The organism is Pseudomonas sp. KH_050 (assembly GCF_057838875.1).
The window spans coordinates 1,244,475-1,302,145 of the sequence record NZ_CM174478.1; the positions used below are offsets into that span (position 1 = coordinate 1,244,475).

Annotated in this window: 41 protein-coding genes (2 of these 41 cut by a window edge); 19 read left to right on the top strand and 22 right to left on the bottom strand. The window is 57.6% G+C overall.

Annotated elements, in window-relative coordinates; translation table 11 throughout:
* Positions 1-223 carry the final stretch of an RES family NAD+ phosphorylase gene (locus AC3IUA_RS05770; protein WP_489359548.1) on the top strand. 455 nt of this gene lie to the left of the window's left edge, so only the last 223 of its 678 coding nucleotides appear in the window; its start codon lies off the left edge, out of view; the stop codon is at positions 221-223.
* A gap of 128 nt (positions 224-351) precedes the next feature.
* Complete coding sequence (locus AC3IUA_RS05775; RefSeq protein WP_489359549.1) at positions 352-1,290, top strand: glutathione S-transferase family protein; 939 nt, start codon at positions 352-354, stop codon at positions 1,288-1,290.
* Between the two features lie 1,003 nt (positions 1,291-2,293).
* Here AC3IUA_RS05775 and AC3IUA_RS05780 read toward each other — a convergent pair.
* Both AC3IUA_RS05780 and yejK read right to left on the bottom strand, forming a co-directional pair.
* Positions 2,294-2,641 (bottom strand): glutaredoxin family protein, encoded by a 348-nt coding sequence (locus AC3IUA_RS05780; protein ID WP_489359550.1) that lies wholly within the window; start codon positions 2,639-2,641, stop codon positions 2,294-2,296.
* The gene (gene yejK / locus AC3IUA_RS05785; protein ID WP_489359551.1) at positions 2,641-3,645 is read right to left on the bottom strand and encodes a nucleoid-associated protein YejK; all 1,005 of its coding nucleotides are present in this window, start codon (positions 3,643-3,645) and stop codon (positions 2,641-2,643) included. The genes AC3IUA_RS05780 and yejK overlap by 1 nt, the downstream gene beginning before the upstream one ends.
* Before the next feature lie 395 nt (positions 3,646-4,040).
* On the opposite strand from yejK, the gene AC3IUA_RS05790 reads away from it, so the two are divergent.
* On the top strand, positions 4,041-4,322 hold the full coding sequence (locus AC3IUA_RS05790) for an HU family DNA-binding protein (RefSeq protein ID WP_150640524.1): 282 nt from the start codon (positions 4,041-4,043) through the stop codon (positions 4,320-4,322).
* A 395-nt stretch (positions 4,323-4,717) separates the two neighbouring features.
* Entirely contained in the window at positions 4,718-5,131 is a 414-nt protein-coding gene (locus AC3IUA_RS05795) for a hypothetical protein (RefSeq protein ID WP_489359552.1), read from the top strand.
* Positions 5,132-5,230: 99 nt separating this feature from the next.
* Here the strand turns inward: AC3IUA_RS05795 and rlmF are convergent, their stop codons facing one another.
* From rlmF to AC3IUA_RS05810, 3 genes are all read right to left on the bottom strand, one after another.
* Positions 5,231-6,259 carry a 23S rRNA (adenine(1618)-N(6))-methyltransferase RlmF gene (gene rlmF, locus AC3IUA_RS05800; protein ID WP_489359553.1) on the bottom strand — a complete coding sequence of 343 codons (1,029 nt, stop codon included), beginning with the start codon at positions 6,257-6,259 and terminating at the stop codon, positions 5,231-5,233.
* A gap of 119 nt (positions 6,260-6,378) precedes the next feature.
* Positions 6,379-8,346 (bottom strand): reprolysin-like metallopeptidase, encoded by a 1,968-nt coding sequence (locus AC3IUA_RS05805; protein WP_489359554.1) that lies wholly within the window; start codon positions 8,344-8,346, stop codon positions 6,379-6,381.
* 271 nt (positions 8,347-8,617) lie between these two features.
* Positions 8,618-11,464, bottom strand: a complete 2,847-nt coding sequence (locus AC3IUA_RS05810) for a valine--tRNA ligase (protein ID WP_489359555.1) — start codon at positions 11,462-11,464, stop codon at positions 8,618-8,620.
* A 220-nt stretch (positions 11,465-11,684) separates the two neighbouring features.
* Here AC3IUA_RS05810 and AC3IUA_RS05815 point away from each other — a divergent pair, with 220 nt between their 5' ends.
* The gene (locus AC3IUA_RS05815) at positions 11,685-13,058 is read left to right on the top strand and encodes a multicopper oxidase family protein (protein WP_489359556.1); all 1,374 of its coding nucleotides are present in this window, start codon (positions 11,685-11,687) and stop codon (positions 13,056-13,058) included.
* Positions 13,058-13,555, top strand: a complete 498-nt coding sequence (gene tadA / locus AC3IUA_RS05820; protein WP_489359557.1) for a tRNA adenosine(34) deaminase TadA — start codon at positions 13,058-13,060, stop codon at positions 13,553-13,555. The genes AC3IUA_RS05815 and tadA overlap by 1 nt, the downstream gene beginning before the upstream one ends.
* A gap of 67 nt (positions 13,556-13,622) precedes the next feature.
* On the opposite strand, the gene cmoB is transcribed toward tadA, so the two are convergent.
* The 6 genes from cmoB to lon form a co-directional block, all read right to left on the bottom strand.
* Complete coding sequence (gene cmoB, locus AC3IUA_RS05825) at positions 13,623-14,579, bottom strand: tRNA 5-methoxyuridine(34)/uridine 5-oxyacetic acid(34) synthase CmoB (RefSeq protein WP_489359558.1); 957 nt, start codon at positions 14,577-14,579, stop codon at positions 13,623-13,625.
* Entirely contained in the window at positions 14,576-15,355 is a 780-nt protein-coding gene (gene cmoA, locus AC3IUA_RS05830; RefSeq protein WP_489359559.1) for a carboxy-S-adenosyl-L-methionine synthase CmoA, read from the bottom strand. The genes cmoB and cmoA overlap by 4 nt, the downstream gene beginning before the upstream one ends.
* A gap of 191 nt (positions 15,356-15,546) precedes the next feature.
* Entirely contained in the window at positions 15,547-16,011 is a 465-nt protein-coding gene (locus AC3IUA_RS05835; RefSeq protein ID WP_489359560.1) for a hypothetical protein, read from the bottom strand.
* A 178-nt stretch (positions 16,012-16,189) separates the two neighbouring features.
* The gene (locus tag AC3IUA_RS05840) at positions 16,190-16,825 is read right to left on the bottom strand and encodes a lysoplasmalogenase (protein ID WP_489359561.1); all 636 of its coding nucleotides are present in this window, start codon (positions 16,823-16,825) and stop codon (positions 16,190-16,192) included.
* 2 nt (positions 16,826-16,827) lie between these two features.
* The gene (locus AC3IUA_RS05845; protein WP_489359562.1) at positions 16,828-17,220 is read right to left on the bottom strand and encodes a protease inhibitor I42 family protein; all 393 of its coding nucleotides are present in this window, start codon (positions 17,218-17,220) and stop codon (positions 16,828-16,830) included.
* A gap of 240 nt (positions 17,221-17,460) precedes the next feature.
* Positions 17,461-19,878, bottom strand: coding sequence for an endopeptidase La (gene lon, locus AC3IUA_RS05850; protein WP_489359563.1), 2,418 nt, complete (start codon positions 19,876-19,878; stop codon positions 17,461-17,463).
* A 396-nt stretch (positions 19,879-20,274) separates the two neighbouring features.
* Here lon and AC3IUA_RS05855 point away from each other — a divergent pair, with 396 nt between their 5' ends.
* Positions 20,275-21,501 carry a hypothetical protein gene (locus tag AC3IUA_RS05855; RefSeq protein ID WP_489359564.1) on the top strand — a complete coding sequence of 409 codons (1,227 nt, stop codon included), beginning with the start codon at positions 20,275-20,277 and terminating at the stop codon, positions 21,499-21,501.
* A gap of 95 nt (positions 21,502-21,596) precedes the next feature.
* Here the strand turns inward: AC3IUA_RS05855 and AC3IUA_RS05860 are convergent, their stop codons facing one another.
* Positions 21,597-24,026 (bottom strand): glucose/quinate/shikimate family membrane-bound PQQ-dependent dehydrogenase, encoded by a 2,430-nt coding sequence (locus tag AC3IUA_RS05860; RefSeq protein ID WP_489359565.1) that lies wholly within the window; start codon positions 24,024-24,026, stop codon positions 21,597-21,599.
* Positions 24,027-24,133: 107 nt separating this feature from the next.
* Complete coding sequence (locus AC3IUA_RS05865) at positions 24,134-25,516, bottom strand: carbohydrate porin (RefSeq protein WP_489359566.1); 1,383 nt, start codon at positions 25,514-25,516, stop codon at positions 24,134-24,136.
* Positions 25,517-25,871: 355 nt separating this feature from the next.
* Between AC3IUA_RS05865 and AC3IUA_RS05870 the strand changes: the two genes are divergently transcribed.
* Both AC3IUA_RS05870 and AC3IUA_RS05875 read left to right on the top strand, forming a co-directional pair.
* Positions 25,872-26,102 (top strand): VF530 family protein, encoded by a 231-nt coding sequence (locus AC3IUA_RS05870; protein ID WP_150804022.1) that lies wholly within the window; start codon positions 25,872-25,874, stop codon positions 26,100-26,102.
* A gap of 9 nt (positions 26,103-26,111) precedes the next feature.
* Positions 26,112-26,783: a Pr6Pr family membrane protein gene (locus AC3IUA_RS05875; RefSeq protein WP_489359567.1), complete on the top strand. Its 672-nt coding sequence runs from the start codon at positions 26,112-26,114 to the stop codon at positions 26,781-26,783.
* 52 nt (positions 26,784-26,835) lie between these two features.
* Here the strand turns inward: AC3IUA_RS05875 and AC3IUA_RS05880 are convergent, their stop codons facing one another.
* Positions 26,836-27,621, bottom strand: a complete 786-nt coding sequence (locus tag AC3IUA_RS05880; protein ID WP_489359568.1) for a siderophore-interacting protein — start codon at positions 27,619-27,621, stop codon at positions 26,836-26,838.
* Complete coding sequence (locus AC3IUA_RS05885) at positions 27,618-28,190, bottom strand: PadR family transcriptional regulator (RefSeq protein WP_489359569.1); 573 nt, start codon at positions 28,188-28,190, stop codon at positions 27,618-27,620. The genes AC3IUA_RS05880 and AC3IUA_RS05885 overlap by 4 nt, the downstream gene beginning before the upstream one ends.
* A gap of 554 nt (positions 28,191-28,744) precedes the next feature.
* Here AC3IUA_RS05885 and AC3IUA_RS05890 point away from each other — a divergent pair.
* The 6 genes from AC3IUA_RS05890 (at position 28,745) to AC3IUA_RS05915 (ending at position 35,888) form a co-directional block, all read left to right on the top strand.
* Positions 28,745-29,242: a CS1 type fimbrial major subunit gene (locus tag AC3IUA_RS05890; protein ID WP_489359570.1), complete on the top strand. Its 498-nt coding sequence runs from the start codon at positions 28,745-28,747 to the stop codon at positions 29,240-29,242.
* A 113-nt stretch (positions 29,243-29,355) separates the two neighbouring features.
* A complete protein-coding gene (locus AC3IUA_RS05895; RefSeq protein WP_489359571.1) occupies positions 29,356-31,878 on the top strand; it encodes a TcfC E-set like domain-containing protein in 2,523 nt (840 codons plus the stop codon).
* Complete coding sequence (locus tag AC3IUA_RS05900; protein ID WP_489359572.1) at positions 31,856-33,193, top strand: hypothetical protein; 1,338 nt, start codon at positions 31,856-31,858, stop codon at positions 33,191-33,193. The genes AC3IUA_RS05895 and AC3IUA_RS05900 overlap by 23 nt, the downstream gene beginning before the upstream one ends.
* A 59-nt stretch (positions 33,194-33,252) precedes the next feature.
* The gene (locus AC3IUA_RS05905) at positions 33,253-33,993 is read left to right on the top strand and encodes a molecular chaperone (RefSeq protein ID WP_489359573.1); all 741 of its coding nucleotides are present in this window, start codon (positions 33,253-33,255) and stop codon (positions 33,991-33,993) included.
* 49 nt (positions 33,994-34,042) lie between these two features.
* Positions 34,043-34,543: a CS1 type fimbrial major subunit gene (locus AC3IUA_RS05910; RefSeq protein WP_489359574.1), complete on the top strand. Its 501-nt coding sequence runs from the start codon at positions 34,043-34,045 to the stop codon at positions 34,541-34,543.
* Positions 34,544-34,601: 58 nt separating this feature from the next.
* Positions 34,602-35,888, top strand: a complete 1,287-nt coding sequence (locus tag AC3IUA_RS05915) for a hypothetical protein (protein WP_489359575.1) — start codon at positions 34,602-34,604, stop codon at positions 35,886-35,888.
* 178 nt (positions 35,889-36,066) lie between these two features.
* Here AC3IUA_RS05915 and AC3IUA_RS05920 read toward each other — a convergent pair whose 3' ends face one another.
* Both AC3IUA_RS05920 and AC3IUA_RS05925 read right to left on the bottom strand, forming a co-directional pair.
* A complete protein-coding gene (locus AC3IUA_RS05920; RefSeq protein ID WP_489359576.1) occupies positions 36,067-41,190 on the bottom strand; it encodes an NEL-type E3 ubiquitin ligase domain-containing protein in 5,124 nt (1,707 codons plus the stop codon).
* A 191-nt stretch (positions 41,191-41,381) separates the two neighbouring features.
* Positions 41,382-44,495, bottom strand: a complete 3,114-nt coding sequence (locus tag AC3IUA_RS05925) for a transglycosylase domain-containing protein (RefSeq protein ID WP_489359577.1) — start codon at positions 44,493-44,495, stop codon at positions 41,382-41,384.
* A 652-nt stretch (positions 44,496-45,147) separates the two neighbouring features.
* Between AC3IUA_RS05925 and AC3IUA_RS05930 the strand changes: the two genes are divergently transcribed.
* The 4 genes from AC3IUA_RS05930 to AC3IUA_RS05945 all read left to right on the top strand — a co-directional run bounded on the left by AC3IUA_RS05930 (position 45,148) and on the right by AC3IUA_RS05945 (position 49,747).
* Complete coding sequence (locus AC3IUA_RS05930; protein ID WP_489359578.1) at positions 45,148-46,569, top strand: amino acid permease; 1,422 nt, start codon at positions 45,148-45,150, stop codon at positions 46,567-46,569.
* Between the two features lie 319 nt (positions 46,570-46,888).
* The gene (locus AC3IUA_RS05935; RefSeq protein WP_489359579.1) at positions 46,889-47,269 is read left to right on the top strand and encodes a GtrA family protein; all 381 of its coding nucleotides are present in this window, start codon (positions 46,889-46,891) and stop codon (positions 47,267-47,269) included.
* On the top strand, positions 47,266-48,219 hold the full coding sequence (locus AC3IUA_RS05940; RefSeq protein ID WP_489359580.1) for a glycosyltransferase family 2 protein: 954 nt from the start codon (positions 47,266-47,268) through the stop codon (positions 48,217-48,219). The genes AC3IUA_RS05935 and AC3IUA_RS05940 overlap by 4 nt, the downstream gene beginning before the upstream one ends.
* A 28-nt stretch (positions 48,220-48,247) precedes the next feature.
* Positions 48,248-49,747 carry a glucosyltransferase domain-containing protein gene (locus AC3IUA_RS05945; protein ID WP_489359581.1) on the top strand — a complete coding sequence of 500 codons (1,500 nt, stop codon included), beginning with the start codon at positions 48,248-48,250 and terminating at the stop codon, positions 49,745-49,747.
* 82 nt (positions 49,748-49,829) lie between these two features.
* Here the strand turns inward: AC3IUA_RS05945 and AC3IUA_RS05950 are convergent, their stop codons facing one another.
* The 5 genes in view from AC3IUA_RS05950 to AC3IUA_RS05970 are tightly spaced (at most 60 nt apart) and all read right to left on the bottom strand, a layout consistent with a single transcriptional unit that may run on beyond the window.
* Positions 49,830-51,236 carry an ATP-binding protein gene (locus AC3IUA_RS05950; protein WP_489359582.1) on the bottom strand — a complete coding sequence of 469 codons (1,407 nt, stop codon included), beginning with the start codon at positions 51,234-51,236 and terminating at the stop codon, positions 49,830-49,832.
* Complete coding sequence (locus AC3IUA_RS05955) at positions 51,196-53,043, bottom strand: DAHL domain-containing protein (RefSeq protein ID WP_489359583.1); 1,848 nt, start codon at positions 53,041-53,043, stop codon at positions 51,196-51,198. Before AC3IUA_RS05955 ends, AC3IUA_RS05950 begins: the two co-directional genes overlap by 41 nt.
* Complete coding sequence (locus tag AC3IUA_RS05960) at positions 53,040-53,999, bottom strand: cytochrome-c peroxidase (protein ID WP_489359584.1); 960 nt, start codon at positions 53,997-53,999, stop codon at positions 53,040-53,042. The genes AC3IUA_RS05955 and AC3IUA_RS05960 overlap by 4 nt, the downstream gene beginning before the upstream one ends.
* A 60-nt stretch (positions 54,000-54,059) precedes the next feature.
* Positions 54,060-55,934: a GGDEF/EAL domain-containing response regulator gene (locus AC3IUA_RS05965; RefSeq protein WP_489359585.1), complete on the bottom strand. Its 1,875-nt coding sequence runs from the start codon at positions 55,932-55,934 to the stop codon at positions 54,060-54,062.
* Positions 55,934-57,671, bottom strand: partial view of a putative bifunctional diguanylate cyclase/phosphodiesterase gene (locus AC3IUA_RS05970; protein ID WP_489359586.1) — the 3' portion only. 566 nt of this gene lie beyond the right edge of the window; 1,738 of the gene's 2,304 nt are visible here — the last part of the coding sequence; its start codon lies beyond the right edge, outside the window; the stop codon is at positions 55,934-55,936. Before AC3IUA_RS05970 ends, AC3IUA_RS05965 begins: the two co-directional genes overlap by 1 nt.

A 57,671-nucleotide genomic window follows, 5' to 3' on the forward strand; every position in this document is an offset into this window, starting at 1 on the left:
GGACCCGGCCAACTATAGCCCGGCCCAGGCATTCGGCAGAACCTTGCGTGAAGCGCAGTCCTGGGGGCTGCTCTACAACAGCGTTCGACTGCCCGGCCATGAGTGTGTGGCAGCTTTGCGCCCCCCCGCCGTGTCGATCCCGTTGCAGGGCAAGCATCTGCGTTATGTGTGGGATTCGGGCCGCCAGGAAATCTCGGTGGTGTTCGAGATCAACCCGCTTTGATTTGAACAAGGCGCCCATCAGCCGCCTGCTTATCAATCTGCCTGATAAGTGCCCATCAGGCAGATGTGTAGGCTGCTTACCTTTTGCGCGTTAAGCTGGTTGTTCCTATTCAGCCGGCGGACTGCAGCATGTCAGAGTTGATTCTTCACCATTACTCCACGTCGCTTTTTGCGGAAAAAGCCCGTCTTTTGCTGGGGTTCAAGGGGCTGTCCTGGCGCTCGGTAAACATCCCGCCGGTGATGCCCAAGCCGGATCTGACGGCGTTGACCGGCGGCTATCGCAAGACTCCGGTGCTACAGGTCGGCGCCGATATTTACTGCGATACCGCATTGATCGCCCGTCGCCTCGAACAGGAAAAATCCTCGCCAGCGCTGTTTCCGGAAGGCAAGGAGCTGGTGGTCGCGGCTTTTGCGGCCTGGGCTGATTCAGTGGTGTTCCAGCACGCGGTGAGCCTGGTGTTCCAGCCGGAATCGATAGCCGTACGCTTCGCCAGAATGGCACCTGAAGCCATTGAGTACTTTGTCGCTGACCGTGCAGGCTTGTTCGCGGGTGGCAGTGCCACGCGGTTATCGGCAGCGCAGGCCAAGCATCAATGGCCAACAATCATGGGGCGGCTCGAGCAACAGCTGCAAAGAGAAGAGGGGGACTTCCTGTTCGGTGAGCCGTCGATTGCCGACTTCGCCCTGGCACACAGCCTGTGGTTCCTCAAGGCAACACCAGTGACTGCGCCCTTTGTCGACAGTTATCCGGCGGTCTCCTCGTGGCTGGCTCGGGTATTGAGCTTCGGCCATGGCGCCTCCAACGAAATGAGCTCGAGCGAAGCCCTGGAAATTGCCCGCCAGGCCGAGCCGGCAGCCTTGCCCGATGAAGTCTTCCACGACCCGAATGATTTCAAGGCAGGCCAGCAGGTGACGATTGCCGCGACCGACTATGGCGTCGACCCGGTTACCGGCGAGTTGCTGTTTGCCGGCAGCGAGGAATTGATCCTGCGCCGTGAGGATGAGCGCGGCGGGCTGGTGCATGTGCACTTTCCACGGTTCGGGTTTCGCATTGAAGCACTCGCGTAGGAGCTGCCGAAGGCTGCGATCTTTGATCCTGGCGTCCGTCCGGGCAACGCATTGTCCGCCGAAAAGATCGCAGGCTACGCCAGCTCCTACGCCGACCGCGGTTACCCGTCGGTTCGCCGATCCCCTGTAGGAGCTGCCGCAGGCTGCGATCTTTTGATCTTTGCGTCCGTCCAGGCAACGCATTGTCCGCCGAAAAGATCGCAGGCTACGCCAGCTCCTACGCCGATCGCGCTTGCCCGTCGGCTCGCCGATCCCCTGTAGGAGCTGCCGCAGGCTGCGATCTTTTGATCCTGGCGTCCGTCCAGGCAACGCATTGTCCGCCGAAAAGATCGCAGGCTACGCCAGCTCCTACGCCGACCGCGGTTACCCGTCGGTTCGCCGATCCCCTGTAGGAGCTGCCGCAGGCTGCGATCTTTTGATCTTTGCGTCCGTCCAGGCAACGCATTGTCCGCCGAAAAGATCGCAGGCTACGCCAGCTCCTACGCCGACCGCGGTTACCCGTCGGTTCACCGATCCCCTGTAGGAGCTGCCGCAGGCTGCGATCTTTTGATCCTGGCGTCCGTCCGGGCAACGCATTGTCCGCCGAAAAGATCGCAGGCTACGCCAGCTCCTACGCCGACCGCGGTTGCCCGTCGGCTCGCCGATCCCCTGTAGGAGCTGCCGCAGGCTGCGATCTTTTGATCCTGGCGTCCGTCCAGGCAACGCATTGTCCGCCGAAAAGATCGCAGGCTACGCCAGCTCCTACGCCGACCGCGGTTACCCGTCGGCTCGCCGATCCCCTGTAGGAGCTGCCGCAGGCTGCGATCTTTTGATCCTGACGTCCATCCGGGCAACGCATTGTCCGCCGAAAAGATCGCAGGCTACGCCAGCTCCTACGCCGACCGCGCTTGCCCGTCGGCTCGCCGATGCCTTGTAGGAGCTGCCGCAGGCTGCGATCTTTTGATCCTGACGTCCATCCGGGCAACGCATTGCCCGCCGAAAAGATCGCAGCCTACGCCAGCTCCTACAATGCTGTCAGGATAGCCTCAGGGCTGTAACCCCGGATCAAGGTGCCGTTGACATCCAGCAGGGGAATGCCGCGTCCACCCAGGGCCTCGTAGGCCTTGCGTGCTTCGGCATTCTTCTCGATGTCGAACTCGCTGTACGGGATGCCGTTCTGATCAAGGAAGCGCCGGGTCAGCGTGCAGTAGCCACACCAGTCAGTGGCATAGAGCACGACCCTGGCGTTGGCCTGGGTCTGTTCGGACACTAGCGTCTGCGGGTTGAACAGCCGTTCGATCTTGCCCCGGTTCTGGTAAACCACGACCACCAGCAGGATCAGCAGGAATTTCTTCAGCATCCCGTTCAACATCAGTTGCGACGCTTGAGCTGGTCGGTCAGTTGAGTCGGCAGGCCCTTGATGATCAGCGTTCCGGCTTCTTCGTCGTATTCGATCTTCGAGCCCAGCAGGTGCGCTTCGAAGCTGATGGACAAACCCTCGGCGCGGCCGGTGAAGCGGCGGAACTGGTTGAGGGTGCGTTTATCCGCCGGGATTTCCGGCGACAGGCCGTAGTCCTTGTTGCGGATGTGATCGTAGAAGGCTTTCGGACGCTCTTCGTCGATCAGCTCGGACAATTCCTCCAGCCCCATCGGCTCGCCCATTTTCGCCTGACTGCTGGCGTAATCCACCAGAGTCTTGGTCTTTTCCCGGGCGGACTCTTCCGGCAGGTCTTCGCTTTCGACGAAGTCGCTGAAGGCCTTGAGCAGCGTGCGGGTCTCGCCCGGACCGTCGACGCCTTCCTGGCAGCCGATGAAGTCGCGGAAGTACTCCGAGACTTTCTTGCCATTCTTGCCCTTGATGAACGAGATGTACTGCTTGGATTGCTTGTTGTTCTGCCACTCGGAGATGTTGATGCGCGCCGCCAGGTGCAACTGGCCCAGATCGAGGTGGCGGGACGGGGTCACGTCCAGCTCGGCGTTCACCGCCACGCCTTCGCTATGGTGCAGCAAGGCGATGGCCAGGTAGTCGGTCATGCCTTGCTGGTAGTGGGCAAACAACACATGGCCGCCCACCGAGAGGTTGGACTCTTCCATCAGTTTTTGCAGGTGTTCGACCGCGACACGGCTGAATGCAGTGAAATCCTTGCCGCCGTCCAGGTATTCCTTCAGCCAGCCGCTGAAGGGGTGCGCCCCGGATTCCGCGTGGAACAAGCCCCAGGCTTTGCCTTGCTTGGCGTTGTAACTCTCGTTGAGGTCGGCAAGCATGTGCTCGATGGCCGCCGATTCCGCCAGTTCGGAGTCGCGAGCGTGGAGAACTGCAGGAGTGCCGTCGGGTTTTTTGTCGATCAGGTGGACGATGCAATGACGGATCGGCATGGGCTTCTCGGCAGGTTGAATGGGGAGGGTCGAGCTCCCCGAAAAAGCGCCCAGTGTACCGCACCTGCTGGTTTTGGCGCTGGCCGACAGGCGTTTTGGGCCTGTCGGAGCGCAGTTATGCAAATTTTTACGGTTTTAGTGCGATAAAGCTGACCAAATGGGTAGGTAGAGGCGGATATTTCCCCGTCTCTGTGCTAGTTTTGCCCGGTCTTGCGCCCAGTAAAGGCGTAAAGCGTGCATTCAGCATTTGTCAGGTCGAACCAAACCCTGAATTTGTTATCTACATCCCCGATTAGTCGCGGTTTGTAATCGGGTGCCAGGTCCAGGCGACCTGGCTCGATGGCTGACACTGCACTCTGCAATCCAAATGAATTTGATAGGGAAGGAACACCACCATGGCTATGACTAAAGACCAACTGATCGCTGATATCGCTGAAGCCATCGACGCGCCGAAAACCACCGCGCGTAACGCTCTGGACCAACTGGGCCAAATCGTTGCTGATCAATTGGAAAATGGCGGCGAAATCACTCTGCCAGGTATCGGCAAGCTGAAAGTGACCGAGCGTCCTGCCCGTACTGGCCGTAACCCATCGACTGGCGCTGCCATCGAAATCGCTGCCAAGAAAGTTATCAAGCTGGTTGTGGCTAAAGGCCTGACCGACGCTGTTAACAAGTAAAACGCAGTAAAAAAACCGTGCTCCGGAGCAATCCGGGCACGGTTTTTTTTCGTCTCCGATAATGCGCTTCGTGATGACTGCCCTGGTTCCATCCTCCGACTTCGATCTCTGAGCTTGCGTCCACGTCACTCCTGGTCGGGAAATTTGCGTTGTTGCAGAAAAAGCCGGCTCTTTTCCACTTGTTAAATTGCGCTCGGTGAGTGGACGCTAGAAAACCAATTACATTATGTCCAGGTTGCTGATAATACAACTGTCAATGTTGACAGTAGACGTTGGTTGGCTTCTGCTGTTTAATTTTTGAAGGGTTGGATATGAAGTTATTGTATTCTTATTTCGAACCTGAAGTCGCTGGTCACGGGGTGGCGATTGATTGAAATTAATTATGGAGAATGAATATGTCTAGTGAAGTTGAATTGCCAGATGTCGTATTTTTGCATACTGTTGGGGGGAAGATTAGTTGTAGTAGTATTCAGGCGACAGGTGGGAAAGGAGCTTTGGCCAGGATTCCCCGGTTTTCTGAAATGTACCTCGGCATGAAAATCTCTCTGCATTGGTCGGCCCAGTCGAGCGATCCGGATGGTGCGGATGTCAAAGCAAAATTTGATTTTATGCTGGTCGAATTACGGGATGTTGACGTTTTGATTAGGCCCTATCTTGAGTATTTAGGCACGGTTAGACAAGGTACTGGTGAGGCCTATTATACGTTTGTGGATAGCGCAGGTTGGAATCATGTATCGCAACGCAGTTCTGTGTTGCTTGATTTTAGAAGTGCAGCTCCTGGGGGTATTTGTACGTTTCCGGAAAACTGACCAAAGGTGAAAATATTGCCCATGAGTTATGGGCAATATTTTGAAGAGGTTACAGCTTTCGATAAGCTATAAAGTCGGTTAATGAGTTAACTTCTGCTTTTACTTGTTTGTTGTTGCCCATCGTTCCTTGCCCCATGCTTGTTGCTGCGCTTTGGTCTGGAAGGTCCAGGCGACGAAGCGGCTCTGCTTCTGGCCCTGGGACATCTCCACCACCTGGCTCTCCAATACACCGGCCTTTTTCAGCGCAGTCTGGATCGCCGGCAGGTTCGAGGCTTTCGACACCAGCGTGCTGAACCACAGCACTTTTTGCTGAAAATGCGCGCTCTCGGCAATCAGTTGCGTCACAAACCGTGCTTCGCCGCCTTCACACCACAGTTCGGCCGATTGACCGCCGAAATTCAGCACCGGCAGTTTGCGTTTCGGATCGGCGCGGCCCAGGGCGCGCCATTTGCGCTCGCTGCCACGGGTGGCTTCGTCCATGGAGGCGTGGAAGGGCGGGTTGCACATGGTCAGGTCAAACCGGTCGCCGGGTTCGAGCAAGCCCAACAGGATCTGCTTGGGGTTGGTTTGCAGGCGCAAGTTGATGGCTTTGTTCAGACCGTTGGACTGGATAATGGCTTTGGCCGCGGCGATGGCCTTGGGGTCGACTTCCGAACCGAGGAAGTGCCAGCGGTAATCGCTGTAGCCGATCAACGGATAGACGCAGTTGGCGCCCATGCCGATGTCCAGCACCTTGACCGGAGCGCCGCGAGGGATCACGCCTTCGTTGACGCTGGCCAGCAGGTCGGCGAGGAAATGCACGTAGTCGGCACGACCTGGAACCGGCGGGCACAGGTAGTCGGCCGGAATATCCCAATGGGCGATGCCATAAAACGACTTGAGCAAAGCCCGGTTGAACACCCGAACCGCGTCCGGACTGGCAAAGTCGATACTTTCCTTGCCATAAGGGTTGATGATCACGAACTGCGCCAGCTCCGGCGTGGTTTTGATCAGCTGGGCGAAGTCGTAACGGCCCTGGTGGCGATTGCGCGGATGCAGGGTGGCCTTCTCGCGGGGCTCGACGGCTTTGGCCGGGGTTGCAGGTTTGGGCTTCTTGCGCGGTGCTTTGGGGGTGCTGGGGGCGGTCATGGGGGACGTCGATTCTGGGGTTGGGCTCAAAGTGGCGGGTATTGTCCCATATCTTGCGAGAGCATGCGGCGGAACACGTCCCATGGTCCGCCACCGGTCGCTTAGACACATCAATCGAGCTATGGAGTAATGACGAAATCCGTCGGGGAGACAGCAAAGAAAATATTGTTTTCGCAGCTCACACGAAGTCGCGCCTTCACTGTGTTCACTTGCGCAAGCATTATATTGGCACTTCCATTATTGATTAGTCCGGCAGCCAAGGGAGGCTCCAGATAGCTGTAACCGCCATCGACTGACAGATGTACGGCAACCCTCCAGCAAAAGATAGGTTCGACATGGGTCTGTGCCACCTCCCAGCGAATGGGATAGCTCTGGCCTGCTTTCCAGTGTACGGACTTGCTAGGTTCCGTTACGGCGAATGCTGTGCCTGTGTCAAGGACCGTGACCTGAAAATGGGCTCTGGCGGTGGTTGCATGCTCTTTCACGTTGTCCCGCACCGTCAGTATGAAGTTCAATGGTCGCGTCTTTTTTGGATACAGCGCGCCTGGACCTGTTGGCACGTCTTTCACTACAACGGGGAGGGGCGGGAAGGTTCGTTCATTCGATGGCATTGGTGGTTCAGACCAAGAAAGATTGCCATACCCTGGATCCTCATTTACATCGTCAGCTAGAGGTCCATTGATCGGATCCCATGCGTATGTCAGTGTTGCGTTGGGATTTTCATGTCGCACAGTTGCTGACAGTCTAAACGGAGTGTCTGCGGGAATTGCTTGGTAAGGGATCGGCAGGGAGGTGGGATCAATCCACGGCGCCCTGTTTGGATTTAACTCTCTGGTGGCACATTGACCACCAAGGGATTGAAGCCATACATGCATTTCTTCAAGGGATAAGGCATGGAAGTACTGATTCCTCCCCGGACGCCGAGTATCCATTATTTGCTTACCATCGTTGATATGATGAGCGCCGAGTTTGTGCCCGAACTCGTGCACGGAGGTCTCAAGGAAGCTCGATGAGTTAACCGGATCGGGATTCCCTGAGTGCCCATAAGCCGTATGCTTTTTAGGTTGGGACGTATCTCCCTCGGGTACGCAAGTGTTGCCGACCCCTCCCGCAGCGCCGCCATTTGCAATAGTGTTGAACATAAAGCCCGTGTCATAAGCGGTCTTTCCGACGATCTCTTCCAGCAGCTTTCTGTTTGCTTCGTGCCAGTCCCACTCATCGTTGGTAGGATCCAGGGCAGGGTCGGTCAAGATCAATTTGTCATTTTGAGCAATCAACGTGAAGTGCACCCCCAGATCGTTTTCAAACACCCGATTCATCTGGTTGACCGTGCTGACCACACCAAACAGACCGTCTTCGACAGTACCCCCGAACGCGAATGTGAACCCGCTGGTCGCCGTTATCGCGACTCGGAAGTCATAGAGAATGCTTGTCCCGAGCGTGCCGGATCTCTGTACGGGTATCGTGTTGTTTTGCGCAGCGACGGATGTCCCGACGTCTAATTCGGTCGGTTGTTTTCCCGGTGGTAAATCAAGTTGACGAAAACTCCAGTAACGGGATGCTACTTTTCCATACGGTAGAGCCTTGCTCTGTGCGTCCCAGGCACGCTGAACCAGCCATATTTCCTGCCCATCCGCAATGGAAGCGCGTAGCGAAGTGCTAGACAGGTCGAGTCTGACCAAGCGATTTTTGTTATCTCTCCCCCTGAAACTGAGTAAGTTCGGGAACCGCTCGGCGAGTTCGGCAGGCATGACCCCTGAATCGGTCAGACTGAATTGGCTGAAATCGCCTCCGGGCAACGGTAGGCTTACCTGAAGCGATGATGCGCCCGCCGTGCTGGTGTTGGCCTTTGTGGTATCTGAAAGATATTGGTGAATGCCCTGCAGGTCCAGGTCGAGTGTTCGGTAACGTGAGGGAGGCCCCTTCTCAGTGTTCGACTCGGAGTGGGCTGTCGTTGAACTGGCCGACTTAGAATCGCGCCAGAAACTCTCGGTATCCTGGGCGGTGGCTGGCAGTATCGAAACGTTGCTGATGCACAGGGCAACCAAACAGGTCTTAAGTAGTGCCGCGAGCATCCGCAGGGACATGGTATGAGCCTCAGGCGTTCTCCATCGTCCAATACTCTGCAGCTGAATGTGGAAGGGGCGATACTGTAATAAATGACAGTTATTTAGACCGTTTTGGTTTGATGGTGAGGGGCATTATGACAATGCAGCCCTGTAATCATCTGTTTCATACAGCCAAAAAAATGCCCCGTATCCAAGGGATATGAGGCATGTTTTTGTCTTTGCAGATGGCTACATGTCACCCGGTGAGGGGCGAACATGCTCCTGTGCAGCGGTCAGTCACATGGCCTTGTTACAGGCTGAAAATCCGCGCATGTTGCTCCGCCAGCTTGCCCAGAGCCTGTTCGGCTTCGGCCAGTTTGGCGCGTTCCTTGTCGATGACTTCGGCCGGGGCCTTGTCAACGAAGGCGGCATTGGACAGCTTGCCGCCGACCCGCTGCACTTCGCCTTGCAGACGCTGGATTTCCTTGTCCAGGCGCGCCAGTTCCGCGGCCTTGTCGATCAGACCGGCCATGGGCACCAGCACTTCCATCTCGCCGACCAGTGCGGTAGCGGACAGCGGTGCTTCGGCGCCAGGGGCGAGAATGGTGATCGACTCGAGCTTGGCCAGCTTCTTGAGCAGCGCATCGTTCTCGGTGAGACGACGCTGATCTTCGGCACTGACGTTTTTCAGGAACAGGGTCAGGGGCTTGCCCGGGCCGATGTTCATTTCGCCACGGATGTTGCGGGTGCCGAGCATCAGGCTCTTGAGCCATTCGATGTCGTCTTCGGCTGCCGGATCAATGCGTTCTTCGTTGGCCACTGGCCAGGGCTGCAGCATGATCGTCTTGCCTTCGACACCGGCCAGCGGCGCCAGGCGCTGCCAGATTTCTTCGGTGATGAACGGCATGAACGGGTGCGCCAGGCGCAAGGCGACTTCCAGTACCCGAGCCAGGGTGCGACGGGTGCCGCGCTGACGTTCCACCGGCGCGTTGTCGTCCCACAGCACAGGCTTGGACAGTTCCAGGTACCAGTCGCAATACTGGTTCCAGATGAACTCGTACAAGGCTTGCGCGGCCAGGTCGAAACGGAACTGGTCGAGTTGGCGGGTCACTTCGGCTTCGGTGCGTTGCAGCTGCGAGATGATCCAGCGATCGGCCAGGGACAGCTCGAAGGCTTCGCCGTTCTGGCCGCAGTCTTCGCCCTTGTCCAGCACGTAGCGCGCGGCGTTCCAGATCTTGTTGCAGAAGTTGCGATAGCCTTCGACGCGGCCCATGTCGAACTTGATGTCGCGGCCGGTGGAAGCCAGCGAGCAGAAGGTGAAGCGCAGGGCATCGGTGCCATAGCTGGCGATACCTTCGGCGAACTCGTCGCGGGTCTGCTTTTCGATCTTCTTCAGCAGTTTCGGCTGCATCAGTCCGGTGGTGCGTTTCTCGACCAGAGCTTCAAGTTCGATACCGTCAATGATGTCCAGCGGGTCCAGGACGTTGCCCTTGGACTTGGACATCTTCTGGCCCTGGCCATCGCGGACCAGACCGTGCACATAGACAGTCTTGAACGGTACCTGCGGAGTGCCGTCTTCGTTCTTCACCAAATGCATGGTGAGCATGATCATCCGGGCGACCCAGAAGAAAATGATGTCGAAGCCAGTCACCAGCACGTCGGTGGAGTGGAATTTCTTCAGGAACTCGGTTTGCTCCGGCCAGCCCAGGGTGGAGAAAGTCCACAGGCCCGAACTGAACCAGGTGTCGAGTACATCGTTGTCCTGTTGCAGGGCGACGTCCGGGCCAAGGTTGTTCTTGGCACGCACTTCGGCTTCGTCGCGACCGACATAGACTTTGCCCGACTCGTCGTACCAGGCCGGAATCCGGTGGCCCCACCACAGCTGACGGCTGATGCACCAATCCTGGATGTCGCGCATCCAGGAGAAGTACATGTTTTCGTACTGCTTGGGCACGAAGGCAATCCGACCGTCTTCAACGGCAGCAATCGCAGGTTCCGCCAAAGGCTTGGTGGAGACGTACCATTGGTCGGTCAGCCACGGCTCGATGACGGTCCCGGAACGGTCGCCTTTCGGCACTTTCAGGGCGTGGTCGTCGACGCTGACCAGCAGGCCCGCTGCCTCGAAGTCGGCAACGATTTCCTTGCGTGCCTGGAAGCGGTTGAGACCTGCGTACTGGGCGGGCAGTGTGCCGTCGATCTGCTCGTTGAGCGTACCGTCAAGGTTGAACACCTGAGCGGCCGGCAATACATCGGCGTTCTTGTCGAAAATGTTCAGCAGCGGCAGGTTGTGGCGCTTGCCGACTTCATAGTCGTTGAAATCGTGGGCCGGGGTGATTTTCACGCAGCCGGTGCCGAATTCAGGGTCGCAGTAATCGTCGGCGATAATCGGGATGCGGCGGCCAACCAGTGGCAGCTCGACAAACTTGCCGATCAGCGCTTTGTAGCGCTCGTCGTTCGGGTTCACGGCGACGGCGGAGTCGCCGAGCATGGTTTCCGGACGGGTGGTCGCGACGATCAGATAATCGTTGCCTTCAGCGGTCTTGGCGCCGTCGGCCAGCGGGTATTTCAGGTTCCACAGGAAACCTTTCTCGTCGTGGTTTTCCACTTCGAGGTCGGAGATCGCCGTGTGCAGCTTGGTGTCCCAGTTGACCAGGCGCTTGCCGCGGTAGATCAGGCCGTCCTCGTGCAGGCGCACAAAGGCCTCTTTAACGGCTTCGGAAAGACCGTCGTCCATGGTGAAGCGCTCGCGGCTCCAGTCCACGGACGAGCCAAGGCGGCGGATCTGACGGCTGATGTTGCCGCCGGACTGATCCTTCCATTCCCAGACTTTCTCGAGGAATTTCTCGCGGCCCAGGTCATGGCGATTCTGGCCCTGGGCTTCGAGCTGACGCTCCACCAGCATTTGCGTGGCGATACCGGCGTGGTCGGTGCCCGGCTGCCACAGGGTGTTGCGACCCTGCATGCGGCGGAAACGGATCAGCGCGTCCATGATCGCGTTGTTGAAGCCATGGCCCATGTGCAGGCTGCCAGTGACGTTCGGTGGCGGAATCATGATGGTGTAGGAATCGCCCGCGCCTTGCGGAGCGAAATAATTCTCGGACTCCCAGGTGTTGTACCAGGAAGTTTCAATGGCGTGCGGCTGGTAGGTCTTATCCATGCGCGGCGGGACCCTATTGGCATTTATTCAGGAAAAGCCGGCAAGTATAGCGGGGATGTTCCACTGGGCGTAGCCCGAGGTGATGATGGGGGGATGAAATTGCAGCCAGTGCCCCTGCGTCCCGTCGCCGCGCCACCCTTACTGTTTCTCAACTGCGGGTGTATCGTATTCGCTTTTTGCGGGCCCAGGCCTGCTGCGGATACGTGAGGTAGTTGAGTCCATGTCCTTTACCCGTCGACAAATACTCGGTGGCCTGGCCGGTCTTGTGGCGGTTGGCGTCGGGGCAGGCGGTGCGTCGCGCTACTGGCTGGGGAAGATGGCCGACGCCGATGCGGGTCACGATTACCAGTTGATCGCCGCGCCGTTGGACGTTGAACTGGTCCCCGGGCACAAAACCGAGGCCTGGGCCTTCGGTCCTTCGGCACCGGGCACCGAGCTGCGAGTGCGCCAGGGCGAGTGGCTGCGGGTGCGTTTCATCAACCACCTGCCGGTGGCGACCACCATTCACTGGCACGGCATCCGCCTGCCGCTCGAGATGGATGGCGTTCCCTATGTCTCGCAATTGCCGGTGTTGCCCGGCGAGTATTTCGACTACAAGTTCCGCGTGCCGGACGCTGGCAGCTATTGGTATCACCCCCATGTGAACAGCAGTGAAGAACTGGGTCGCGGGCTGGTCGGGCCGCTGATCATCGAAGAGCGCGAGCCGACCGGCTTCAAATACGAGCGGACCTTGAGCCTCAAGAGCTGGCACGTCGACGAAGCAGGCGCGTACCTGCCCTTCAGTATTCCCCGGGAAGCCGCTCGCGGCGGCACGGCCGGGCGGTTGGCGACCATCAACGGCGTAGCGCAGGCGGTGATCGACCTGCCAGCCGGGCAGATTACCCGGGTGCGCTTGCTGAACCTGGACAACACCCTGACGTACCGCCTGAACATCCCTGGTGTCGAAGCGCAGATCTATGCGTTGGATGGCAATCCCATCGAACCGCGACCGCTGGACAAGGAATACTGGCTGGGGCCTGGCATGCGGATCTGCCTGGCGATCAAGGCGCCGCCGGTCGGTGAGGAGCTGTCGCTGCGCAACGGCCCGGTGCGCCTGGGTACGTTCCGTTCGGTGGCGCACAACGATGCCCCGACCGAGTGGCCACCCGCGCTGCCAGCCAACCCGGTCGCCGAACCGGACCTCGCCAACGCCGAAAAGCTCAACTTCAACTTCGAGTGGGTTGGCTCGGTCTCGGTGAACGTGGAAAATAGGCCGCCGAGCCTGTGGCAGATCAACGGCAAGGCCTGGGACATCACCGACAAGACCTGCGCCGACCGCCCGATTGCCACGCTCAAAAAGGGCAATAGCTACATTTTCGAATTGAAGAATATGACTCAGTATCAGCACCCGATCCACCTGCATGGCATGAGCTTCAAGGTCATTGCCTCGAACCGCAAGAAGATCACCCCGTACTTCACCGATACCTATCTGCTGGGCAAGAACGAGCGCGCCCAGGTGGCGCTGGTGGCGGATAATCCGGGGGTGTGGATGTTCCACTGCCATGTGATCGACCATATGGAAACCGGCCTGATGGCCGCCATCGAGGTCTCCTGATGCGTCAAATGCGTCCAGCACACATCATCGATCGCAGTCGCGACCAGGACTTCATGCGCGAAGCCCTGACCCTCGCTGCCCAAGGCGCCGCTCTGGGCGAAGTGCCAGTGGGCGCGGTATTGGTGCAGGACGGTGAAATAATCGGTCGCGGCTTCAACTGCCCGATCAGCGGCAGCGACCCCAGTGCCCATGCCGAGATGGTGGCGATTCGCGCGGCGGCGCAAGCGGCGAGCAACTATCGGCTGACGGGCAGTACGCTGTACGTCACTCTGGAACCGTGCAGCATGTGTGCCGGGTTGATCGTGCATTCACGAATCGCACGGGTGGTGTATGGGGCGCTGGAGCCCAAGGCCGGGATCGTGCAAAGCCAGGGGCAGTTTTTCAGCCAGGGCTTCCTTAACCATAAGGTGCTGTTTGAAGGCGGGGTATTGGCCGAGGAGTGCGGGGCTGTACTCAGCGAATTCTTCAAGGCCAGAAGAGCCAAGCCAGCAGAATAAACACTGAACCAATGTGGGAGCGAGCAGGCTCCCACAGGGGATCTCCAGTGGGGTGGAGATCGGGGTTTTACTTCCTGGCCACGATGACCGCACGCATCGGCGCCGGCAAACCTTCGATGGTTTTGCTGTGATCCTCCGGATCAAGGTAGTCACTCAGCGACTGAAACTTCATCCACTCGGTTGCTCGCTGTTCCTCGACATTGGTGACGCTGATATCAACGCACCGCACATCACTGAACCCGGCCCGCCGCAGCCACAATTCCAGGGCCGGCACCGACGGCAGGAACCAGACGTTGCGCATTTGCGCGTAGCGGTCTTCCGGCACCAGCACCTGGTGCTTGTCGCCTTCCACCACCAGGGTTTCCAGCACCAGTTCGCCGCCCTTGACCAGGCAGTCCTTGAGCGCCAGCAAATGTTCGATCGGCGAGCGCCGATGGTAGAAAACGCCCATGGAAAACACCGTATCGAAGCCTTCCAGGTTCGCCGGCAAGTCTTCGAAGGGGAATGGCAGATGCCAGGCCGACGGTTCTGACAGATAACGCTGCACCGCCTGGAACTGACAGAAGAACAGCCAATTGGGGTCGACGCCGATCACGCTGTCGGCGCCGGCGCCGAGCATGCGCCACATGTAGTAGCCGTTGCCGCAACCGACATCGAGGATGCGCTTGCCCTTGAGATCCAGGTGCGGGGCGACCCGCTCCCATTTCCAGTCCGAGCGCCATTCGGTGTCGACGTGCACGCCGAACAGATCGAACGGCCCCTTGCGCCACGGTGACAGACCCATCAGCGCGCTGCGCATCTGCGCGCGGGTTTGCTCGTCGCAGTCGGTGTCCAGCTTCAAGCCGTTCAGCAGATCGATCTCGCTCGGCTGGATCTTTGGCAAGGCATCCAGCGCGCTCTGCCAGCGCTCCAGGTCACCGTGACCTTTTTCCATCCTGGTATCGAGTTGCGCTTGCAGGGTGTTGGCCCATTCGGCCAGCGGGGTGCCTGCCAGACGGCGGGCGAGGGGGGACAGATCAATCATGGCAAGGCAATCAACGAGGCAAAGTTAAGACACTGGAACCACGGCACGACTTTCGAGAACCCGGCCGCCAGCAGGCGTTCGCGGTGTTCTTCGAGGCTGTCGGGTTTCATTACATTTTCGATGGCGCTGCGCTTCTGGGCGATTTCCAGTTCGCTGTAGCCGTTGGCGCGTTTGAAGGCGACATGCAGGTCGGTGAGCAGCGCGTGTTCTTCGGGATCATTGAAGCGCAATTTCTCCGAGAGAATCAGTGCCCCACCCGGCAGCAAGGACTGGCGAATACGGGCCAATAGCGCCAGGCGCTGGTCCGGGGCGATGAATTGCAGGGTGAAGTTCAGCGCCACCACCGAGGCTGGCTGGAACTGCAGCGCGAGGATATCGCCCTCGATCACTTCCACCGGCAGCAACTCCTGGAACATCGAGTCCTGGCCGTTAAGGTATTCGCGGCAACGCTCGACCATCGCCGCCGAGTTATCCACCGCGATCACCCGGCAACCGTCGGTGCGTACATGACGGCGCAGGGCCTGGGTCACGGCGCCGAGGGACGATCCGAGGTCGTAGAGCACGCTGTCGGGCTGGGCGAACTGCGCCGCCAACACGCCGAGGTTTTCGACAATGGTCGGATAACCCGGCACCGAACGCTTGATCATGTCCGGGAAAACCCGCACCACATCCTCATTGAAGGCGAAGTCCGGCACCTGAGGCAGGGGCTGGGCGAAAAGGCGATCGGGATCTTTGCTCACGGCGGTTCCAGCGGCATAGGTGGAAAAGGCTGGCATTTTAGCCAACTTGGCGGGGGGATGCGCGGGTTGTCTGATAAACCGTGTTCCCCGGACGTTAGGGGCGAGAGATCCCACTCTCAATGACAGGAAGGGACGAAGAGCGATCAGGTTACGAAATGGGCGTTATTCCATGAATGGCTATATTTGGTTTTGATAATAGCCATTCAGGGATAATGCTATTGGTGGGCTTATCTCGGGTAGATAGATACATATACCTTGGAGCTGCCATCTATAACAAGTTTTTCGTTGTACTGGCTCTGTCCGGTGAATCTGAAGGTAATGTCATAACTAATGTCTCTCTCGCCTTCGTTGATCGTCATTGTAATGGAGCCATCAATGGCGTCATAGTCGATTCCCCGAGCAAGGTCGGGGAGTGCTGCATATTCAGTGTATAGAATGGTGGAAAAAGGATTGTTGTCTGCGCCGATCAGATAAGTTCCACTTTGTATGTCTTTTTTGAATTTAAATTGTATGAGTTTTAGGTTTTGGGATGTTTCAAAATTTGCACGGCTTATAAGATTCACTATTTGACCATCTGTAGCATATTGCATGGCTTGGCTATGGAATTTTATCCGGTTGGGGGAGACTGTGAAGTCAGTTTCGGCGCTGACACTGATCTCTGTATTCAGCGTGCTGTTTTCATTGGTCGTCATGGTTCGTTCCTTGAGTCAAACAAATGAGAATTGTTCAAGAAACTGAAGGGTATGAGCAAATGAATAAAGTCGATACTGTTAGATTTAACAGTTTTTTATACTTTGTGGTTATAGAGGGGTGATTTAACAGGTTGTTTGCTTCTGGATACTAATAGGCAGTTCTGAAAAAACTGAAAAGTTAACGTGTTTTTGAGAAAAACGCCGACGCCGTGATCCCCCATTGCCCCAACCAGTAACTGAGGATGATCAGGTACGGCGCGGCCTCAAAGGGCATCACAAAGCGGTTGATGCCAATCACACTGTCGGAGAATACAAACGCCACCGCACCGCCTGCCGCGAGCAACGCCGAGCGTCTGGGGACATCGCTGCCCAGGCGTGCCAGCGCGCGCCAGAGCATGGCGCTGATGGCCAGGCCGTAAACAATCACTGGAATCAGCAATGGACCCAGGCCATGGGCAATCAGCACGCCAAGCAACAGCGCGCCGACCCCCAGCGCCAGCAACAGGGGGAGCAATGCCAGCCGACGGCAGTCGCTCAAATAGGCTTTCAGATAGGCCAGATGGGCGATTAAAAACGCCCCGAGGCCGAACACGAACAAATCGCTCGGCCATGCCAGCAGCACATCGCCGAGCAGGGAAAAAATCAGGCCCAGGCTGATCCAGCGTCGGTATTCACCGGGTGGCGCATCGTGCAGCCAGCCAAGCAACGCCAACACCGGCAAGGGTTTCACCACCAGGCACAGCAAGCTTGCGTGAACGCTCAACCCATAGATGAACGTCACCGCGCCCATCAGCGCGAGGATCAGCCAACCCACGATCAGTTAACCGCAATCGAGCAATCGAAGGTTTCCACCGGTGCGACTTCCGGCGCCCACGGCTGTTGATAGGTCAGGTGCAGTCGCCCGTTGCCCGCTGCCGTGGCCTGAAAACGCCAGGTTGATTGCCCGGCGCTGCCCACCAGCCCGGCGTCTTCGGGGTTGCTATAGACCTCAGGGCTGAGGCTACGCAGCACGCCTGCGGCCGAATCCTGAATCGCCCAGCGATAACCGGTGGTTGGATTGCTCGGCAGGATGAGGATCAGGTTCTGCCCGGACTTCAACTGCACCGGGCATTCGCTTTGTTTTTCCACCGTGACGTTCTGCCTGGATTGGCTTGCGCAGGCGGCGAGCAGGGCAAGACTGAGGGGTAGAAGCAGGCGAGTGGGGGACATGGGTCAGGAAGCTCCGGTCATTCACGACGAACGGCGAGCATAACTGAAGATGAGACAAATTGTGACAGGAGGGGCGGGCAACGGTTCATCATCGGTAGCAGCTGGCGAAGCCTGCGTTCGGCTGCGCAGCAGTCGTAAAATCAAGCGCCGCGGTATTCCAGACACACCGTGGAAGCAGGATTTACGACTGCTGCGCAGCCGAACGCGGCCTTCGGCAGCTGCTACGGCGCTATCGGTCTATCAGAACAACACCTTCGCCACATCCACAAAGCGTTTGGCAAAGTGCACGGTAATCCCTTCCTTCAGGTACTCCGGCAGTTCTTCGAAGTTGCCACGGTTCGGCTCTGGCAGAATCAGCTCGTGAATCTTCTGCCGCCGCGCGGCAATCACCTTCTCACGCACGCCGCCAATCGGCAGTACATGCCCGGTCAGGGTCAGTTCGCCGGTCATGGCCACGCCTTTTTTAGGCGGCTGGTTGCGTGCCAAAGAGAGCAGGGCGCTGGCCATGGTTACCCCGGCGCTCGGTCCGTCTTTCGGTGTCGCGCCTTCCGGTACGTGCAAATGAACAAAGGCCTCGTCAAAGAACTTCGGATCACCGCCGAACTGCTTGAGGTTGGAGCTGACGTAGCTATAGGCGATCTCGGCGGACTCCTTCATGACCTCACCCAATTGTCCGGTGAGTTTGAAGCCGCGATTGAGCGTGTGAATCCGCGTGGCTTCGATCGGCAGGGTGGCGCCGCCCATGCTGGTCCAGGCCAGCCCGGTGATCACCCCGGTGCCGGACAGCACTTGTTCATTGCGGAACACCGGCATGCCGAGGGTGGTTTCCAGTTCTTTGTTGCCGATCTTGATCACCGCGTTCGGCTCGTCGATCAGCTTCATCACGGATTTGCGCACCAGCTTGCCCAATTGCTTTTCCAGCTGCCGCACACCGGCCTCACGGGCATAGCCGTCGATCACCGCGCGCAGGGCACCGTCGGTGATGGACAGGCTGCCTTTGGAGACACCAGCCTTTTCCAGCTGTTTGGGCCACAAGTGACGCTTGGCGATGGCCATTTTTTCTTCAGTGATATAGCCCGACAGGCGAATCACTTCCATCCGGTCCAGCAGCGGGCCGGGGATCGAGTCCAGGGTGTTGGCGGTGCAGACGAACAGGACTTTCGACAGGTCCAGGCGCAGGTCCAGGTAGTGATCGAGGAATTCGACATTCTGTTCCGGGTCGAGGGTTTCCAGCAGTGCCGAGGCCGGGTCGCCCTGGTAGCTCTGGCCCATCTTGTCGATTTCGTCGAGCATGATCACCGGGTTCATCACTTCGACTTCTTTCAGTGCCTGCACCAGCTTGCCCGGTTGGGCGCCGATGTAGGTGCGTCGGTGACCCTTGATCTCTGCTTCATCGCGCATGCCGCCGACGCTGAAGCGATAGAACGGCCGCCCGAGGGATTCGGCGATGGATTTTCCGACGCTGGTCTTGCCCACGCCTGGCGGGCCCACCAGCAGGACTATGGAGCCGCTGATTTCGCCTTTATAGGCGCCCACCGCGAGGAACTCGAGAATCCGCGTCTTGATGTCGCCGAGCCCGGCGTGGTGTTGATCGAGCACCTTGCGCGCGTGTTTGAGGTCGAGTCTGTCCTCGCCATATACCCCCCACGGCAGTGCCGTCGCCCACTCCAGATAATTGCGGGTCACCGCGTATTCCGGCGAGCCGGTTTCGAGGATCGACAGCTTGTTCATTTCCTCTTCGACGCGTTTTTGCGCCTGCGGGGGCAGGACTTTGCCCACCAACCGCTGTTCGAACTGTTCGATGTCGGCGCTGCGGTCGTCCTTGGTCAGACCCAGCTCCTGCTGGATGACCTTGAGCTGTTCCTTGAGGAAGAACTCGCGCTGATGCTCGCCGATCTTGCGGTTTACTTCGGCGGAGATTTCTTTCTGCAAACGCGCGACTTCGACTTCCTTGCGCAGCATCGGCAGGACTTTTTCCATGCGCTTGAGCATCGGCACGCAGTCGAGCACTTCCTGCAGCTCGTTACCGGTGGCCGAGGTCAGCGCGGCGGCGAAGTCGGTCAGCGGCGACGGGTCGTTGGGGCTGAAGCGGTTGAGGTAATTTTTCAGCTCTTCGCTGTACAGCGGGTTGAGCGGCAGCAGTTCCTTGATCGCGTTGATCAGCGCCATGCCGTAGGCCTTGACCTCGTCGGTCGGCTCGCTCGGCTGGTGCGGGTATTCGACTTCCACCAGATACGGCGGGCGATGGTGCTTGAGCCAGGTGCGAATGCGCACGCGGGTCAGGCCTTGGGCGACGAATTGCAGTTTGCCGTTTTCGCGGCTGGCGTGATGGACCTTCACCAGGGTGCCGTAGAGCGGTAGGCTCGAGGTGTCGAAATGCCGCGGGTCTTCCTGGGGCGTGTCCATGTAGAACAGCGCCAGGGTGTGATGATCGGATTTGCTCACCAGTTCCAGGGTTTCGGCCCACGGTTCTTCATTGACGATCACCGGCAGCACTTGTGCCGGGAAGAACGGCCGATTGTGGATCGGGATGATGTAGACCTTGTCCGGCAGATTCTGCCCGGGCAAGGCCAGGCCGGTGCCTGTGGTGTGGTGTTCGGCGTTTTCTGGATCGGCGTAGTCGCTGGGGTTTTCCGGGAATTCCTGCTGGTCGCTCATGAGGCACCTGCGCATTGGGTATGGAGGTTAGATGGGGCAGGTGGGCGGCGGTTTCAATGGGGAGGGGGTTAACGGGTGCCTCACGATGGGCATTTCAGGTTTTGGACAGGTCTGTTTGAGGCAAGGTGACCCAAGGTAAATCGGGCAAATGTTGGAATTTATCGGCATTTCTTTCCTCTCCCCGCCTGGTTGTATCCCGGTATTTCTGGAAAAGCCTGGCGGGTTAACGATGGGCCTTAAAAGTCACTTTATTGGCTCGGAAAGAATCAAGAACTGTCATTTATAACAGGTGTTTGTCAAGGGTAAGCCTGCTCAAATACTAGGCAGCGTTTGTGTTGCCGAATGGATAGAACTCGTTAGTACCTCCTGCAAGTTCATTTAATCAGGAAGAATAAAATGAAAACTAATACTGAAAAGTTGCCTGCGCTCAAGGCCGGAGATCTTGATACTTCCTTTGCTCGAGAGGGGATAGCTAACGTTTATTTTCCCGAGTTTAAAAACGGACAGGCCCGAGCTGTTGCGAAGTACAAAGAAGATCAATTGATCGTGGCAATCTGGGTGAACGGAGCGTGTGAGCTGTTCCGGTTGCAGAGCGACGGAGCGGTGGATCGTTCGTTTGGTCTGAATGGCCTTGTGGTCGTGAAGTTCGAGGACGGTTTTGACTCCAGGGTTAGTCGAATATGCGTTCAGGATGACGGAAAACTGGTGCTGGCAGGAGTCAGCGGGCCCTCAACATTGAGCCGGGGTCTACCGGCCCTTGCCCGGCTAGACAAAGACGGACTTTTCGATCCCACCTTCGGAGTGGGCGGCAAAGTCGTTCTCCAGGTGCGCCCTGAAAATACCGTCCTGGCGCTCGCGGGTATTGATGCGACGTTGGGAGCGCAAGGAGAAATTCTCATGACCTTTCCCTATTACGACGTCGATGCCGGCGGTATAGGGCGTGGTACGACCCTGCTATTGGCGGTGGGTGAGGATGGAACGCTTAGCCGCACTACCCCCATTAAGTTTCGAGGGAATAGCACTGAACTTGCAAGTATTGCACTTGGCACGGACGGCAAGCTCCTGGTGGGGGGTTATATTACGGAGTACTCGGGCGGGCGAGCCTATACCAGGATTTTACTAAGTCGTTATGGCGCGGACGGGTGGCTGGACCATGGTTTTGGAGAATTCGGCTTTGTATTGTATGGACCGCAAAACTCGGGTTATCAAGCTTTTAAGATTTTGTTGCAGGATGACAATAAGATCCTGGTGTTAGGCAGTAATGGAGAGCAGGCTTTGGTGATGAGGTTTGCTGTCGATGGTAGTCCGGACGCTGACTTCAACGGTGGGCAACCCAGGTTGTTTGATACTGATCCGTTCGCTTCCTGGCAGTCTGGCGCCCTGCAAATCGATGGCAAGGTCGTTATGGCTGGGCAGATCACCAAGTTCCCTTCTGAGTTGATTCTGGGGCGGATTCTTCCTGATGGATCGTTGGACGGCGATTTCGGTGAAGGTGGTTTGACAAAGAGAGCTGATGGGGGCGCGTGCTGGGATATGACCATTCAAAAAGGCGGACGACTGATTGTTGCAGGCGATGCCTTCTTTGAAAAAACCACCCCAGTGGTATATGGCTTCCTCCCTTAAATGCTTCTTCGCAGAAGGAGAGGATGCCTGAATTCCATGAAACGACAAAGGCGACTCCCTCTCGGAAGCCGCCTTTCTCTTTACTGCGCTGACCCTTAATCCGGCAGTTTGAACGCCAGGACGTAGTCGCCCTGTTTGGTGCCCAGCGAGCCGTGGCCACCGGCGACGACCAGCACGTACTGCTTGCCGTCTTTACCGGTGTAGGTCATTGGTGTGGTTTGACCGCCTGCTGGCAGGCGCGCTTCCCACAGTTGCTTGCCGTTTTTCACGTCGTAGGCGCGCAGGTACTGGTCGAGGGTGCCGCTGAGGAAGGCTACGCCACCGGCAGTGGTGAAGGTCCCGCCCAGGCTTGGCACGCCCATGCTCAGAGGGATCGGAACCGGTGCGCTGTCACGCACGGTGCCGTTCTTGTGTCTCCAGATCACTTTGTGGGTGGTCAGGTCGACCGCCGACACGTAACCCCAGGCCGGCGCCTGGCAGGGCAGGCCCATGGGCGAGAGCATGGCTTCGAGGATCACACCGTAGGGCGCACCCTTGTTCGGCTGCACGCCTTCGGTTTCGCTTTTGCGACCCGGGCCGCCAGCCACCTCGGCAGCAGGCACCAGTTTCGATTTGAAGGCCATGTAGCTAGGGTTGAGGAAAGCGATCTGGCGTACTGGGTCGACCGAAATACCACCCCAGTCGAATACCCCGAAGTTGCCTGGATAAACGATCGAACCTTGCAGCGACGGCGGGGTGTAGATGCCGTCGTAACGCAGGGATTTGAAGTCGATCCGGCAGAGCATCTGATCGAACGGGGTGACGCCCCACATGTCGTGCTCTTCGAGCACCGGCGGCATCATGTGCAGTTCTGACATCGGTTGGGTCGGCGAGGTGTGGTCGCCTTCAACAGCGCCCTGTGGAACCGGGACTTCGTGGATTGGCACGATCGGCTGACCGGTGCTGCGGTCGAGCACGTAGATGCTGCCTTGCTTGGTCGAGGCGAGCAGCGCCGGTTTCACCCCGTCAGCGGTTTTCAGGTCCATCAGGGTCGGTTGACCGCCGACGTCCATGTCCCACAGGTCGTGATGGGTGAACTGGAAGGTCCAGCGCACGTGGCCGGTGTCGATATCCAGCGCAGTGACACCCGCACTGTACTTTTCCGACTCTGGGGTGCGGCCGCCGCCCCACTGGTCCGGTGTCTGGTTACCCATCGGCAGGTAGACCATGCCGAGTTTTTCGTCGACGCTGAATATCGACCACATGTTGGGCGAGTTGCGGGTGTAGACCTTACCTTCGGCAATCGGCGTGGTGTCATCCGGATTGCCGCTGTCCCAGTTCCACACCAGGCGACCGGTGCGAACGTCAAAGGCGCGGATCACGCCGCTGGGTTCATCGATGGAGACGTTGTCGGTGACGTGACCGCCGATAATCACCAGGTTGCGCGTTACCGCAGGTGGCGAGGTGGAGTAGTAACCGCCGGCGGTGAAGCTGCCGATGTTGCTGCGCAGGTCGACCTGACCCTTGTCGCCGAAGTCTTCGCACATTTTGCCGGTGTCGGCGTCAAGGGCGATCAAACGGGTGTCGGCGGTCGGCAGGAAGATCCGCCGCGGGCAGATATTGCTCGCTGGCGCCGCAGCTGCGGTGGCGGTCGCATCAGGCGTGACCGGGCTTTGTTCGGTGGCCGCATAGGCCGCGTTATCGTGGTACGACACGCCACGGCAGGTCATGTGCGCCCAGCCCTTGAAGTTCGCCGCATTCTGCGTGCTGAGCTTCGGATCGAAACGCCAGATTTCCTTGCCGGTATCCGGATCCAGGGCGATCACCTGGCTGTGGGGCGTGCAGACGTAAAGCATGCCGTTGGCTTTGAGCGGGGTGTTTTCCGCGGTGGTCTCGCCCGGGTCGTTCGGCCCTGGCAGGTCACCGGTACGATACGTCCAGGCCGGTACCAGTTTGCTGACGTTCTCTGGAGTGATCTGCGCCAGTGGCGAATAACGATCGCCGTAGGCCGAACGGCCGTAGGAATTCCAGTCTCCGTCGGGCATCGCCGGGGCGGTGTTGGTCATGCCGGGAACGTCGTCGCGATCCAGCTGGCCCTTGATTTCACCGGGGTTGGTGAACTGGCTGGCCAACGCGGTTACGCCGGCGATGACCACCGCCGCGCTCAGCGCCTTGGTGCCCATGGTGGCGGTCTGGCCGCGCAGCAACGGACGGCGGAACCACGGCAGCAGCAGGACGATACCCAGGGCAAACAGCATTGCCAGGCGCGGCACCAGTTGCCACCAGTCCAGGCCGACCTCCCACAGCGCCCACACCGTACTGGCGAACAGCACCAGTGCGTACAGGCCCAGTGCCGCTCGGCGGGCCGCGAGCAGCAAGAGCCCTGTGAGTACCAGACCGATACCGGCCAGCAGGTAATACAGCGAGCCGCCGAGCATGCTCAGCTTGATCCCCCCGGCCAGCAAGGCCAGGCCCATTAGCAGAAGCAGGATACCGAGCAGGCTCGGCAGCAGACGGCTTCGACTCAAAGCACCATCAGTGCTCATAGTGTGGTTCTCCGTGACGTTAAGAGTATTCCCGCGCAAGTTCACTGTAGATGACGATCAGGCGCGGGCTTGGTTCAGCTAAAACGGGTTGGTGCAGATGAGGCTGATCAGAACGAGCTTTGTACCTTGATCCCGCCGATCAGCGCGTCATCGACCTGGTCGACGCCACCGGGGTGGCGGATGTATTGCAGGTTCGGGCGCACGGTCAGCCAGTCGGTCAGGTGCACACCGTAATAGAGCTCGGCGCTGTACTCGGTGTCTTGCGGCGGCAGGAAGGCCGGGTCGTCAAAATCGTTGACGACGCGGGCCTGATTGCTGGCCTCGGCGTTCTTGCGGTAGGCCGGGTTGACGTGGACCCGGGCCATGGCGAAACCGATATCGTCTTTGGCCCGCGCATCGAACAGGCCTTTGTAGACGACGCCGCCCTGGACGTAGTTGTCGATGGCGTTGGTTTTCTTGTCATGCAGCGTGGCATTGGCGAACACACTCAAGCCCCTGGAGTGGTCGCTGGCACGGCTGGTGAGTTGCTGCTGCAGACCCAGCCAGGCGCCGTGTTTGCTGGAACTGCTGCGATAGGCCTCACCGCTCAAGGCGGCGGGCTGGCCGTTGCGGTCTTTATAAACGTCAGTGGCGCTGGCAGTGCTGTAGTAGTAGCCGGCGCGGTATTCCCCGGGCAGGCCATTGAGCTTCGGAGTCCAGACCAGCTCGACCGGCAGTATCGCGCCTTGGGTGCCGCTGCCGCTGAGCTTGAAACCATTGTCACGATCAAGGTTCGACGGGTTCTGCTCATAAGCGCCGACCTGCGCGTAGAGTTCCGGCGTCAGGTGGTATTTGACCCGCAGCGCCCACTGGCTGACCGGCCAGTTGTACCAGATGTCGCCGACCCAGTTGCCGACTTGCGAGCCGCAGAACGCCAGGTTCTGGAAGTCGCAGGGGAAGCTGTTGAAGTCCTCGCCTTCACCGAAACGGCCGACCTTGATGTCGAGTTTCTGGTCGAAGAATTTCTGCTGATACCACATCTGCGTCAGCCGCCAGGTCTGGCCGCGACCCCAGACTTCCTGAGCCGAGGTGAAGCCACCGACCCGTGGATCGTTGATCCGGTCGTTGCTGATGTTGTTGCCGTTGCGCTTGGTAATGGTCAGCTGGAACTCGGCGTTGTCCCAGCCGAGAATTTTCTGCAAGTCCAGGTGGGTGCCGAGGCCGAACTGGTCACTGTAGCGCGCGGTGCGGTCGTGGTCGTAACCGCCATGCAGGTTGGAGCCCATCTCGCCGGTGTAATCGACTGTGAAGTCGTAGCCTTTGTCCGCCAGTTCCGTACGGGTACCGTTCCAGTCGCCGAGCATCCAGGGGGAGTCGCTGTCGAATGCCGGGGCCGCCTGGGTGCAGGTGGCAAGGCCGAAGGCAGTGAGGCCGCCGAGCAGGTTCAGGGTTTTTCGGCCGACAAAAAGGCTTCGGACAGCGCTGTCTTTTGGTTTCTGGAAGTCGTGCATGGAGGCGGTTTTAGGTCTTTTTCTGGGAATGGTTAGAAAACAGCAGCGATTCGAGAACGGCATGCCGCTGATTTCAAAGGAAGGTGAATCGATTCAGCTTCAAGGCTTGAAAGGATAAAGCTCTGCCCGCGAGAGAGAAAGCGCTTTTATTGACATGGATCATTTCGGATTTGGTAATAGTCAAAAGATCGCAGCCTGCGGCCCCTCCTACATAGACCGGGTACGTCCGTTATTAATGCGTGAACACAATCCGTAGGAGCTGCCGCAGGCTGCGATCTTTTCAGGCTCACCTACATCGGCTAAGGTGCGCGGCTTCCTTTTCCTTCTTCGCTCAAACTTCGCTCAAAGGCCTGGCATGACCGCACCGAACAACGACCCGCTGCACGGCGTGACCCTGGAACAGATCCTCACCGCGCTGGTTGAACACTATGAATGGTCGGGGCTGGCCGAGCGCATCGATATTCGCTGCTTCAAGAGTGACCCAAGCATCAAGTCGAGCCTGACCTTCCTGCGTAAAACCCCTTGGGCCCGTGAGAAAGTCGAAGGCTTGTACGTGAAGCTGCAGCGCACCAAACGCCCGATCTAGGACACCAGGATGCACGCCGAGCAGGCTACCTACTCACGCACGATGCGGGGTTTTATTGCGACGGCCGCGGTCCTCGGCTGGGCGGGATTGAGCATTCAGTTGTATCTGATCCTCTACGGTCGCTGGAGCCTTGAAGCCAGTCTGCTGGGTGGCCTGGTGAGCTTTTTCAGCTTCTTTACCGTGCTCAGCAACACTCTGGTTGCCGTGGTACTGACCTATGAGCTGAACCCGCAGGTATCGAAGGCACGGGATTTCTTTCTGCAGCCCTGGGTCAGTAGCGCGATAGCGGCGAGCATCATACTGGTCGGGCTGGCCTATAGCCTGTTGCTGCGGCATTTGTGGCAACCGCAAGGCTGGCAGTTTCTCGCCGATGAGTTGCTGCACGACATAATGCCGCTGTTGTTTCTTGGCTATTGGTGGCGCTGTGTGCCGAAAGGGACGCTGCGTCTCAAGCACATTGGCTTGTGGGTCATTTACCCGCTGGTGTACTTCGCCTACGCCCTGATGCGTGGGCAGTCGCTGGGGCAGTACCAGTACCCGTTCATCGATGTTGCCCGCCTGGGTTATCCACAGGTGTTTCTCAATGCCGCGGGGATATTGGTCGGGTTTGTGCTGATTTCGTTGGTGGTGGTTGGGGTGGATCGGTGGTTGGGGCGGCGTTCCAGCACAAATCTGGAGTGAGCGCGATTTTTGTGGCGAGGGGCCTCTCGCCACAAGGGTCCGCTTGGGCGAATCACTCCGCCTCACCCCCCTCCAACCGCCAATAACCTACGGCTTTAACGAACGCTTCATTGAGCCGGTGCTCATCGAGCAGCACTCGACGAATCTGTCGGGATACCTTGGTTTCGGTCGCCACCCAGGCATACAACTCGCCGGTCGGCATTTGCAGTTGCCGCACGGTGCTCAGCAAATCCTCAGTCCCACCTTCGCGCAATACCCAGATCACCTCGACGTGCGCGGCGCTTTCCAGTGTTTGCCGTTCGGCGGCGTTTGCCACCTCGACCACCACCAGCGCGCGGCGATTGGCAGTCAGCCCTTCCAGGCGGCGGGCGATGGCGGGCAGGGCGGTTTCGTCGCCGATCAGCAGGTAACTGTCGAAGATGTCCGGCACCACCATCGAACCGCGTGGCCCGCCGATGTGCAGGTATTGCCCCGGTTTGGCCTGTTCAGCCCAGGTCGACGCCGGGCCGTCGCCGTGCAAGACGAAGTCGATGTCCAGCTCCAGCGTTTGCAGGTCGTAGCGTCGTGGTGTGTAGTCGCGCATGGCAGGCATCGGCCCGCCGTCTTTACCAGCGCCGAGCACCAGGGTTTCCAGCGCCGCCGTTTCTTCAGCCGTCTGCGGGAACAACACCTTCACATGATCATCGCTGCCCAGGCTGATGAACCCGGCCAGTTCCGGCCCACCGAGCGTGATCCTGCGCATGCGCGGGGTCAGGTCGACTACTCGCAGCACTTGCAGTCGACGGCGTTTGATCTCATGGCTGACACGGTGAATCGTCTGCACGGTAACGGTGGTCATTCGGCTTTCTCCGGAGCAGGTTGAACGCCAGGACCGTCGACGATGGCTTTGGCGGTGTTGTTGAGCAGGTCGCGAACACGGAGGATTTCTTCCGGGCTCCAGCGGCCGTGGTGCATGTGCAGCGCATGACGCAGGTTGTGCACGGCTTCGTGAATCTCCGCCGGGCGGTCCCGCCCGCACAATGAGCGCTTGCTGACTTCGATGCGCAGGCGCACCCCGTCGAGGGCAATTGCTTGCTCGCCAAGTGAAAGACGTCCAGCGTCGGTCACGCTGTAACGTTTTTTTCCGCCTTCGGCGTCGCCCAGGATAAATTCGCTTTCCTCCAGGAAGGTCAACGTCGGGTAAATCACCCCGGGGCTGGGGCTGTAGGCGCCGTCAAACATGCCTTCGATCTGGCGGATCAGGTCGTAGCCGTGGCACGGCTGCTCGGCGATCAGTGCCAGCAGCAGCAGTTTCAAATCACCGGGGGCGAAGACTCGAGGCCCACGGCCACCGCGTAAACGCCCCGGGCGATTTTCGAAGCCGTCGCGGCTGTCACCGTGCTCGCGATGGGGAGGGTGCTCTCTCATGTTCTCTCTCTCGTCGGGTTTAGATACAACTTAAGATATATCTTGGATGGAAAGCAAGGGGACAGGACCAACGGTGCGCGGCGAATGCAACCCCGGTGCCGCGAGCGGGCGAATACCTTCAGGTCTGGATATTGTTTGATTGTCGAACAATACTCGGTCGCTAAAACTTAATATTTTTTCATATTCAAAAGAGAATGATTTAGTGTTAACTCTCTAATGTATCGAGTTCGGCCTTTATTTATTTGGGGTGTGGTACGGGTCTTACGGAAGTTGCAAGGCGCTGCTGATCTGTAATGAAATTACAGCTAATCTGTCGGTAGTCAGGTTCTTACGGTTAATCATCTGGCTTGTTGTTTTTTCTGGTTTTTTCACTCTATTTCTATGCCGTTCTAACTACGCGCTTGCCGGAACTTGCCTGCTTACTTTGATGGGCGATTGGTTGATGATGTTTCGGCGTTGAAAGTTCAAGTGAATGGCCGTCCTGGCTCTAAGAAGTATTGGCTTTTCAGCGCCTTTTAATAGCCGACTAATCTGAAAAAAACAGGTGTTTAACAATGTTCAAGAAAATTGCAATCGCTACTCCTCTGGCTGTTTTGGCACTGAGTTCTTCCATGGCTTTTGCAGCAGGCGAAGCGCGTCATTCCATTAATCTGGTTGCATCGGTTCCCACCAAGGTCTTCCACGTACTGCCAGTGGATCCGGATCTGATCGTTAGAGATCAGGTGCTGAGCTACAACCCGATCTCCGATGAGCTGAGCACTTTGCGTGCGCAATTCGACACCAAAAACACCAACGGCTCGATTGCCGCCAGTCTTGAAAGTGAAGCGTTCCTGTCCAACGGTGTAGCGGCGGAGAAGGTCCCCTTGACCGTGACGTTCAATGGCAAAGCGCTCAGCCATACGGCGACTGAGGAAGTAGTCGGCGAGGTTGAATCCACTCCAGGCAAGCGTGTCGAACTGGTCATTGCTCCGACGAAGCCAGGCACTGGTTACAAGCCGGGTGAGTACACCGGTGCGGTCACCATGATCTTTGACGCCGTGCCAACTCCTTGATGCCTTGAATGCTTGTGAGCGCCAGTCTCACAAGACATTCGAAACCGGTCGGCAGTATCCCTGTCGACCGGACTTTTTACTGCGTTGACGTTCACCCTTAGAGTATTTCGTTCATGTTCCCGATGACTCCCATCGCGGCGGCGCTCGCACTTTTTATTTGCGCAAGTGCCTTGGCCGCGCCAACTACCAACGGCACGACACCTCGTAGTTTGCTCGCTCAAGCCAAAGGCTTGCCAGCGGAGTTCGAAGAGCACTTCTTTGATGTGCCCTTGGCGGTTCGGGTGGAACTTGATCAACAATTTCTCGGTGAGGCGATGATCGTGTTATCGCGCGATGATCGCATCACCCTGCTTGAATTTGCCGATACCGGTGATAGTAATATCCCCGCCCGTGAGCGGGAAATCTGGGCCGCTTACTTGCAAAAAAGTGTGGCCCTCGGCACCTGCGAAAGCAGTTGTCCAGAGCAGATGCTGGCCATCCATTACAACCTCGAAAACTCCCTGGTGTCGATTCTCACGGAGAATGCCGAGCGCGACAGCGAAACCAAGCGTTACTACGATCAACCCGAAGGCGGCAGCAGCGGCTTGATCGTGCGCAACCAGCTGAACCTCAACGGTGGGCAGGAACAGGACCTGGGCGGGCGTTATGGCCTGGAAGCCAGTAGCAGCCTGGGCAACTGGACCCAGAACCTGAACATGCAACTGTCGCGTTTGGGCGGTCCGGATGACAAGCTCTATCACGCGGTCCACGAACTCTACAGCCAGCGTGAGCTGCAAGGCAGCTTTCTGCGCCTGGGTTATTTCACCCCCAACTCCGAGGGCCTGAGCCGTCAACCGCGCTCGTTCGGCGCCAGCCCCGACACCGCGGTGGGCCTCATGTACGGCAGCTCCGACAGCCTGGCGATCAACAGCCCCAAACCCAGCGTCTACCCGATTTATGTCACCGCCAACCGTCAGGCTTCGGTGGAGATTTTTCGCAATGGCTTGCTGATCAATACCCAGCCGGTCGATGCCGGGTTGCAAACCTTGGATACCCGGTCCTTGCCCGGCGGTATCTACGAAGTGGAAGTGCGCTTGATCGAAGACGGTCAGATCACTTCCACCACCCAGGAGCTGGTGTACAAACCGAGCAACTGGCGCAACCACGATGATCGCTGGCGCTACAACCTGTTCGCCGGGCAGGAAAGCAAGTTGTTGAGTAACTGGGATGAGCAGGCTTACGGCGACATGACCGCAGGCGCCGCCTTCAACTACCTGCTGCATCCACGGGTGATTCTCGGCGTCTCGGCTCGTCAGGTTCGCGATACGTTGCAATATGGGTCATCGGTCGACTGGTCCCTGGCCGATAACACCAGCCTCTTCGCCAACGTCTACCAGACCGAGGATCACGGCACCGGTCTCGATCTGCAAGCGATGTACAACTACGGTTCCGGCAGCGTGTTCGCCGCCCATAACCGCAGTTGGCTGGACACCACCAATACCTACGAAACCCTGCCCGATGGCTCCCGGGTGCGACAGCGCAATGTGTTTGTCGGCCAGACCAGCAACTCGTCGTTGTCGGTGAATCACCGCCTGAGCAGCAAAAACTCGGTCAACGGTCGGGTCTCGTATAGCGAAGGCAACAGTGAAGGCGTAGGCCTGGATCTGGGCTGGACCCAGCGCACCCACCTGTTCGGCAGCGATGCCAATTGGCGCTTCTCGGTGTTTGACCGGCCCGGCACTTTCAGTAGTGGTGACGAACGCAATCGTGGGTTCGATCTGACCGTCAGCCTGGCCTTGGGCGGGCCGGGTGAGCAGTGGTCCGGCAGCATCGGTTCGCGCACCTCCCGTGACGGTGGCCGCGACAACAATGCCTCGCTCAGTTACCGCAAAGACCTGCAGGGCCACGTGCTGCAAAGCGTGTCGGCCACCGCGATCACCGACACCTATGGTGTCGGCCTGTCCGGCACAACGAACTTCAGGAATGAGGCGATCAACGGCGACGCCTTTCTCCAACGCTCCTCCTTCAACGGTAACTTCACCGGCGGCCTGAACCTGGACAGCACCGTCGCCGTGGGTGGCCAGCACATCGTCATGACCAGCCAGCATCAAGGCAGTGGTGCCGGGATGATCATCGACGTCGAATCCGACCTCGATGAAATCGCCCTGCGCGCCGACGACTTGAGTGGCGGCAGCGCCAGCTTGCGCCCGGGGCGCAATTTCATCCCGATCACCGCCTACAAGAGCAGTTCGGTGAGCTTCGACTTCGAGGGCAACCACCCGCCGGCCGCGACCATTCAACCGGCGCGCACCAGCTATCACCTGAACAAGGGCGGCGTGGACTACCGCAAGATCACCATCAGCAAAACCCTGACCGTGCTCGGCCGCTTGATCGACCCCCAGGGCAAACCGCTCAAGGGCCATCACATCATCAACCACGCCAGCCGTGGGGTCAGTGAAGTGGACGGCTTCTTCTCCATGGAAATGAAAGCCGGTTCGCCGACCCTGGAAGTGCGTTATGGCGATCAGTTGTTGTGCCAGTTCCGCCTCGACCCGAGCGGTGCGCGCCGCGAAAACAATGTGTTGATGATCGGGGACTTGCGGTGTACGCCGGATACGTTGGCGGAAGCGACTTATGGTGCTGAAACGGCCGGTTAAACGCTACATTCGATACGTTGGATTTAATATGACTATCCCGAAAAAATTGGCTGAGCGCGTGGTAAAAAAACTCCTGGCTACTTCCATGGCGTTGTTTTTCACAGTTCCTGCCTTCGCTGTAACGTTGCCCATTACCGCCGAGTTCAAACCAGACCGCACCAACCCCAGCGCTAACTATTTCAAGAACACAACACCGATAACGGGAATCTGCGCTCACATTCAATACAGTGCGTTTTGTCGATCAAGAAGCTTGTTCAGCATCAATACGCCTATCTTGTTTAACTCGACAGGGCCTATTAGTGCCAAGCATACCAACCCGCGCATGGGGGCGATGATACAGGCCCGGTCGGGATGGCGGGATCTGGATGTAGTCCCGGTCGGGGGCGGGAAATCGGAAAGGTTGAGCTTTCGGATATCCGGGATTTCCAGCACCTATAAGACCACCACACCGGTTGCCGAGTTGGTGGGTGGAGCTGGCTCCAATGGTGAGGCCCATCGTAAGCTCTGGACCGGAGGCGCTCAAGGCGAATGGGATGCGGCCCCACGACCCTGTGTAACAACGGGGGCCCAGGCTGTTCCCTGGCCCAGTCAGTTTTTGTTTTTCTGGTTGATCCCTGTTGATGGGCTGTGCGCGAAAAACGCCAACTTCGATATTCCAGAACTTCAATACTACGCCTTCGATTTTGCCTACGAACTGCGCACCCCCAACCCGCTGGAAATGGCGACCGGTACTTACACCGGCAGCCTGATAGTGTCCTTGGGGCCCGGCGCAGATATTGATATGGGCGATATCATGTTGCCGGACGACAACATCATCGAGTTGAATTTCATCTTGAGGGTGGAGCACCTTCTTAAGGTCGATGTGCCGCCGGGCGGTAACCGGGTGCAACTTGAGCCACAAGGCGGTTGGCAGGCCTGGCTGAATCAAGGACGAAGACCAACACGGTTATTTCGCGATCAAACCTTCAATATCTCGACCTCCACCCAATTCAAGATGAGCATGGAGTGTGAGTACACCCAGGGTGGCAATACCTGCTCTTTGCGAGAGCCGGTTTCCGGTGACTTGGTGCCGCTGAATGTCAGCGTGAGTCTTCCCCATGGCTTGACCGATGCTGGCGGGCAATCCGTCAATCGTCGGCAGTTACTGCGTGATGGCAGTGGTACCGAGTTGTTCCAGCCGGGTTTGTATGTGGACCGCAAACCGGGAACGCTGCACTTCGAGATTCCCCCGGGCGAAGTGGCTGGAATGATCCGTCCAGGCCCGTCCCGGCAATACTCCGGCAATGTGACGGTTATCTGGGATTCGGAGATTTAGTCCGTTCTTTAAACAGGTTTTCACTGCACTGCTGCATTCAATCAACGAGGTACAGGAATATGAAACGCCTGTTGGCATTATTTGGTTTTTGTTTAATGGCCCAAATCACTCATGCGGGCCCAAGTATCAATGTCGGGGTGGTGTACGACTATCTGGATGGCGATAAAAGCACCTACCTCAAGCGCGTCTTCAACGGTGGCGACAGCACGGCCTTCGTCAAGGTCAATATTCTCGAGATCGTCTATGACGCCGATGGCACTACGCGGGAAATTCCACTCAAGGCGCAGGCCGACGCCAGCGCCCGTGATGGCTTGATGGCCAGCCCGGCGCGGCTGATCGTGCCGGCCAACGGTATGCAGGGCACGCGGTTGTTGTACATGGGCGAACGGGAGAAGGAGCGCTACTTCCGCGTGCGGTTTGTCCCCGTCGTGCCGGAGAAAGAAGATGAATTCGCCGTCTCGGCCGAAGAACGCGAAGACTACAAAAAAGGCCTGTCGGCCGGGGTTAACGTATTGGCCGGTTACGGCACGGTGTTTTTCGTGCGGCCCAGGGAGACACGTTTCGATAGCGCGATAGATAACAGTGCGAGCCGCTATCAGATCCGCAACAACGGCAACACGGTGGTAGTGATTGATGAGTTCAAGGACTGTTCAGTGAAAAACGAGCAAGACTGTCAACCCACCACCAAGCATCACATTCTTGCCGGCCGGACTTTCCAGTTTGAAAAGCAGGCGGGTCGTGAATACCGCTTCACGCTGGTCGAAGGTGAGGTCAGTAAAAAACTGGAAGTGAAGGGATAACTACGCAACCGCATCCTGGCGATTGGTTTTGAAGTAACAGGTGATGAAAATGCTCAAGAAACTGACCATCGTGCTTTCACTGGCAGGTGTCGTGCTGGGAAGCGCTGCGGCTTTTGCCGCTATAGAGAAACATACGTTCGAGGTGTCGGTCACCGTTCCAACCCTGGCGTTCTATGTACTGCCTGCAGACCCGGACTGGATTCATCGCGAGCAGAGACTGCCGTGGAATCTGGTGACGTCGACATTGGGCAGCTTGCGCAAGTCTTTCGATGTCAAGAATGAAGCCGGTTCGATCGAGGCACGACTTGAGGGCAGACCGTATCTGTCTAACGGCACGGATACCGATAACATTGATTTAACGGTCATGTTCAACGGAACCGTGTTGAGTGACGTAGAAACCAAAGAAGTTGTTTCAGTGGCAGAGGGGATATCGGGTAAGCGCGTGTTGTTGGAAATAATGCCCTCGCCACCGTCCGGTGGTGTTTATAAGTCGGGCGAGTACTTTGGCAGCGTGAATATGATCTTCAATGCGGTGTTGCCGGATTTTTGAGGGTGCGGTGCCTGCCAGAATGGTTGAGGGTAATGGGGTGGTTCAGAGTGTATAAAGCATGAAGTCAATAAGAAAATTGAGTTTTCTGTGGGTTTCTGTACTGGCGAGTTCAGTGTTGGGTCTGCTGACAACAACGGTCCTGGCTGATGTGGTGGAGATCAGTGCGGAGTTTGTACCTGATCCTACAAACCCCGGATTAAACAGCTTTAAAAATACAACACCTCCTAGTGGGTACTGCGCGATACATCCGTATTTTTGTAACATCAGAAAGATATTTAGCATTCAAAGTAATATTACTGCCGAATCCAATGTTCCCATTCAGGCTAATCATGCTCTGCGTAATGGGCCGATGTTTCAGATACCGGCGCAGTGGCGTGATCTGGAAGTATTACATGCAGACGGCCTCGAATCGGAAACAGTCCAGATCCGTGTCACGAGTATAGGCGGCAACTACCTTCTGAGTCACCCGGTGAGGGAATTGGTTGGAAGACCTGAGGTGAATTCTTCCAAGGCGCATGGACTTTTATGGGGAGGGTCCGAGGCATTTTACAGTAATGGTCATTGGTACTATCCACCTCGTCCTTGTACCACGGCAACCAATGCATATTATGTTGAGGATAGGTGGGGCAGTTTCTTCTGGAACGTGCCTGTTGGGCAAGTCTGTGGGAAAACAGCCGCCTTCGACATTCCCGGATTCGGTTACTCAAAGCTGGATTTTATGTATGAACTTACCACACCTAATCCACTGAAAATGAAGGCGGGTATTTATACCGGACGTGTGCGTTATAGCGTCGGTCCGATGATGGACTTTGACTTGGGTGACGTGATGATCCCCAGCGATAACGAGCTGGTGTTCAATTTCACCCTGAAGGTCGATCATATATTCAAAGTCGACATTCCCCCGGGTGGCAATAAAGTAGTCTTGCTGCCACAAGGCGGCTGGCAGGCCTGGCTGAATCAAGGTCGCAAGCCGACACGATTGTTCCGCGATCAAACTTTCAATATCTGGACTTCCACCGCATTCAAGATGAGCATGGAGTGTGAGCATTACGCGGCCAATAGTACCTGCGCTTTACAGGACGATAAAAACAATCAGGTACCGGTGGATGTCTCGGTGAGCTTGCCCAACGGTTTAAGCGACGCAGAACGGCAATCGGTGAGCCGTCGCCGATTACGGGTGGACGGTGTCGGGACCGAAAGATTCGAGCCTGCTCTGTATGTCGATCACAAACCCGGGACCTTGCACTTTGAGGTGAGTAAAGGCGCCGTGGAAGAGATGTTGCAGCGAGACAGCCGTCACTATTCGGGCGACATCACGGTTATCTGGGATTCGGAAGTGGGGTGAGGGGAGGGCTGATGCTCTGTCGAGCCCAGGCAGCCGGAGATCAAAAGATCGCAGCCTGCGGCAGCTCCTACAAAATCTGCGTACATTCACGATGTGTACCCGGTCGGTGTAGGAGCTGGCGCAGCCTGCGATCTTTTCGGTGCGCCGAAAATCAAAAGATCGCAGCCTGCGGCAGCGCCTACCCTGCGTTTCTCAGTGCTGCGCGAGTCAAGCGCCGGCTCAGTTCCTTCTCGTCATGCCAGATGTCGCTGTACAGCCTGGCATACACCTCATCGGTCATTTCTTCGTCGGTGAAGACCACGCTCTCAGGAACGGGGAGTTTGCTGGCAAGGTTCTTCAGTTTCTCCTTGCGCTGGTTTTTTTCTGCCTCAGGCAACGCTTCGGAATGTGCCCAGTCTTTTTGTGCTATCCGCAACTCATCAAGCAGTTCGGCTTTGCCGTCGTATAACTGCTCGTTTTCCTTGAACTCCTTGGGGTGAGCATCCCGCAAGTATTCTTCCCAGAATGGCTGCTTGATCATTTGATCGACCAGCCCGTCTCCGAACTCCAGGTCCATAACGGTGTTGTAGGCCTGGTCGATCGCGGCGCTATCGACATCGGCTGTGAGCCTGTAGGTCATGTGTTCCGACAGCCATGGCAGCTCGAGCCGGGTTTTCAGAGCGGTTTGATAGGCGCTGTAAACCTCCACTTCATCGACGCTTCCGGGGACCCCATCCAACATATCGGTGTTGAGTCGCAATCCAGACCCGCCTTCATGGGTGGGGGCGATACGGTGCTTGACCACGGCTTGAGCGATGTTATTCACCTGGTTCAGGCGTGACTTTTGCCGGGCCAGGATTGCCAGGCTGGCTTCAAGGCCTTCGCCGGTTAAATCCCTATAAGCTTCGAAGACCAGTGTCTCGACCCCCATGACGTTGAAGATCTGGGCACCCGCATCGGCGCAGTTGACGGGCTGGCTCGCCAGGGTAAACAGCTTGTTGCGCAGGGTGCCATCCTGGTCAATCGCAACCAGCATGCGCCAGACTTTCTGGGTGAGCTGCGCGCGGTTTTGCCGATACAACGCTTTGTCCTGCGCGGTCTCGAAATTGTCAGGCTGCTCCAGGCTCTTGATGACCTCGAAAAAACCTTGGGAGCCATGGTCATGCTCAAGGTCATCCCATATTTCTTGCCTGTCTGTTCGCTGCTCGGTATTCAAGCCTTGCATCCAGAATTCGCTACCTTTTTCTCCCCTGGGATTGTAGGTGCGGTAAGGGTCCAGACCAGCAGCCTTGCGGTAATTGACCATTCGTTCTTCATCGTCAAGGCCGAGCTTATTGCGGTCCAGCCGAGTGCGCGCGACCGTTTCTGCTTCCGGCGAACCTGGCGTTACTTCAGGCACGTGTGTAATAGACGTGTCTTGCAGTTCCAGCAAAAAGTCTTTGGGGCGGGGGTGTGCGAAGATTCCGGCTGGCCAGTCCTTGATGCCGGTACGCGACAAGACCAATCCATGCAGATCAGGCATGAGGCTGATATCCGGTGCCACCGTCAGTCGATCGTTGTGCGACATGATCAGTACTTGCATACGCTTCAAGTTCTTGAGTCGCGCGAGGCTTTGCTCGGTCCATTCGATCGGATTTTCCGCAAGGCCAAGGTAGGTGAGGCGGGGCATGTCCCTCATGGCTACCGGGAAGCTGTCCAATGAGTTCCCGGTCAAATCCAGCGAATGAAGGTTAGGGAAGTTTTCCAGGAAGCTCGCCTCTACGTTGGAGAGCATTGTATCTGCCAGGTTCAGGCTAGTGACATGGCTAAAGTCAGCCCTCAATTTGGGCAGGCCTCTGAGGTGTCGAAGCAACGGCAGTTTACTCAGATCAAGCTGACTGCCGAAGCGTCTGATTCCAGCGGCGTCTTCATAACCCGTTGCAGGATTTTCCCAGCATTCCCTCAGTGAATTGGAAACGCGAGTTCTTACAGACCGCTCCTCGGCTACCAGGCGATTGCCCCGCGGCCATTGAGTCGGCAACTTCAACCAGGTGTCCAGATCCTGCAGCAGCGCTTTTTTCTCGGCCTCGAGGTCGCTGAGGATTCTCAGCCCTTCAGGGGAGTCGATGCTCTGAACATATTGACGGCTCCTTTCTTCCGTAAAACCGGGGTACAGGGCCTTCACCCTTTCCTCGAGCGAAGGGGGGCGCCGGCCCACAAGCCTGCTGAAGGACTCGAGCATCGGACGTTGAAGGAGGGTCATTGTCTCTCGATCGACCCGTGGGCGGATCGGTGGCTCTGCGAGAATCGTCCGCCGTTCGGCGGGCGCTTCGGTCTTGACCATCACCCATTGCTTGAACAGCCGTCCCTGGCCGGTCTGGTAGCCCAACTGCAGGCGTTTGTCCGCAGGTAGCGCATGTAGGATCGAATTATAGAAGTCGCCGGGCTCATGCAGTTTTGTATTGGCAGAGTCGCGGACTTCGTACTGTGCGCGTTCATTCCTGACCAGTACCCGGACGGTCGAAGCCTCTGCCCTGCCAACGCTGCAACGCAGGGGGCCGTCATAGGTGCCCTCACGGACTTCGATACGTAAATCACTGAAAGTGTCGGTATAGATTCTGAGTGAGTTCAGGGCCAGCCTTTCGGTATCAGGTACGAGGTATGCCTCGTCATAGAACCCTTCATACGCATGGCTGGCCCGTGCTTCGAACGCCGCTTCGCGGGCCCGGTTTCTCAAGCGTAACGGCAGGCGTTGTTCTTGCGTCATGCGCTCAAGCTCGGCGTCACTGGAGCCGCTCAGCAACTTTTCTGCGACATCGGACGGGAGTTCCGGGAATGTGCGCTGGAGCAGTTGAATGTGGGCGTTATCCGATTTTTCCCTGAACTGATGCATCTGCTTGAAGATGTCAGCCTTGTCCTTTTCCGCTTCCTCAGCCAAGCGATCGCGCAGGGCTTGCACTTGCTCATCCTTCGGGACCTTTTTGCCGAGCAGCGTTTCAAGTTCCTCCTCGTTCAGAAAATCCACGAGGCTTTCCCCGAATTTACCGCTCAAGACGTGCGAGAGGCTGGTGGTGAGCGTGTGATCCTCTGGTGCGTCGACCTTTCCATACTGGCGAAAGTTTCCGGTTTTGCTGGAGTCTTCGTACACCTTCAGCGCTTTATCCGAAGGCCATCCTTCCAGATGGGGCGCGAGGGATTCGAACCAGTACCAGGACGGATCGAGGGGGCGTCCCGCACGGATCAGTTCACTTGCCTGCTCCACCTCTTGATCGATCTTGAAGCGCTTCAGTGCGTCGGTCAGCAGTGGCGGTGGCGGAGCGTTTTCAACGTGCATTTTGCGCAGTGCATTCTCCCGGGTTCCGCTGACGGTGCGGATCTGCTCGAGTTCGGCATCGCTCAAACCGCCTACGCTGTGGCCGAGGCGGCGCATCAGCGTCGGGCCCTCCCAGGTTCGCGGGTTTTCGGCTTCATGGGTCCAGGCGCCAAGGCCGTTGTGTTTCAGTTCGGGTGAATAGGCCTCGGGGTGGGTAGGGTGTTTGATCCGATGCTTGTCGGTTTCCGGGTCTATTTGCACGACGTAGTGTTTGTCGTCCAGCGGCAGAATGTCCTGGCCTTCATGTGAGTGCAGACCCCGCTCATTAGGGCTGGAGTCGGCCGGCAACGTGAGGTTCGGCCGTTCGTAGGGTTTGAGATCGGGGTTCCACAGGCGGGTCTGGCCATTGGGCAGTTCGACGGGCTTCATGCCGTCGACGAAGGGCGAAAGCTTCAGGCGAGCCATCTGGCCAATCTTGGCGCCTGCGGCAAAGGCCACCAGTTGAACGATATCCGTCACCACGCCAACGAAGTGTTCGGCGGCTTCGACCCACAGGCCTTCGGCCAGATCGACGATGGATTCGATGACGTCGCTGGCTATTTGATAGGCGGTGTAGGCCATCATCAGCTGGCCAAGACCTGGAACGAAGGGGGTGACGACCATTAGCGCGACGTTGAAGATGTCCGAGACGATTTTTTTGAAATTGTCCCACCAGGCCCAACGGGCATTGCTATCGGTATCGGCGGTGGAGACCGCTATATCTCGCGCGTCATTGAGAATCTTGTTGAGTTTTTGCTGATAGAGATGCTTCCAGAAGTCGCCAGTGATCGGTGTGACGCGAAATTGCAGATTGGGGTTGGTTACGGGTTCTTCTCGCCACGTCGGGCGTTGATCCAGATCTTCTTTTTCATGCCATTGCACCCTGAGCAGGCGTTGCTGGAGCCCGGCGAAAAAGTGCCCTCGCTGTTGCTGATCGACGAACTGGCTGAAGTATTGTTGATAGGTCATTTGGGTCGACTCTATGAAGGCGTTGTCGCGCAATTGGCGGGCCAGCTCATTCAAGAAATCGGTCCCCGAAGCGTATTCTTTCAGCGGATGCTCGGGGTCATTAGGGACATACGCGACCAACCTTTCGACAGTACGGGTTTGCTCCGCGACTGTGGTAATCAGCACGATGCCGGTCAAGGCAGCATCCAGTATCGACAGTTCGGTAAACTGCACGACCTTGCCTTTAAGGGTGAGGTTTCGTTGGCCCTCAAGCATCGCTAGTATCAGGCCATGGGTGTCGGACTCAATGTCCTTGGTCATCAAGGCCAGATGTGCGGCGGCTACAAAGGCGGCTTTCTGGCTTTCAGTAACTTTGTGTTCTAAAACCGCCTTTGCTACCGCATCGCCGGCAAGCAAAATGCTTTCAAGGTGTTTGGTATAACGGGCGCCAATGTCCAGTTCACGACAAAGTGCCTGGAACTGACTGATGGTCATTTTGCGTTTGATCGGTTTGATATCGAACAGCCCGCGCTCATCGGGCTTGCTGATGAAGTTGGAGTCGGCTTCGTATTTTTCAGAGGCGCCGAAGTTATGCAGGGCGGCATCCAGTAACGAAACAGTCCGGGTGATGACGCCCCCCGAGGTGTCGATTACATACCAGGGGCGATCCTTGGGGAGGTAGAGGTGTAAGTAAGTAGTCTTCACATCATCATCGACCCCGTACTGTTCTTTCAGTGCGGCACTGAGCAACAGTTCGGCAAATTCATGGATGCCTTGCAGTTCCTCAAGAAACCGGTCTACGTTGTTTTGTGAGGTCCAGAGGTTGATGTTGGCCTCTTGCAGCGTGGCGTGGTGCGCAGAAGTTGCGCTGGTGTACCAGTCTTGATGACCCGACCGGGTAGCACTCAGCTCCCGGACTCTCTTTAGCGAGGCGCTTTTGAAGGCAGGATTGATCTTGCCCGTGATGAAGCTGTAGTGAGGGCCTTTATTGTTGTTTGTGTCAGCGCCGAGACGGGCGGATATACGTCCTTGTAAGTCAGACATTGTGATGACCTTGAGCATTGATGGGAGTGTCCAGCCTATCCGTCAGTGCGCAAAATAAAAGTCTGAAAATCGGTTGTTGAACAGTGGCTTTTGTTTATGAAACATTAAATATTGAAATGCGGAAAATAACTAATTACCACCTCTATAGTGAATAGGCTTTACACCGCAAGCGGGCAGCATAATGGCTACTGTTATCCCCCTCGCGCCACTTCAACGGCCAGGCACTGGGTATTGCTACCCGGCTGCAAGTAGGGGTTAAGGATCGGCGCCATGCCCTTGAGTACCTGTACCGGCAATGCCGAGGTGAACTTGAAGGCCTCGGCCGTGCGCCCTGGAACGAATGCGGTCATGGTGCCGAAGTGACGATCGCCGATGTAGAACACGAAAGTTGCGGTCCGGTTGATCGATTTGGAGCTGAGAATCCGTCCGCCGGAACCGACGGCCTCGATCCGGTTGTCACCGGTACCGGTCTTGCCGCCCATGGCCAGCTGGGTGCCATCGGCCAGTTTGAAACTGCCGGATACCCGTTTCGCGGTACCGGCATCCACCACCTGTGACAGCGCCTCGCGCAGGGCCGCGGCGACCTCGGAAGGCATCACGCGTTTGCCTTTGTCCGGGTCGTTGATCAGTTTGGTTTCATAGGGTGTGCCGGCGGCGAAATGCAAGCTGTCGATACGCAGGGTCGGTTGACGCACACCGTCATTAAGGATGGTCCCGACCAGTTCCGCCAAGGCTGCCGGGCGATCGCCGGAGCTGCCGATGGCCGTGGCCAGGGACGGCACCAGATGGTCGAACGGATAGCCGACTTTCTGCCAGCGCTGGTGAATGTCGAGGAAGGCTTCGATTTCCAGCATGGTCCGGATACGGCTGTCGCGGGCGCCCTTGTGGCGGCTTTTGAACAGCCAGCTATAGACTTCCTGGCGCTCGAATTCACTGGCTTTGACGATCTGGCTGAACTTGGCATCGGGGTTGTTGAGCAAATAGCCCAGCATCCATAGATCCAGTGGGTGGACCTTGGCGATGAAACCCTGGTCGGGCAGGTCGTAGGTACCCGGGCCGTAACTCAGATAGAGCCTTTCCAGGCGTTCATCGGTGAGTTTCTCGTTGAGCTTGGCGCCTTTGAGGTGCGAGCGCACGAAGCTGTTAAAGCTCTCCTGACTGGCCTCGGGCAGCAGGTAGCGGTGCACGGCGGCGAGACGGATCGGCGTCGGGCGCATGCCGTCGAGGAAGGTGTCGAGGCGGGTCTGGGTGTCCTTGTTCTGATACTTCTTCCAGAAGCGCAGCAGGAACTTGGTGCCCTCGTGGTCGGCGAACCTGGCCAGGTATTCCTGACGCCGCGGCTGGCCATCGTCCTTGAGCAACAGGGCGCTGTTATTGGGCCCCGAGTAAGTGCTGTAACGCACCAGATCACGCATCAACCGAATGAATGGCAGGTTGATCGACTCGCGTATGGCGTCGCGCAAGGTCGGCATGCGGCCGTTGTCTTCCTTGCGAAAGTTGTTGAACGTGTGCAGTCCGCCACCGGTGAAAAAGGCTTCGCCGGGGCTCGCCGAGTATTTGCGATCGAGGGCCGCGCCGAGCATTTTCGGCAGGCTGCGGTCGTTGTTCTGGATCAGATAATCAACAGCCCAGCGGGTGATTCGGTCCTGGTCGGCGACCTCGGTTTTCTTCAGGACCGTCGCCGGCTGCGCGGCGTAGCGCTCGTGCAGTTCCGCGATGATTTGCAGGTAGGTGGTCAGCACCCGCAATTTGGCGGTGGAGCCCAGCTCAAGCTTGCTGCCTTCGTTGATATCGAACGGTTGGTCGGTGCTGTCGGTCTGTACCCGGACCCGAGAACCGTCAGGAGTCAGTTCGAACAGGGTGAAGCTGTAACGCACTTGCGTGGTGCTGGTGGGCGTCAGCAGGCGTTCGCCGATCAGACCGATTTCGGTGGCGTAGGCCGGATCGGCCAGTCGTTTGAGGTATTCGGTGGCCTGGGTTTGCAATTCGCCTTGCAGGGTACTGGTGGCCGACAGGTCGAGGCGGTCCAGATCATAGAGCGGGCGATTGAGCAGCCCGGCCAGTCGACTGCGGGCCACGCTGATGCCTTTGTTGGTTTCGATCGGCTGGATGGTCGGTTGTTGCTGCCAGTCGCGGTACGTCACTTTGCTGGCCAGGGCCGCGGCGGACAATGCTGGATCGATCACATTGTTCAGCGCCAGCAAACGAATGTGGCTGTCGGTGAGTTGCGCCAGTTCATTGTGGCCCCGCGTCAGATAATACGAAGGCCGACGCTGGGCGATCATCAGCGACAACACCTCACGCAAGGCCAGCCCACGTTGGGCCAGGCTTTGCGGGTCATTGGCGGTACTGGCCAGGCGTTCGTTGACCTGTTTGAAGTCCGCGCCGTACCAGACCCGCAAGCCCTCGGCCATGCCATGCACTTCACCATGGCCTGGTACTGCTGACAGCGGCACGCTATTGAGGTAATCACGGACGATGTTCTGCCGCGCCTCCAGGGTTTGCGGGCCATCCTGGTAGGCGCGCACGCTGGCGGAAATCATCTGGCGGATCTTTTCGCCGCCGGAAGCCGTCAGGCCATCGGGCGAGTGACGATACTTTTCAAGCTGGGTCGCCAGAGTGCTGCCACCCGCTGTCTGCCCGGGCAGGTGAAGCATTTTTGCCACTTGCGACCAGGCCGCCATGCCAAAACGCGGCCAGTCCACCGCGGGGTTAGCCAAGGGCTGTTGCGGATCGAGCAGTTCACGGTTTTCGATAAACAACAGGCTGTGCACCACCAGCGGTGGGATATCGGCAAAACTCGAATACAGCTGTTGTGGGTAGTGATATTGGTACAACGGCGCGGCGCGGCAGTCGGTAATCGACAATCCGGCCTGGATTTTCTCCGAATAGGGTACGAAAAAGCCTTTTTCGCTGTAGTCGAGCAAGTCCTCGGAAAAGCGCGTTTGTGACTGAATCAGGTAATCACGTTTGACCAACCGTGGCAGGAACTCACCCAGCGAGCTGTAGCCCAGGCGCTTATCGAACGGACCGGCACCCGGGTAGAAAATCGAGTCGCTGGGACCCGGCTGCATCGAGTAACTCAAGGACGCGGCGAATTTGCTGAACTCACGGGCCTGCAATTTCGAGGTGCGCATCTCCTTGGTGGCGGCGAAACCCAGGGCGATCAGGGCAATCAGCAACAACAACCAGAACATCCGCCACCCGTACCGGCGAAGTCGAGTTTTTTTTGGTAATGGCGCTTCATCCACATTGTCGGTAGGCACTACAGTTTTACTCGAATCGGTTTGTCGCAAAGCGCCCATAGTCGACTGATCCATTCACGCAGATTGATCGGACTTGTTTGAAGCTTAGACCGTGGTTGGAGTCGGTGAAAAATTTGTGAAGGATGCCTATAGCCTTTCGACGAGGGCCGGCAGGTTGGCACGAGTTCAGGGTGGGGATCAATTTGTGGCGAGGGGGCTTGCCCCCGCTGGAGCGCGCAGCAGTTCCAATCGGATTGATGCATTTCTTTCAGACCAACCGCGGATGCAGGTTTTGCGACTGCTGCGCAGCCGAACGGGGGCAAGCCCCCTCGCCACAGGGATTAGCGCTGCCTGTCTGAAAGTATTGAAATAGAGCCATCCAGTGGTAAATTCAGCACGGCCAGGGACATGACGATGCACCATTGCTGTGCAATACTTCTCGCCGGTTTCAAGCTGGGATCACGCTAGAAAGCCAGGTAATGCACCTCCGTCAGAAGGGCTTTTACCGCGAGTTCTGGCTGAATCTAGTCGTTTATATAGTGAAAAGCCCTGTCCGGAGCTTTTTATACTGCACGCCCCGCTGATCTCGTAGGTTTTGTCCTACGGACTGGCTGGCCCACAAGGTCGGCCCGGTTGAGCACGTACAGGCTATCCGTCCGTACGTTGAACACTCGGTGGTTCATATCCAATAACAAGATGAGGTTGTATTCCCATGCCAGTTGGCAACCACTTGCCCCAAGGCGAGACCGCTCAGGGCGGCCCGCTCAAACGCGAACTCGGCGAACGGCATATTCGCTTGATGGCGCTCGGCGCCTGTATCGGTGTCGGTCTGTTCCTTGGTTCGGCCAAGGCCATCGAAATGGCCGGCCCCGCAATCATGCTGTCTTACATCATCGGCGGCCTGGCGATTCTGGTGATCATGCGCGCCCTCGGCGAGATGGCCGTGCATAATCCGGTAGCCGGCTCCTTCAGCCGCTATGCGCAAGACTACCTTGGCCCGTTGGCGGGCTTCCTCACAGGCTGGAACTACTGGTTCCTGTGGCTGGTGACCTGCGTTGCGGAAATTACCGCGGTGGCGGTGTACATGGGCGTCTGGTTCCCCGATGTGCCGCGCTGGATCTGGGCGCTGGCGGCCCTGGTGAGCATGGGCTCGATCAACCTGATCGCGGTCAAGGCCTTTGGTGAGTTCGAGTTCTGGTTCGCCCTGATCAAGATCGTCACCATCATCGCAATGGTCGTCGGCGGCATCGGCGTGATTGCTTTCGGCTTCGGCAACGACGGCGTGGCGCTGGGGATTTCCAACCTGTGGAGCCACGGCGGTTTCATGCCCAATGGCGTGCAGGGTGTGTTGATGTCCCTGCAAATGGTGATGTTCGCCTACCTGGGCGTCGAGATGATCGGCCTGACTGCCGGTGAAGCGAAGAATCCGCAGAAGACCATTCCGAACGCCATCGGCTCGGTGTTCTGGCGCATCCTGCTGTTCTACGTCGGCGCGCTGTTCGTGATCCTGTCGATCTACCCGTGGAATGAAATCGGCACTCAAGGCAGCCCATTCGTGATGACCTTCGAGCGCCTGGGCATCAAGACTGCCGCCGGCATCATCAACTTCGTGGTGATCACCGCGGCACTGTCGTCCTGCAACGGCGGCATCTTCAGCACCGGTCGCATGCTCTACAGCCTGGCGCAGAACGGCCAGGCTCCAGCGGGTTTCGCCAAGACCTCGAGCAACGGCGTGCCGCGTCGCGCCCTGCTGCTGTCGATTGGTGCCCTGCTGCTGGGTGTGTTGCTCAACTACCTGGTGCCAGAGAAGGTCTTCGTCTGGGTCACCGCCATCGCCACCTTCGGCGCGATCTGGACCTGGGCGATGATCCTGCTGGCCCAGCTCAAGTTCCGCAAAGGCCTGAGCCCGACTGAACGAGCGGGACTCAAGTACCGCATGTGGTTGTTCCCGGTGAGTTCGTACCTGGCGCTGGCATTCCTGGCGCTGGTGGTAGGCTTGATGGCCTACTTCCCGGACACTCGCATCGCCCTGTATGTCGGCCCGGCATTCCTGGTGCTGCTGACGGTGGTGTTCTACGCCTTCAAGCTGCAACCGGCCAATGCCGTGCAAGGCGCGGTGCGTACAGCTTCGTAATCGTTGCGCTGGAAAAGCGAAAGCCCCGGTCGGATGATCGGGGCTTTTTGCGTTTTCAAGATCAAAAGATCGCAGCCAGCGATCTGTTGATTCCGGGGTTTTTCGCCCACCGGTCTGTTCGCGAATCTGAAATTAGACAAGTGGATCAAGGGTGCTAGCGTGCATATAGCCCACCCGGTCTGAAAACCGCAGCAGTGTTCGTAAGGAACGGTGCGTCAGTGATGTCTACTTCGTACGGGAGGATGCCGTTCGAGTGGAAATATTTTAATGATTGCATTCAATTGGATGTGTGTCGGCAGTCAGGCCGGAAGTAAGCGCCATGGGTATAAAGCCTGCGTTTCACGGTTTTTCCAGATTTGTGTCAGTCGGCCTGGTTAATACGTTGATTCACTGGTCGACGTTTTTTGTGCTGCACGGGCTCATGGGCTTTCGTCAGGCGCCGAGTAATCTTGCGGCCTTTGGTGTGGCGGTTTCCTTTTCCTATTTTGCCAATGCGCGCTACACCTTCAAGCTCAAGGCTACCGGTTCGCGGTATCTACTGTTTGTCGGGTTCATGGGCCTGTTGAGCCTGGGTGTGGGTTACGCGGCGGATCGATTGCGGCTGCATGGGCTGATCACCTTGACGGTGTTCTCGGCTATCAGTCTGGTTTGTGGTTTCTTTTACTCGAAGTGTTTCATTTTTCGGGAGCGGGAGACGTGAAAGTCTCGCTGATCGTTCCGGTGTTCAATGAGGAACAGGCGATCAACCTGTTTTATCAGGCGGTCCGCCAGCAATTGTCGCTCGATGATTGCGAGGTCGAGATCGTTTTCGTCAATGACGGCAGTTCCGACCAGACCGCTGAGCAGGCCAAAGCCTTGGCATTGGCCGATGACGATGTACTGGTGATCAATTTCTCACGCAACTTCGGCAAGGAGCCGGCGTTGTTTGCCGGGCTTGAGTACGCTAGCGGTGATGCGGTCATTCCGATGGATGTCGATCTCCAGGACCCGATCAGCGTGGTTCCCCGGTTGATCCAGGAATGGCGGAACGGGGCTGATGTGGTCCTCGCCAAACGCCGTGACCGCGCCGCCGACAGCTACCTGAAACGGCATGGCGCGGCGCTGTTCTATCACCTGCTGAACAGGATTGCCTACACCCGGATCGAAGAGAACGTCGGTGACTTTCGGTTGATGGACCGCAAGGTGGTGGATGTCATCCGCACGCTCCCGGAACATCAGCTATTTATGAAGGGCGTTTTGTCCTGGGCCGGATTCAATACCGTGGTCATCGAATATGAACGGGCGGTACGCGTGGCCGGAAAGAGCAAGTTCAATGGCTGGAAACTGTGGAATCTGGCGCTTGAAGGTATTACGTCCTTCAGTACCGTGCCACTGCGCTTATGGACGTATGTCGGTAGCCTGATTTCGTTGTTTTCGATCCTGTACGCCATTTATATGGTGTTGGACAAGATCCTCTTTGGTAACAGTGTGCCGGGTTACCCCTCATTGATGACGGCCATTCTCTTTTTGGGCGGTGTGCAGCTGATTGGTATCGGCATACTGGGAGAGTATATCGGGCGGATTTACATCGAATCGAAACATCGGCCAAGGTATGTGGTGAAAGATATTGTCGGAGGCAAACGCAGGGTGGGACTAAAAAAAGCTCAGTGAGGTTCAGGGCTGAGAAAGGGGCGTTGACATGAGGCTGGCAAGTTTTTTCGACAAGCAGTTGATAGAACGTGAAGTACTGCTGCTGTTTTTATTTGCCGCTTTTATCTACGTCGTGCCTCTGGTGTTGGCAGACCACTACTATATCGATGATAACTGGCGATCTTTGTCCGCCGGAATGTCTTGGGCCAGTCAGGGGCGTTTGTTTACCGAGCTGTTCTACAATGCGTTGACGTTTTCCGCGGGCGCACCGAATATTTTTCCATTGCCCCTGTTAATTGCCACGCTGGCCATCGCCCTGGCGTTGACCCGACTGACGATGCATTACTACAAGGAGCCGACTGTTTCATGCTGTTTTGTGCTGCTGCCTCTTTGGTATAACCCGTTTTTTCTGCAGAACCTGTCTTATCAATACGATGGCCCCGCCATGACCTTGAGTCTGGTGGCGGTTATTTATGCGATTACCTTTCGCGGGAAGTCTGTGCTGCTGCAAGTACTGTTGCCGGGGATGTTGATAGCGCTGGGATTGGGGCTTTATCAGTTGAGCATCAATGTATTTCTGGGACTTTGCTGTGTCGAGTTGATCAGAGGGGTCAATGACGGGGCGTCATGGGATTCGTTGTGTTCGTTGATCAAGGGCAAGCTTGCACAGTTGCTGGTAGGCGGGCTGGTTTATTATCTGCTCGCTTATCCATTCATCATTCAGGAACGCCTGCCGTTGCTGGAGTGGGGGATGAATGGACTTGTCCAGGTTCAAGACAGCATTGCGTTTCTGACAAGCAAGATTGCACTGCTGTTCCGTGGCGCGAATTTCTGGTTGCTGTGGGCTGTGCTGCTTTGCGCTGCAGCCGGAGCCGTGCGGGTCGGACAGACGGTGCGGAAACGAAACGACAGTGCCCTGAAAAAGGTAGTGCTCGGTTTGACCTGTCTCCTGACCCTGCCTGCGCTGGTGCTGCTGGTTTCGGGAGCCGCGCTGCTATTCAGGGACTTCAATGAAGGCGCGAGAACCTTGATGGGGTTTGCAGTGCTGGTGGTGTTTTTGTTTTATCTGAGTCATCTATGGCTGGGGGCGATTCATCCGCGACTGGGGTTGCTGTTGGCGGTTCCTCTGCTGAGCATGCTTTCCCTGTCTTATGCCTATGGGCGCGTTCTGACTGTGCAGAAAGAATTCGCCACCAGTGCGCTGTTTTCGCTGGGGCACGACATCGCTTCCCACCAGCAACTGCGCGAAGCCAGGCGAATATATATGTCCAATACCTATTCCGATCACTGGTTGTCGGGAGCGACAGGTTCTTTGGAATTGATGCCGGTATTGGCGTACATCCTCAACGTGGATTTTTTCATGCTGTGTGAGAATCTGCCCAGGGTAGGCATCACCAACGTGGTCACCGAAAAGGAACGGCGAAACGCGACGCGGGTAGGTTATCGAGGCTATCCACCGGTGGTAGATAGCAAGTTCTATAACATCTACCTGGTCGGTGACTATGGTTTTATCGTCATGAAAGAGCCGCCACCTGTTGAAAGGAAATGATGGGGGCCCCAAAAAGATCGCAGCCTGCGGCAGCTCCTACAGGTTTTGCGTACATCCGAAGATTCATGGCTGTGCGACGCTTTCAGCCGTTCAATTTCGACTGTCGAATCGGCAACTCCACCCGAAACGTTGTCCCCACGCCGACTTCACTGTGTACTGAAATCTCCCCACGGTGCTTTTTTACTATGCCATAGGACAGTGACAGGCCCAGCCCGGTCCCTTGTCCGACCGGTTTGGTGGTGAAGAACGGATCAAAGATTTTCTGTAAACATTGCGGCGCAATGCCTGAACCGGTATCGGCCACTTCCACCCAGACAGTATCCCCCACAACGCCATTGCGGATGGTGATGGTGCCGCGTTCCGGCCCCATGGCCTGGGCTGCGTTGACGATCAGGTTCATGAACACCTGGTTGATTTGCGAGGGCAGGCATTCGACCTCAGGTACTACTACGTACTCCTTGATGACGGTGGCCTTGTACTTGAGTTCATTGGCGACGATGTTCAGGGTTGATTCGATGCCCTGTTGCAGATTGGCCGACTGCCAGTCCTGGCTGGAATCGACCCGGGAGAAGTCCTTCAAGTCTTTGACGATCTGCCCGACCCGACCGATGCCCTCTTTGGACTCCTTGATCAACAGCGGGATATCTTCCTTGAGGAAATCCAGTTCGATCCGCTCCCGCAGGCCTTTCAGGCGGTCCAGGAGCTCTGTGGAACCGATGGCCTCTTCGGCATCCTGATAGGCGTTGAGCATTTCCTGCAGGTGGGTGAAGTAGCCGTCCAGCGTGCCGAGGTTCGAAGAAATAAAGCCGGTGGGATTGTTGATTTCATGGGCGACGCCGGCTGCCAATTGGCCCAGGGATGCCAGTTTCTCCGATTGCATCAGCTGGTTTTCCAACAGTTTGCGTTCATCGGTTTCCCGCTGCAGGGCCGCGCTGGCCAGTCTGAATTCCCGGGTCCATTGCTCGACCATCTGTTCCAGATGGCTCATCTGTAGCTGCGCCCGTTCGGTCATTTCCCACTTGGTGGTGAGGGTATTGGCCATCTGCTGAACCTCGATATTATCGAAGGGTTTTTTCAGGATCAGCAGCCGGTCGTGAGCCTGCAAGCGCTCCAGCAGGTCTTCCCAGGAGTAGTCGGAATAAGCGGTGCAGACCACCACTTGCAGGCGCGGATCGGCATTCCACAAATGCTCGATGGTTTGCGCGCCGTCCCAACCTTCGGGCATACGCATGTCGACGAAGGCCAGGGCGTACGGCCGATCGCGGTCCAGGGCTTCACGGAGCTTGCTCAGCCCTTCCTGACCGCCATAGGCCGAATCCAGCTCGAACACCGTGCTCGCACGCTTGATCTCGCTGCCGAACAACGCCGCCTCCATGTCGTCCAGGTCGACGTTTTGTTGCACCTGAGGGGTGAGGATCTTGCGAAAGTCATCATGGATCGAAGGCGTGTCATCGATCAGCAGAATACGCCGGTTCGACAGGTTGTTCATGTTTGACCTCTGCGGTTATCAAGGGGATATGCAAGGTGAACAGCGCGCCCTTTCCCGGCCCATCGCTGTAGGCGACGAGATGGCCGTTCATCTCGATGGCGGCCAGGGCACAGCTGTGCAGGCCGAACCCGTGACCTTCCTTGCGGGTGGTGAAGCCGTGGGCAAAGATCCGCGTCATGTTTTCCGGTGCGATCCCCTCACCTTCATCCTTGACGCTGACCTGTAAGGTCGCATTGTCGACGACCTTCACCCCGAGGGTCATTTGCCGAGGTCGAGCACTGAGGTCGGACATCGCGTATTTAGCGTTGCTGATCAGATTGATCAGAATCAACAGCAGCCGGTGTTTATCGCCCATCACTTGCGGTACATCGCTGTAGTCCTTGACCACCGTCACATGGTGCCGGGTCAGGGCGCCGGAGTTCATGCGCAGGGCGTCCTCGAGCAGGTCGCTGATGTGCAGCGGTTCCACCAGGCTGGAGGCGCCGGCGTAGGACTGCTGGGTAGCGACGATGTCCTTGATGTGATCGACGCTCTTGCTCAATTGGGCCAGTTCCTCCGCGATGCTCAGTTGCTCAGTGGCGATGGCCTCGACCAACTGGTTCAGGTAGCCCGGCAGCAGCCTGCCTTTTTCGTCCTGGGTGATGAATTCGCCGAGGTCGTGTGGGTGCGCATTGATCAGCTGCATGGCTTTGCCCAAGCCCAGCGCCTTGCTGGTGCGCAACTTGCGGGTAACCAGGTCGGCAGAGATGTTCACACTGTTGAGCACATTCCCGACGTTGTGCAAGACGTTGGTCGCGATCTCGGCCATCCCGGCCTGGCGCGCGGTGTCCAGCAGTTCACTCTGGGTGTCTCGGAGTTCGCGGGTGCGTTCTTCAACCCGTTGTTCGAGACCTTCATTGGCTATTTGCAACTCCTTGTTGACGCGATTGATCACCGTAAAGCTGCGCATCAGCCGACTGGCCAGGTACAACAGCAAGGCCACCAGCAGGGACGAGAACACCAGCAGGGAAAAATGATAGTTCTGCTCGATGGCCTCGGCCTGTTGCTGCTCTCTATTAAGCAGATTGGTGATGTCGTCCAGGCTCTCGGCTACCGGAGTCGCGGCGATCCGCTCCAGCAAGCCGTTGACCACCGGTTGTTCGCGCAGGACCAGGGCGATGTGATTGCTGAGAATCTCCACCGGACTGTGGAACTCCTGCGGCAGACGCTCCTTGTTCAGCGCCAGTTTGCTCAGACCGACGAGGATCTCGGCAGCCCTGTCGTCGGAGGTGACCTGGGCGTATTCGAGGCTGCTGAGCACCAGATCGTAGGTGTCGATCGCGATGTTTTGCAGCATGAGTTTGTCGGCCTCTTCGAGGCGAGCGAGCTGGCCTTGAATATCGTCTTCGGCGATGGGCAGAAACGCCAGGGAGTTACGTAATACGGCGTTGCGGGATTTGAACTGCTCAACCAGCCGGGTCTTTTCCTTGATCGCATTCAGGTAGGCCTCATGACTGGCCTGCCATTGCGGCGAGGCATTGCGGCCGCGACCGGACTCCATCGTCTCGAAGCTGGCCCAATGGCTGGTCATTTCGGTGAGCGGCGAAACCAGCGAATCATAGTTGTGACTGGTAGCGATCCTGGCCTTGAGGATTTCGGTTTCCCACTGCGCGTCCAATTGCTTTATCTGACGGATCAAGTCCCGTGATTCGGTATAGGTCGAGGTTTGAGTGGTGTTGGATTTGAGGTAGAGGAACACCAGTGTCGAGGCAAGCAGTATGCTCATGGCCATGAGCAACACCTGGCTGAGGCGGCGGGAGTTTCTCATAACGGTTTACCTGCCCATTCACCGGTCAGGGTTTTGAGGAATCGAGTGATCAAGTCCTTGTCCTTTTCCGAAGGGACGCGCCCAAGTTGATACTTGAACATCACGTCCACCGCATCGTCGAGTGTCCTGGCCGACCCGTCGTGAAAATACGGTGCGGTCACCGCGACATTGCGCAGGCTGGGCACCTTGAACACATTGCGGTCCTCTTCATCCCCGGTCACCAGATAACGTCCCAGATCAGACTCGGTCGGGTTGCCCCGGACCTGGAAGTAATCGCCCATCACCCCGAACTTCTGGAACATGTTGCCGCCGATATTCACTCCCTGATGGCAGGCGATGCAGCCGTATTCCTTGAAGCGTTGGTAACCGTATTTTTCCTCCCGGGTGAGGATGTCGGTGTCGCCCATGAGGTATTGGTCGAAGCGTGAATTACCGCTCAACAGGGTGCGTTCGTAAGTTGCCAGTGCGTTCTGCACATTGGCTGCCGTTACGCCATCGGGGTAAGCGGCAGCGAAGGTCGTGTGGTAGGTCGGGTCGGCGGAAAGGGTCTGGACCACGTGCTGCCAGTTGCTGCCCATTTCGCTGGGGCTTTGCACGACTTCGTGAGACTGTGACTCCAGGGTATTGGCTCGACCGTTCCAGAACTGCCTGAAGTTCAGGCTGGCGTTCAATACGCTGGGGGTATTGATCGTCTGGGGCTTACCGTCGAAGCCAATGGAAAACGGTTTGTCATCGGCACCGCCTTTTTCCAGCTGATGACAGCTGGCACAGGACACCCTGTTGTTGACCGATAAGCGTGTGTCGTTAAACAACTGCCGACCCAGTTCGACGCGCTTGGGATCCTGGTGAGAAACCGGCGGCAGCGGTTTGAGCGGCTCATTGAGGGGGGCGGCGTTCGCGTCCAGGCATACCCCGAGCAACAGGGCGAAGACCAGTCGGGTTGCGTGTGGCGACATCTGATGATTCCTTGGCCGGGTGCCTGAGCATCGTGAAACCTGAAGGTACGTTGTGCTGATCTACTCGTCCGGCGGGGCACGCAATCCTGCTGTGGTCATGAGTTTGGCAAAGGCCTGGGCCTCTACGGCTTTGCTGAAGAAATATCCCTGGCCTTCCTCGCACTGATGAGCCTTGAGGAAGTCCAGTTGCTCAAGGGTTTCCACGCCTTCGGCAATGATGTTCAGGTTGAGGCTTTTACCCAGGCTGATGATGGCGCTGACCAGCGCGGCGTCATTGCTGTCGGTGCTCAGGCCGCGAACAAAGGACTGGTCGATCTTCAATACATCGATGGGAAATCGCCGCAGGTAGCTCAAGCTGGAGTAGCCGGTGCCGAAATCATCGATGGCCAGCCGTACACCCAGTGCCTTGATGGTTCGCAGGGTTGCCACGGTGGCATCGACGTTCTGCATCAGCACGCTTTCGGTGATTTCCAGTTCCAGCAACGTCGGATCGAGGCCGGTTTGTTCGAGTATCTGCACGATACCCTCGACAAACCCACGCTGACGAAAATCGATCGCGGAAACGTTCACCGACATGCTGATCGCCGGCAATCCTGCCGCCTGCCAGGCGCAGGCTTGCCGGCAGGCTTCGGCCAATACCCATTTGCTCATCGGGACGATCAGGCCGCTGTCTTCGGCGACGCAAATGAAGTCCGACGGATAGACCCAGCCGTGTCCCGGTTTCAGCCAGCGGATCAATGCTTCGGCACCCACTACTTTGCCAGTCTTGAGGTCGAGTTTGGGTTGGTAGTGCAGGACGAACTCCTTGCGCTCCAGGGCTTGGCGAATGCCGGACTCGATGCTTTGCTGTTCACGGGCGCGCTGATTCATGTCATCGATGAAGAAGCCGAAATCATTCGGCGCACTGTCCTTGACGTTGCGCATGGCGGTTTCGGCTTTCTTGATCAACGCCAGGGCATCGAAGCCATCGTCGGGATAAATGCTGATACCCAGGCTCGCGGTCACGCTCAGGTCATGCCCGGCGATGTGCTGCGGGGTACTCACGGCGCTCAGGAGTTTTTCGGCGATACCTTTGGTCTGCTGGGGGTGATGGACATCGGCGAGGATCACCACGAACTCGTCGGAACCGTAGCGAAACACCGAGTCGGACTCCCGCACCGTCGCCACCAGGCGCTGCCCGACCTGTTTGAGCATTTCATCGCCAATCGGATGGCCGAGCGCGTTGTTGATACGCTTGAAGCGATCGAGGCCCAGAAACATCACCGCCAGTTGCTTGTCATGGCGCCGGGAAAGCGCCAGGGACTGGGTCAGCCGGTCACCGAGCAGGGTGCTGTTGGGCAATTCGGTGAGTACGTCGTACTGCAACAGGTGAGAGACCTTGAGCAATTCCTGGACGCGGTCCTCGATGGTTCGCTCAAGGCTGTGCATTTTTATCGCCGCATCCTGAGCCATCTGCCATTTCCAGGTCAGGGCGCTGGCCATCTGGAGTATTTCCAGGCTGTCGAAGGGCTTTTTCAGCACCAGCAACTGGTCGCTGAACTCCAGGCGTTCGGCCATCGCCTCCCAGGAGTAGTCGGAGTACGCGGTGCACAGTGCGATCTCCAGGCGAGGGTCGGCCTTCCACAGGCGCTCGATGGTTTCCAGTCCATCCCAGCCTGGCGGCATACGCATGTCGGTGAATGCCAGGGCATAGGGCCGGCCTTCGGCCAGGGCCTGTTCGACCAGTTCCAGGGCTTCCTTGCCCTGGTAGGCCGAATCCAGCTGATAGGAAGGCCGCGCGGGCTGCACAGTACCGAACAGCGCCTCTTCCGAATAAGCCAGGGTGGACTCACTTGCCGGGTCCGGGCTCAGGATCTTGCGAAAATCCTCATGGATCGAAGGCGTGTCATCAATGATCAGGATGCGCCGATTGTTGAAGGCGAAAGATGATGCCATCACGAGGCCTCCCGAGGGTGTGGCAAGTCCTCGAGCGCAGGGCTCGTCGTATCGGCAGCGGACGCTGGGATGATGCTGCCGGCAATCAATAATTGCGCGGCCTGCTGGCTGCTGACGGCTTTGCTGAAGTAGTGGCCCTGAGCATTCATTGCAGAGCCGGTGGACATCAGCGAGCTTCGCTGCTCCTGGGTTTCCACACCTTCGGCGATGATGCCGATGCCGACATCCCGGGCGAAGTTGATGATGGCGCGCAAGGTCGTGGCGCTGGCCGGATCTTGCGTGGCCCTGTCGATGAACGCCTGGGCGATTTTCAGGTGGTTGACCTGGTAGGTCTTGAGGTAATCGAACGACGAATACTCGGTGCCGAAATCGTCGATGGCGATCTTCACCCCAAGCTCGCGCAGGCGTGGCAACACATCGTTGTGGGTCCATTTGGTCTGGGCCAGGGTCGCTTCGGTGACGTCGAAGCGCAGGTCCCAGGGACACAGGCCCCAGCGGGCGGTGGTGCGCAGGACGTCATAGATCAACTCCGGGCCGCTTTTGAGTTGCGCCAGGGAGAGCTTGATCGCAATCACTGGCGGAGCCATGTCCTGGTCACGCCATTGGCGCATTTGCTGGCAGGCCTGATCCAGCTGCCAATGTCCGAGGGCTATGATGGTCCCGGTTTTTTCTGCCGCAGGAAGGAACACCTCAGCCTCCAGCAATCCGCGCAGAGGGTGATTCCAGCGCACCTGAGCTTCCATGCCGAGGATTTTTCCCGAGCTCAGATCGACCTCGGGCCAATAATGCAGTTCGAGCTCGTTCTGTTCGATGGCCTGTTTCAAGTCGTTGGCCAGCGTCACGCGGGTGACCACTTCCTGATTGATCTCCTCGGAGTGGAAGTGGTACTGGTCGCGGCCTTTTTCCTTCGACCGGTACAGTGCCATATCGGCCTGAATCAGCAGGTTATCGGCGCTGCTGCTGTCCGGGGAATAGGTGCTGATCCCGATGCTGACCGAGACTCGCACGGCATTGCCATTGAGCGAATAGGGCTGCACCAGCACATCGCGGACCTTGGTTGCCAGCGCCGCGCAATGGGATGGATCACCCATGTCCAGCTGCAGTATCGCGAACTCGTCACCGCCCAGGCGAGCAACCAGATCGTTTGCGCGCACGCAGTTCTTGATGCGTCGGGCGACCTCCTGCAACAACAGATCACCCACCGGGTGGCCAAGGGTGTCGTTGATCTGTTTGAAGTGATCCAGGTCCAGATAGAACATCGCAAAGGGCTCGGCGCCGCGTCGGGCCGCCGCGAAGGCCTGGTGCAAGCGTTCGATCAACGTGGCGCGATTGGCCAGGCCGGTCAGCCCGTCGGTGCGCGCCAGCAGGGAGATCTTCTCCTCGGCCACCTTGCGTTCGGTGATGTCGATGATGATCCCTTCGACCTCCAGCAACCGACCCTCGGCATCACGTACCGGGATATAGCGGTTTTCGACCCAGCGCCAGCCACCGTCTCCGGTGCGCATGCGGAACTCGATGGACGCGCCTGCGGCATGTCGGTCCAGAACCCGGGCCATGGCCGCGTCGACCTTCTGCTGGTCATCGATGTGCACCAGTTCCTTGGCCCAGTTGGCGGACGCCACCAGTTCGGCCGCCACGTGACCGAACTTGGTGATGTTGTGGGAGATGTACATCAGCGGGAACGAAGGCTCTCCACGCAGGCGATAAAGGATGGTCGGGCTGTTCTGCACGATGATG

What these genes read in the sequence shown, in the direction of transcription:
- AC3IUA_RS05935 (WP_489359579.1), top strand. Translation starts at nt 46,889, where the DNA reads ATGGGTATAAAGCCTGCGTTTCACGGTTTTTCCAGATTTGTGTCAGTC.
- AC3IUA_RS05810 (WP_489359555.1), bottom strand. Translation starts at nt 11,464, where the DNA reads ATGGATAAGACCTACCAGCCGCACGCCATTGAAACTTCCTGGTACAAC.
- AC3IUA_RS05905 (WP_489359573.1), top strand. Translation starts at nt 33,253, where the DNA reads ATGAAACGCCTGTTGGCATTATTTGGTTTTTGTTTAATGGCCCAAATC.
- AC3IUA_RS05960 (WP_489359584.1), bottom strand. Translation starts at nt 53,999, where the DNA reads ATGTCGCCACACGCAACCCGACTGGTCTTCGCCCTGTTGCTCGGGGTA.
- cmoA (WP_489359559.1), bottom strand. Translation starts at nt 15,355, where the DNA reads ATGCCAGCCTTTTCCACCTATGCCGCTGGAACCGCCGTGAGCAAAGAT.
- cmoB (WP_489359558.1), bottom strand. Translation starts at nt 14,579, where the DNA reads ATGATTGATCTGTCCCCCCTCGCCCGCCGTCTGGCAGGCACCCCGCTG.
- AC3IUA_RS05860 (WP_489359565.1), bottom strand. Translation starts at nt 24,026, where the DNA reads ATGAGCACTGATGGTGCTTTGAGTCGAAGCCGTCTGCTGCCGAGCCTG.
- AC3IUA_RS05955 (WP_489359583.1), bottom strand. Translation starts at nt 53,043, where the DNA reads ATGAGAAACTCCCGCCGCCTCAGCCAGGTGTTGCTCATGGCCATGAGC.
- AC3IUA_RS05805 (WP_489359554.1), bottom strand. Translation starts at nt 8,346, where the DNA reads ATGTCCCTGCGGATGCTCGCGGCACTACTTAAGACCTGTTTGGTTGCC.
- AC3IUA_RS05795 (WP_489359552.1), top strand. Translation starts at nt 4,718, where the DNA reads ATGTCTAGTGAAGTTGAATTGCCAGATGTCGTATTTTTGCATACTGTT.
- AC3IUA_RS05880 (WP_489359568.1), bottom strand. Translation starts at nt 27,621, where the DNA reads ATGACCACCGTTACCGTGCAGACGATTCACCGTGTCAGCCATGAGATC.
- AC3IUA_RS05845 (WP_489359562.1), bottom strand. Translation starts at nt 17,220, where the DNA reads ATGTCCCCCACTCGCCTGCTTCTACCCCTCAGTCTTGCCCTGCTCGCC.
- AC3IUA_RS05895 (WP_489359571.1), top strand. Translation starts at nt 29,356, where the DNA reads ATGTTCCCGATGACTCCCATCGCGGCGGCGCTCGCACTTTTTATTTGC.
- lon (WP_489359563.1), bottom strand. Translation starts at nt 19,878, where the DNA reads ATGAGCGACCAGCAGGAATTCCCGGAAAACCCCAGCGACTACGCCGAT.
- AC3IUA_RS05835 (WP_489359560.1), bottom strand. Translation starts at nt 16,011, where the DNA reads ATGACGACCAATGAAAACAGCACGCTGAATACAGAGATCAGTGTCAGC.
- AC3IUA_RS05945 (WP_489359581.1), top strand. Translation starts at nt 48,248, where the DNA reads ATGAGGCTGGCAAGTTTTTTCGACAAGCAGTTGATAGAACGTGAAGTA.
- AC3IUA_RS05790 (WP_150640524.1), top strand. Translation starts at nt 4,041, where the DNA reads ATGGCTATGACTAAAGACCAACTGATCGCTGATATCGCTGAAGCCATC.
- AC3IUA_RS05885 (WP_489359569.1), bottom strand. Translation starts at nt 28,190, where the DNA reads ATGAGAGAGCACCCTCCCCATCGCGAGCACGGTGACAGCCGCGACGGC.
- AC3IUA_RS05875 (WP_489359567.1), top strand. Translation starts at nt 26,112, where the DNA reads ATGCACGCCGAGCAGGCTACCTACTCACGCACGATGCGGGGTTTTATT.
- AC3IUA_RS05775 (WP_489359549.1), top strand. Translation starts at nt 352, where the DNA reads ATGTCAGAGTTGATTCTTCACCATTACTCCACGTCGCTTTTTGCGGAA.
- AC3IUA_RS05950 (WP_489359582.1), bottom strand. Translation starts at nt 51,236, where the DNA reads ATGAACAACCTGTCGAACCGGCGTATTCTGCTGATCGATGACACGCCT.
- AC3IUA_RS05900 (WP_489359572.1), top strand. Translation starts at nt 31,856, where the DNA reads ATGGTGCTGAAACGGCCGGTTAAACGCTACATTCGATACGTTGGATTT.
- AC3IUA_RS05965 (WP_489359585.1), bottom strand. Translation starts at nt 55,934, where the DNA reads ATGGCATCATCTTTCGCCTTCAACAATCGGCGCATCCTGATCATTGAT.
- AC3IUA_RS05915 (WP_489359575.1), top strand. Translation starts at nt 34,602, where the DNA reads ATGAAGTCAATAAGAAAATTGAGTTTTCTGTGGGTTTCTGTACTGGCG.
- AC3IUA_RS05780 (WP_489359550.1), bottom strand. Translation starts at nt 2,641, where the DNA reads ATGTTGAACGGGATGCTGAAGAAATTCCTGCTGATCCTGCTGGTGGTC.
- AC3IUA_RS05910 (WP_489359574.1), top strand. Translation starts at nt 34,043, where the DNA reads ATGCTCAAGAAACTGACCATCGTGCTTTCACTGGCAGGTGTCGTGCTG.
- yejK (WP_489359551.1), bottom strand. Translation starts at nt 3,645, where the DNA reads ATGCCGATCCGTCATTGCATCGTCCACCTGATCGACAAAAAACCCGAC.
- AC3IUA_RS05815 (WP_489359556.1), top strand. Translation starts at nt 11,685, where the DNA reads ATGTCCTTTACCCGTCGACAAATACTCGGTGGCCTGGCCGGTCTTGTG.
- AC3IUA_RS05930 (WP_489359578.1), top strand. Translation starts at nt 45,148, where the DNA reads ATGCCAGTTGGCAACCACTTGCCCCAAGGCGAGACCGCTCAGGGCGGC.
- AC3IUA_RS05855 (WP_489359564.1), top strand. Translation starts at nt 20,275, where the DNA reads ATGAAAACTAATACTGAAAAGTTGCCTGCGCTCAAGGCCGGAGATCTT.
- tadA (WP_489359557.1), top strand. Translation starts at nt 13,058, where the DNA reads ATGCGTCAAATGCGTCCAGCACACATCATCGATCGCAGTCGCGACCAG.
- AC3IUA_RS05870 (WP_150804022.1), top strand. Translation starts at nt 25,872, where the DNA reads ATGACCGCACCGAACAACGACCCGCTGCACGGCGTGACCCTGGAACAG.
- AC3IUA_RS05925 (WP_489359577.1), bottom strand. Translation starts at nt 44,495, where the DNA reads ATGGGCGCTTTGCGACAAACCGATTCGAGTAAAACTGTAGTGCCTACC.
- AC3IUA_RS05890 (WP_489359570.1), top strand. Translation starts at nt 28,745, where the DNA reads ATGTTCAAGAAAATTGCAATCGCTACTCCTCTGGCTGTTTTGGCACTG.
- AC3IUA_RS05865 (WP_489359566.1), bottom strand. Translation starts at nt 25,516, where the DNA reads ATGCACGACTTCCAGAAACCAAAAGACAGCGCTGTCCGAAGCCTTTTT.
- rlmF (WP_489359553.1), bottom strand. Translation starts at nt 6,259, where the DNA reads ATGACCGCCCCCAGCACCCCCAAAGCACCGCGCAAGAAGCCCAAACCT.
- AC3IUA_RS05920 (WP_489359576.1), bottom strand. Translation starts at nt 41,190, where the DNA reads ATGTCTGACTTACAAGGACGTATATCCGCCCGTCTCGGCGCTGACACA.